This is a genomic window from Zeimonas arvi (assembly GCF_008039575.1).
In the GTDB taxonomy this organism is placed as follows: domain Bacteria; phylum Pseudomonadota; class Gammaproteobacteria; order Burkholderiales; family Burkholderiaceae_E; genus Zeimonas; species Zeimonas arvi.
The window spans coordinates 332,374-385,875 of the sequence record NZ_VDUY01000004.1 but is presented as its reverse complement, the minus strand read 5'-3'; the positions used below and the strand labels follow the sequence as shown (position 1 = coordinate 385,875).

Sequence of the window (53,502 nt, the reverse complement as noted above, 5' to 3'; positions counted from 1 at the left end):
AGCACGCGCGCCATCTCGGCCAGCGCGACGTCCTTGTGCGTCATGTTGCGCAGGCCGAAGGCCACCGACACCCGGTCGAAATAGCCGTCCGGGAAGGGCAGCTTCTCGGCGTCGCACAGCGCGACCGGCTGCACCAGGCCTTCGTCGATCATCCGGTCCCGGCCCACCGTCAGCATCGACGCGTTGATGTCGGTCAGCCAGACCTCGCCTTCGGGCCCCACCCGCCTGGCGAAGGCGCGGGCCAGATCGGCCGTGCCGCCGGCGACGTCGAGCACCTTCATGCCCGGCCGCACCGCGGCCTGAGCGACGGTGAAGGCCTTCCAGGCGCGATGCAGGCCGCCCGACATCAGGTCGTTCATCAGGTCGTAGCGCGCCGCGACCGAATGGAACACGCCCGCGACGCGCGCGGCCTTCTCGGCCTCGTCGACGGTCTGGAAGCCGAAGTGCGTGGAGCCCTTCTCGCTCATCGGGGGAATCCGGGGACCGGGTCGATTCGCGAGCCGTGGCTCAGCGGGGCCGCGACACCGTCCGGGCGCCGTCGGGCGCGCCGGCCGGCGCAGGCGCCGCGGTGCCTGCGTGACGGCTGGCTCCGGCCCTGGCGAGACGGTCGAGGTAGTCCTGCCACATTCCCGGCTGGTTCTCGCCGAGTCGGTAGAGGTAGTCCCAGGAATAGATGCCGGTGGCGTGGCCGTCGCTGAAGCGCGGCTGGATCGCGTAGTTGCCGACCGGCTCGACCGCCTCGATCCCGACCTCGGCCTTGCCGACCTGCAGCACCTCCTGGCCCGGGCCGTGACCACGCACCTCGGCCGAAGGCGAGTACACCCTCAGGAACTCGAAGGGAAGCCGGAAATTGCGGCCGTCGGCGTACTCGAGCTCGAGCACGCGGGACGCCTGGTGCACCACGATGCGCACCGGCACATGCTTGTCGGAATCGGGGGCTGCCATGACAGTGCTGCTCTGGGAATGCCGCTCGTTGGGTCGAACGGCATGGTAGCCGAATTCCCCGCCGCCTCAGTTTCCGACCACGTCGTCAACGGCGAATCCGACCCGCTCGAAGCCCGCGCCCGTCTCGAGAACCGCGGTGAAACGGATCGGCCGGTCGTGCCCCTGCTCGCGCAGTACCGCCCGGCCGCCGGCGGCGGCCAGTCCCGGCGCCGTGACCAGCGTGTCGCGGGCCGGCGCATCGCCGGGCTCCGCCCGAATCAACCATGCATCGTCGAAGAACCGAGCGGCCCCCAGCCTCAACCCCACCGCCAGCGCCCGCCCCGGCCACAGCGCAACCGCGACCCGGTGGCCCCGGATCCGCTCGTAGCCCGGCGCCGCCAACTGCTCGACCGAATGCACCGAGCCGAGCCGGGTCGGCGCCTCGGCGGCGGCGGCACCGGCGCCCGGGCCTCGGGAACCGGCACCCGACGCAGCAGGGCCGCCGAAACGCAGGGCCACCAGTCCGCCCAGCTGCGCCGGCGGAAGCATCAGGCTGCGTTCGACGAGGATCCGCCCCGACGGGTCCCGCAGGAATCGCGCCGGCTCGGCCACGGCCAGCGGATCGAAGCTGCCGGGCTCGGGCGCGTCGCCCCCCGCAGCCATCGACAGCCGGACGATCGTGTTCCGCTCCCAGCGACCGAACTCGTAGCCTGCCTGGGCGCGGCCGCCCGGCGGCTGCGCGCCGGGCCCGCCGGGCTCGCTACGCCTGGGCAGGCCGAAGCGCAGCAGACCGTAGGCGGCGCGGTCCTGCGCGGGGGCGAGCGCGGCGGCAGGCGCCGCGTCCGCCGAGCCTGCCCAGCGCCGCTCGAGATCGGCCAGCAAGGCTTCGGCGGCGTCGGCGGGCCGCACCGCCCCGCCTGCCGGCGCCAGCTCCCGCCGCCTCGCGAGAATCCGCGGAATGCGGTGCGTATCCAGGCGCACGCTCCACGACTCGGTGAGCGCGATCGACGGGCCCCACTGGTTCGGCTTCGCGGCGCCGGCGTCGACGCGAAAGCCGATCTGCGCGGCCACCCGGCTGGCCACGCGAACGGCGGCCGCGGCATCGTCACGCGAGCGCTCCGGCAGCCCCGCGAGGCGCAGCAGCAGGGGATGGACGAACAAGGCCCGGGCGGTGACCGGCCGGACCAGCGGCAGCGCGTCGGGAACCTGCGCATCGAGCAGCCCCGTGGCGCGCGCATGGCGGCCGAGGGCGCAGAACTCGTCCCAGTCCTCGGCCAGCGGCTCGACGCGATGCAGCGACAGCGTGGCGAGGATCCGGGCCTGCAGGTCCAGCGCGCGAATCAGCGGCAAGGCCCGGCGGGCCGGCTCGTCCACGGCGGGATCGCCCCTGGGCGACGCGGCGCCCGCCGGGGCAGCGCTCGCGGATGCGGCGGCAGCCGCCCCGGCCGGCGCCTGCTCGCGCGCCATCCGCGAGGCCGCACGTCGGTACATCGTTCGCAGCGCCCGCATCGTGGTCAGCGCGTCGGACAGGCACCGCCAGGCGTCGGCGCCGTAGGGAATCTGGCGTCCCTCGAGCGGGGCCAGGCACTCGTCGACCGCCGGCAGCAGGACGAGGCGAACCTGCTCGAGCATCGCGACGAAGTCGTCGACATGCGACTCGCGGTGTCCGAACCGGACGAGCAGGCGGCCGATGGATGTCAGTCGTTCGGCAGCATCTTCCGGAAGCGCGGCCAGCCAGGCCTGGAGAGCCTCCGGGCCGGTCACTGCCGCGGGATCGAGTTCGGCGAGCCTGGGCATGGTGCGAACGGGTCGGGCAGAACGGTTCGTTCGCCGCCAGTTTGCTGCGCGCGGCTCGTACGCGCGCGGACCGCCGCGCTGCGCGCGATGCCCGGCGCGCGCGGGCCGACGAACGGCGGGCGCGGATCAGGCCCTGGCCAGGCGCGCGCGCAGCAGGTCCAGGTAGCGAGGCAGGCGCGCCGCGACGATCGCCCGCCGCGCGGCGATCGCGTCGTCCCGCCCGGTGGCCGGCCGCCCCCAGACCGGCTCCGGGAAGTGGCGGTCGTCGCGCCAGCGCGGGATCACGTGCCAGTGCAGATGGGGAACCATGTTCCCGAAGCTGGCCAGGTTGATCTTGTCGGGCGCGAACGCCTCCCGCTGTGCGGACTCGACCGCGCAGACCACGCGCATCAGCGCGTCGCGATCCTGCGGCGGAAGGTCGGTCATCTCGGCGACGTGCGCGCGCCAGACGACCCGGGTAAAGCCCGGATAGTCAGGCTCGGCGGCCAGGATCACGCGCAGGCGGTCGTCGCGCCAGACCCGCTCGCCGCCGTCGCCGGCGCAGAGCGGGCAGGCGGAGGCGCCCGGCTCCGGCGCAGCAGGATTCGTCATCGTGCGGTCGGTCCCATCGTGCGGTCAGTCCTTCTGCAGTCGGAATTTTCGCTGGATTCGCGCTGCCGCGAAGATCAGCGAGAACGGTATCACCAGCCAGCTGAGCAGGTAGACGGCGCGGGCGTAGGCGATGGGGGAGACCCACTCGATCGGCTCCCCCTGGTGCGCGCCGTCGGATCCGGCCCAGGCGAGATGCAGCGGTCCGCTCGACGGCCTCACCGATTCCGCGCGCTCGCCGTGGAAGAAGGCGTCGATCGGCACCACCGGCAGGTGGTACCTGAGCGCCAGCCAGAGGGCTTCGCCGAGGTTCCAGTCGACCCGAGGGGCCTCCTGTGCGGAGGCATTCGCCGGGCGGAGCCCGCAGGAGAGCTCGACCTCGGGACCGGCCGCGATGTCGGCGCCGAGCGCGGCGAGAAGCGACGTCCGGTTCGCCGGCCCGCGTGCGGAGCCTTCGGCGCCCGGCGCGGCGCCTGCCGTCCGCGGCATCGAGGCATCGACGCCCGGCACCTGCAGGTTTCGGCAGTCGCTCATGACCGGCAGCGTCACCGTGAGCAGAAGCACAGCGGACAACACCAGCGGCAACCACCATCGAATCCCGAAACCGTAGAGCAACTGGAAAGGCGCGACGATGAACAGGCCGATCAGCGAACGGCTGGCGCGCTTGAACACGTCGTGAATCGGCGAGAGCAAGGCATGGACGGTGCCCACCACAACGAGCGTCGCCGCCCCCCAGCCGATGCCGAATCGCAGCGCGGTCACGGCGGCGAGCACGCCTGCGAGCAGGATCAGCAACTTGACGCCCCAGCCGTCGAAGGCCGGGCGGATCATCGACCATCTCCAGGTCCGCCAGCCGGCGGCCGCGAGGAAGTAGTCGGCGTCCTTGTGCTGGCCGCCGTCGCGGTAGTCCTGCTCGAGCTTGGTGTAGGCGGCCTGCGTGTAGGGCCAGGAGCGGTGCACGAAGTCGAGGTAGGTCGTCGACGAAGCCGCGGCCCGTCCGCCCGCGGACTTGATGTCCCAGTGCGCCACCGAGGCCTCCCGCAGGTCCACCCGCCGCGGGAGCGGCTCCGCAAGCAGCGCCGACTGGAAGTTCGCACCGCGCAGGCACAGCGCGACGTCTTTCGGATCGAATCCCGAGAAGGCGCACCCGGTGACCTCGACCCGGTCGGCATTCGCGAAGGCAAGATCCGCCGTTCGCATCACACCGTCACCGACCGGCAACAGGAACTCGCCCCCGATCTGCGCGTGCCGGGCGACCAGATCCAACCCGGCCAGGCGCGATCGCATGGGCTCCTCAGGCAGCGTCAGGTCGTCCCAGTAGCGCGGCAACCTTCGGAGCAATCGCGAAAGCCAGCGCCCGACCGACCGGGTTGCGCCGGCCCCGGTCCGGTTGGCCCGGTGGAACTGACCGCCCTGGCCGCAAAGCAGCCCCGGCAGCTCGACATCGGCTTCGGTCGCGAAGCGCGTCATGTCGAATGCCAGGCACGAAACATCCTGGCCGCTCGCGACGCGCAAGCCTCGGCCGGACCGCGAGTCGGTCAGGTCGATGCGGTCTTCGACATCCAGGCAGGCGAGCGCCAGTTCGCCATCTATTCGCGTAGCGACGATTCGCAAGTCGTCGAAGCTGGTGCGCCCACCCCGCGACGAGTCTGCATCGGATGACCCGGCATCGGAGCCGCGACCGATGGCCAGATCGCCGCCGATCACGCATTCGCCGATCTCGCAGGTCTGCGAATGGACGCCTGCCAGGACCAGATCGGATCGAGTCCGCACATTGTTGACCCGCAGCGCCGCCCGTATGGGACCCGTCGGCCCGCCCTCTTCGGCGGATGCGGCCTCGAGGCGGCAATCGATCACTCTCAGACCGCCCGCAAGCTCGGCGTCACGCACATCGATCTCGCCCACGGCGTCGCAATGATCGATACGCGTTTCGCCTCCGACCGTCGCATTGCGCAGGCATAGCCCCCCGCCGATCCGGGCCCGTCGAGCGCCGGAGGCCGCCGGACGATCGTCGGCCAGGCACAACGCGTTTGCGATGCGCACGCCGTTCAGGCTCACATGCCGCGCATGAATGCCGCCAAGGTCGAGGTTGCCACCGCAATCCAGGCCATCGAGGCGCACGTCGCCGTCGACCTTGCAGGCAAGCGCGCCGAACGCCTCTTCCGGGTCATCGACCGCGGCCACCGGGTTCCCGAGCCGCTCGGCCTCTGCCGCGAAGGCCCGCAACCCCGCGTGCGCGGACGCGACCGTCGGCAGCGCAGGCTCGTCGGAAGCAGCCAACAGGGCAACGCGCCAGGCAAACTCCAAGGGCGCCATATCGACGTGGCGCTGCGCGGCGATCGAGGCGGCAAGCCTCCTCGCCACCCTCAATCGGAAGTCGCCGTCGATCCGCATGTTGATCGCTCGCAAGGCGCTTCCCAGCTGGACACCCTCGGCGAACACGCCGCCGATGCGGGCATGCGACATGTGCATGCAGACCGGCGGCTCGGCCGGTTCCGACGATTCGCTCTGCGCCGGAGGAACCACTGCCAGGGGAAGGCCCGAGCCTGTCCCCGGGTACACGAAAAGGGCTTCCGCCCGGAGGAAGTTGAACTCGATCTGCGAGCAGATCGTTCCGTCGATGTTCACGCACCCCCCGACCCGCGCCCCGTAGGCGGAGATCTCGCCTAGGACGATCGTGGCGCGCGCCCATGGCGGCAAGCCGCCGGCGCCGTGCACGCCGTAGAGCGTCAGGTTGTGGCCGATGTCCGCGCCACGAAAGTCCAGGTTGCCGAGCACGTGGCAATGGCAGGCATACACGCTGCCCTCGACCGTGGCATTCTCGGCGTCGAAGGTTCCGCCGATCAGCGTGGGCGCAAGGTCCGGGATGTGCGGCGGTTCGCCGCCGATGCCGCGGTAGCGGTTCAAGTGCAGGTCGCCACCGGCCGAAAGGCTCTTGGCGACGACACCATGAGGCCGTGCCACCCAAGCGCCGCTGAGGTCGACGTCTCCGCCGATGCGCGCGTTGCTCAGTGCGAGCTCGCCGTCGGCCGCCAGGCCCTCCGCGTCGAGTGAACCCCCGACCACCGCGTGGCCAGCCGAGAGGGCTCCAGGCTTCCCGCTGACACGGTGGCGTCCCAACCGGACGCGAGCGAGCGTGAGCCGTCCCCCGACGTTCGCACGTCGCAGCGACAGGCCTCCCTGGGCATGCAGCGACTTCAGGTCGAGCGTCCCCTCGACCCGGAGCTCGTCGAGCTTGATCGCGTTGTCCGGGTACTCGATCCGGCCGGGACGGTCCGCCGCGACACGGCCGATCCCGTTCTCGACCCGAAAGTTCGCGAGTGTCAAGGATCGAAGCGCGCTTGCGCCGGATCCGTTGACTCTGCCGCCTATCCGCCAGTTTGCGAGTCGCACCGGCGCACGGAAGGTCGCGCCGACGAACACCAGGTGTCCATCGACACGTATCGGCGCATCGAGATCGATGGCGGTCGCGATCTCCTCTCCAGGCGAGGCCAGTTCGAGATCGCCCGCAATCCGGATGCAACGCTCCCCGAGCCCCCCACCCCAGTGCCGAATCGCCAACAGGCGAAGCAGATCACCGACAGCGGCACGATCCGCCTCATCGAGACGGTCGAGCACTCTCTCGAAGGCGCCCGGAACACCCCGGGCCGCAGGCAGAAAGTCCGGATCCGTCGCCAGCGCGCCGAACAACTCCGGTCGAATGCTCACCTCGTCGGGCGGCGGCGGGCCCTCGCGGGCGCAGAAGAACGCAACCCGGCGATGCCACGATTTCACGAACAGCGGCGGCAGCCGATCGGGCGATGTCGCGTCGCCGTCATTGACCATCACGACTTCGCCGTTCCGCCACTTGCCGTCCCGCGGATTCCGGAAGACGAGCCGGAACTGGGCCCGGTGAAGGCTCGGGCCGTACAGGCACACCAGCGCACGGGCAGATTCGGTGATCGGCGCCGAGATGAACTCGCGTTTCCTTTCCCCGGCCGATCCATCCGGGCCGGCCGAAGCTCCGGTGAACTCGTCGAGGCTCGGTGCGACCGGCCGCTCGATCAGGATCTCGGGAAAGCTCCCCACGGCCGCCTTGGCGATCGCCTCGCGCGCAGCGGGCACCCAGCCGCGCGAGGACGGACCGGACATCAGCGGGAACGGCGAGAGGTATCGCCCGAAAGGCGCACTGCCGTTCTCCTTCCCGAATTCGTCGACCAGGAACGCGCAGAAGAACGCCAGGTAGGTCGCGGCACGATCGCGACTGATCGCCGAGCCGGACGAATCGAGATCGATCCCGATCGACTCGTTCAGCTCATGGATCGTGCTCGACAGCCCGTCGAGCGCGATCAGGTCCGTTTCGCCATCCCAAAGGAAGAAGCACCAGCGCTTCAGCCCTAGGAAATCGATGTCGACCGGCAGGCCGACCTGGATCAGCTCGTAGACGAACTCGCCGTTCTCGACCGGCTGACCTTCGGGGCCGGTTCGCAGGCCGCGGTAGAACGGCAACTCGAGCGCGTCGATCGCGACCCGTCCGGCCTCGATCTCGAACTCCAGCGCCACCCGGATCCGGTCCGCCACGAGCGGCCAGAATCGCCGCCTGCGATCGTCGTCGAGCGCACGCCAGTCGCCCGAGACGATGTGCCACCCCTGAACGGTCGCCATCTTCTTGTTCTCCCCGCCGCGAGGGGTCGAGTATTCGCGGCCGGGCCGGGCGGCGTCAACCGCCCGGATTCAGGGGGGCGGCCGACCGCCTACACCAGCACCCGCTCGATGCCTCCGGCGTTGGCCGACGCCACGTAGTCGGCCATCCAGTTCTCGCCGTGCAGGTGGCGGGCCAGCTCCACGACGATGTAGTCGGCGTCCACCCCGGTTTCGTCCGAGTAGCGCGACAGGCCCTGCAGGCAGGACGGGCAGGAGGTCAGCACCTTGACCGGGCCGTCCGCGCCCAGCGCCTCGACGCCCCTGCGCATCTCCTCGGCCTTGCGGAAGCGCACCTGCGTGCTGATGTCGGGCCGCGCGACCGCCAGCGTGCCGGACTCGCCGCAGCAGCGGTCGTTCTTCTCGACGCGGCCGTTGAGCTGCTCGTCGATCAGCGCGTTGACCACCTTGAGCGGCTGGTAGCTCTTGATCGGGCTGTGGCAGGGGTCGTGGTACATGTACCTGGCCCCGGTCACGCCCTCGAGCTTCACGCCCTTCTCCATCAGGAATTCGTGGATGTCGACGATCCGGCAGCCCGGGAAGATCTTCTCGAACTCGTAGCCCTGCAGCTGGTCGTAGCAGGTGCCGCAGCTGACCACCACGGTGCGGATGTCCAGGTAGTTCAGCGTGTTGGCCACCCGGTGGAACAGCACCCGGTTGTCGGTGATGATCTTCTCGGCCTTGTCGTACTGGCCGGAGCCGCGCTGCGGGTAGCCGCAGCACAGGTAGCCCGGGGGCAGAACGGTCTGCACGCCGGCGTGCCACAGCATGGCCTGCGTGGCCAGCCCCACTTGCGAGAACAGGCGCTCGGAACCGCAGCCCGGGAAGTAGAACACCGCCTCGCTGTCGATCGACGTGGCCTTCGGGTCGCGGATGATCGGCACGTAGCGGCTGTCCTCGATGTCGAGCAGCGCCCGCGCGGTCTTCTTCGGCAGGTTGCCCGGCATCTTCCGGTTGACGAAGTGGATGACCTGCTCGCGGATCGGCGCCTTGCCGACAGTGGACGGGGGCTTGGCGACCTGCTCGCGCGCGAACTTCTTCAGCAGGTCGTTGGCGAAGCGCTGGGCCTTGTAGCCCACGCCGATCATCGCGGCGCGCGTGGCCTTGATCGTGTCGGGATCGGTGGCGTTCAGGAAGAACATCGCCGCCGCGCCGCCCGGGTTGAACTTCTTCTTGCCCATCTTGCGCAGCAGGTTGCGCATGTTCATCGACACGTCGCCGAAGTCGATGTTCACCGGGCAGGGCGTGACGCACTTGTGGCACACGGTGCAGTGGTCGGCCACGTCGGAGAATTCGTCCCAGTGGCGGATCGACACGCCTCGCCGGGTCTGCTCCTCGTACAGGAAGGCCTCGACCAGCAGCGAGGTGGCCAGGATCTTGTTGCGCGGCGAGTAGAGCAGGTTGGCGCGCGGCACGTGGGTGGCGCACACCGGCTTGCACTTGCCGCAACGCAGGCAGTCCTTGACCGAGTCGGCGATCGAGCCGATGTCGGACTGCTGCATGATCAGCGACTCCACGCCCATCAGCCCGAAGCTCGGCGTGTAGGCATTGCGCAGGTCGCCGGGCAGATCCGGGTCGTCGAGCAGCTTGCCGCGGTTGAAGCGGCCCTGCGGGTCGATCCTGCGCTTCCATGCGCGGAAGTCGCGCAGCTCCTCGTCGGTCAGGAACTCCAGCTTGGTGATGCCGATCCCGTGCTCGCCGGAGATCACGCCGTTCAGCGAGCGCGCGAGCTTCATGATCCGCGCGACCGCCTGCTCGGCCTCCTTGAGCATCTCGTAGTCGTCGGAGTTCACCGGGATGTTGGTGTGCACGTTTCCGTCGCCGGCGTGCATGTGCAGCGCCACCCAGACCCGGCCGCGCAGCACCCGCTGCTGGGCCGCCTCGACCGCCTCGAGCACCGGCGAGAAGGCCAGCCCCGAGAAGATCTGGCGCAGCGGCTCGCGGACCTCGACCTTCCAGGACACCCGGATCGTGCGGTCCTGCAGCAGGTGGAAGAGTTGCGCCTGCGGCTGCCCGGCCAGCCGCGCGTCGGACTTGCCGGCCAGGTGGCCGAGCCCGACGGCGTCCAGCCCCCCGTGCGCCTTGGCGAGCGGCTCGTCGATGTTTTCCAGCAGCCAGCGCCAGCGCTCGCGGGTGGCGGCCAGCAGCCCGCGCGACTGCCGGCGGCGGTCGGCCAGAAGCTCGTCGGCCGAGAGCCTCTCCAGGTCGACGTCGTCGGACTTGCCCAGCGAGAGCGGGCCGGCCAGCAAGGCGTCGAGCGCGTCGAGCACCTTCAGCTTGTTGCGGATCGACAGCTCGATGTTGATGCGCTCGATGCCGTCGGTGTACTCGCCCATCCGCTCGAGCGGAATGACGACGTCTTCGTTGATCTTGAACGCGTTGGTGTGGCGGGCGATGGCCGCGGTGCGCGCGCGATCGAGCCAGAAGGTCTTGCGCGCGTCGGGCGACACCGCGACGAAGCCCTCGCCTGCGCGACCGTTGGCCATCCGGACGACTTCCGAGGTGGCCTTCGCGACGCCCTCGTCGTCGTCGCCGACGATGTCGCCGATCAGCACCATCTTGGGCAGGCCGCCGCGGCGCGACTTGGTGGTGTAGCCGACCGCGCGCAGGTAGCGCTCGTCGAGGTGCTCGAGGCCGGCGAGGATCGCGCCGTGCGGGCGCTTGTCGAGATACGTCTTGATCTCGACGATCGACGGCACCGCGTCCTTGGGCTGGCCGAAGAACTCCAGGCAGACGGTGCGCACGTGCTTCGGCATGCGGTGCAGCACCCAGCGCGCCGAAGTGATCAGTCCGTCGCAGCCTTCCTTCTGCACGCCCGGCAGGCCGGCCAGGAACTTGTCGGTGACGTCCTTGCCCAGCCCCACCTTGCGGAAGCGCCGGCCGTCGATGTCGAGCCGCTGGCTGCGGATCGGCTCGCCGCGCATCGCGCCGTCGGCGCCGAGCTGGCCCGGGGCGTACCACTTCAGGTCGAAGCTCGCGACCGCGGTGTCGTGGATCTTGCCCAGGTTGTGGCCGACGCGCGTGACCTCGAGCCAGTTGCCGTCGGGGTCGACCATCCGCCACCAGGCGAGGTTGTCGAGCGCCGTGCCCCACAGCACCGCCTTCTTGCCCCCGGCGTTCATGGCCACGTTGCCGCCCACGCAGGAGGCCTCCAGCGACGTGGGGTCCACGGCGAACACCAGGCCCGCGCGCTCGGCGGCCTCGGTCACCCGCTTGGTGACCACGCCGGCCTCCGACAGGATGGTCGGCACCTCGCGCTCCAGGCCGGGGAGCCTCAGCGTCTCGACCGGGCCGAGCGCCTCGAGCTTCTCGGTGTTGATCACCGCCGACAAGGGCGTGAGCGGAATCGCGCCGCCCGTATAGCCGGTGCCGCCGCCGCGCGGGATGATGGTCAGCCCGAGCTCGATGCAGCCGGCCACCAGCCCGGCGATCTCGACCTCGGAATCGGGCGTGAGCACCACGAACGGATACTCGACCCGCCAGTCGGTGGCGTCGGTCACGTGCGACACCCGGCTCAGGGCGTCGAAGCGGATGTTGTCGCGCGCGGTGGACTTCGCCAGGCGACGCAGCGCGCGCTGGCGCAACGCACCGGCCTCGGAGAACTCGCGCTCGAAGCGCGCCACCGCCTCGCGGGCCAGCCCGAGCAGGCGGGCCACCTTCGCGCTGCGCGAGCCGGCCGCGTCGGGGGCGCCCGCATCGGCCTCGCGCCGGCGGTCGACTTCGCCGAGCCGGTGATGCAGGGCCTCGACCAGCTGGCGCCGGCGCTTCGGATTGTCGAGCAGGTCGTCCTGCAGGTAGGGATTGCGCCGGACCACCCAGATGTCGCCCAGCACCTCGTAGAGCATCTTGGCCGAGCGGCCGGTGCGACGCTCGGCGCGCAGTACCTCGACGATGCCCCAGGCCTCGGCGCCCAGCAGCCTGAGCACGATCTCCCGGTCGGAGAACGAGGTGTAGTTGTAGGGAATCTCGCGGAGGCGGACCGGGGCGTCGGCCTTGGGATCGAGAACCTGGAGCGGAGTCGGTGCGTTCATTGCACCGGATTTTATCGTTCCGGTGGGTTTTCCCGGGGTCGGGGGTCGGGGGTCGGGGTCGGGGTCGGGGGTCGGGGTCGGGGTCGGGGGCCGGGGGTCGGGGTCGGCCGTCGGCGACCGGCCGGGCTCAGCCGAACATGCCGCCGATCGCCCGCCACCAGGCGTCGGGCACCCCCATCAGCAACGCGGTCATCAGCGTGTAGCGCAGCAGCTTGCCGAGCGCCATCCAGAGCACGCTGCGCCAGAAGGGCAGCTTCAGCCACCCCGCCACGGCGCACAGCGGATCGCCCACCACCGGCAGCCAGGAGAAGAACAGGGCCTTGGGGCCGAAGCGCTCGAACCAGCCCAGGTAGCGGGTGCGCTTGCCCTTGGCCACCGCCTCGTGGGCGCCGTAGCCGAGCCAGTAGTCGACGACGCCGCCGAGCGTGTTGCCGACCGTGGCCACCGCGATGGCCAGCCAGAACTGCTCCGGGTTCAGCTTGACGAAGCCGAAGACGGCCGGCTCGGATCCCATCGGCAGCAGGGTCGCCGACACGAAGGCCACGACGAAGATCGTGGAAAGGCCCGTCTCGGGCAGCGAGAACCAGCGGACCAGGGCTTCGGCGAGTGCATCCATGGGCGCGGAAGTCTATCCGAGCCGCGCGCCTGCCCCTGGGGCGGCCCGGCGATGCCGGCCTAGTAAAATGATGGGTTGACCGTCGAAACCGCCCTCCATGCCCATCGACTACCTGAAACGCATCCTGACCGCGCGCGTCTACGAAGTCGCCGAGGAAACCCCGCTCGAGCCCGCCGACAACCTGAGCGCGCGGCTCGGCAACCGGGTGCTGCTCAAGCGCGAGGACATGCAGCCGGTGTTCTCGTTCAAGCTGCGCGGCGCCTACAACCGGATGGCGAACCTGCCGGCCGACCAGCTCGGCCGCGGCGTGATCGCAGCATCGGCCGGCAACCACGCGCAGGGCGTGGCCCTGTCGGCGCGCAAGCTCGGCTGCCGCGCGGTGATCGTGATGCCGGTCACCACGCCGCAGGTGAAGATCGACGCGGTCCGGGCGCTGGGCGGCGAGGTGGTGCTGCACGGCGACTCCTACAGCGACGCCGCCGGGCATGCGCAGGCGCTGCAGGCCGAGCAGGGCCTCACCTTCGTTCACCCCTTCGACGATCCCGACGTGATCGCCGGCCAGGGCACGATCGCGATGGAGATCCTGCGCCAGCACACCGCGCCGATCGAGGCGATCTTCGTGGCGATCGGCGGCGGGGGGCTGATCTCGGGCGTGGCGGCCTACGTCAAGCAGATCCGGCCGGAGGTCAAGGTGATCGGCGTGCAGACGCTGGATTCCGACGCGATGGCGCGCTCGCTGAAGGCCGGCCGGCGCATCGAGCTGCACGACGTGGGGCTCTTCTCGGACGGGACCGCCGTGAAGAAGGTCGGCGAGGAGACCTTCCGCCTGTGCCGGCAGCTGATCGACGAGATCGTGCTGGTCGACACCGATGCGATCTGCGCCGCCATCAAGGACGTGTTCCAGGACACCCGCTCCATCCTCGAGCCGGCCGGTGCGCTGGCCATCGCCGGCATGAAGGCCTGGGCCGCCCGCGAGGGGGTGCGCGACCGCACGCTGGTGGCCATCGCCTGCGGCGCCAACATGAACTTCGACCGGCTGCGCTTCGTGTCGGAACGGGCCGAGATCGGCGAGAAGCGCGAGGCGGTGTTCGCGGTGACCATCCCTGAGGAGCGCGGCAGCTTCCGGCGCTTCTGCGAGCTGGTCGGTCCGCGCAGCGTGACCGAGTTCAACTACCGGATCGCCGACGCCGCCCAGGCCCACGTCTTCGTGGGGATTCAGATCTCCCGGCCCGGCGAGGCCACCCGGATCGCCGAGGCCTTCGTCGGCGCCGGCTTCGCCACGCTGGACCTGACCGACGACGAGCTGGCCAAGCTGCACTTGCGGCACATGGTCGGCGGCCACTCGGTGCTGGCGAAGAACGAACTGCTCTACAGCTTCGAGTTTCCCGAGCGGCCGGGGGCGCTGATGCGCTTCCTGTCGAGCATGAGCCCGAACTGGAACATCTCGCTGTTCCACTACCGCAATCACGGCGCCGACTACAGCCAGATCCTGGTGGGCATCCAGGTGCCCAGCGGCGAGAAGAAGATGTTCCGCGAGTTCCTCGCCACGCTCGGCTATCCGCACCGCGAGGAAACCCAGCACCCGGCCTACCGCCTCTTCCTGGGCGCCCACCTGTCGAAAGCCTGACGCCAGTCAAGCGGATTCGACAGCCTTTTTATAGAATCCAAGGCCTTATGTACCTGCTGACCCTCGGACTGAACCACCAGACCGCGCCGCTCGCCCTGCGCGAGAAGGTGTCGTTCCCGGGCGAGGCGCTGCGCGCGGCCATCGCCGACCTGCGCTCGCGCCTGTCCCCGGTGGTGTCGGAGTCGGCCATTCTCTCCACCTGCAACCGAACCGAGATCTATTGCGCCACGCCCGCGCCCGGCGAGGCCCGGCAGGCGATCACCCAGTGGCTGGGCGGCGAACGCAGGGTCGACCCGCAGCCGCTTCAGCATCACCTGTATTCGCTGCCCGACGGGCAGGCGGTCAGGCACGCCTTCCGGGTGGCGTCGGGGCTCGACTCCATGGTGCTGGGCGAGCCGCAGATCCTGGGCCAGATGAAGGACGCCGCCCGCACCGCGCAGCAGGCCGGCGCGCTGGGGACCCACCTGCACCAGCTCTTCCAGCGCTCGTTCGCAGTGGCCAAGGAGATCCGCAGCACCACCGCGATCGGCTCGCAGTCGGTGTCGATGGCCGCCGCGGCGGTCCGGCTGGCGCGCCGGATCTTCGAGGACCTGCGCGAGACCCGCGTGCTGTTCGTGGGCGCGGGCGAGATGATCGAGCTCTGCGCCACCCACTTCGCGGCCCAGCACCCGAAGCAGATGGTGGTGGCCAACCGCACCGCCGAGCGCGCCCAGAAGCTCGCCCAGCGCTTCGGCGCCGCCACGATGCGGCTGGCCGAGCTCAGCGACCGGCTCGACGAATTCGATATCGTGGTGTCCTGCACCGCCAGCTCGCTGCCCATCATCGGGCTGGGCATGGTCGAGCGCGCCACGCGCGCCCGCCGTCGCCGCCCGATCTTCATGGTCGACCTGGCCGTGCCCCGCGACATCGAGGCCGAGGTCTCCCGGCTCGACGACGTCTTCCTCTACACGGTGGACGACCTCGGCCGCCAGGTCGCGGCCGGCCAGGAGAACCGCCGCGCCGCGGTGGCCCAGGCCGAGGCGATCATCGAGACCCGGGTCAGCGCCTTCATGCAGTGGATGTCGGCGCGCGAGGCGGTGCCGGCGATCCGGGCGCTGCACGACCGGGCCGACGCGCTGCGGCGCATCGAGCTCGAGCGGGCCCGACGGGCACTGGCGGCCGGCGACGACCCGGCCCAGGTGCTCGAGGCCCTGGCCCACGGCCTGACCGGCAAGTTCCTGCACGGCCCGACCACGCTGCTGCACGGCTCCGCCGAGCATCGCGACAAGCTGCTGCCGCTGCTCGAGCAGCTGTTGCCGGATCGCGCGGGCGGCGCCGAGCTCGGCCACCTCGACGAGCCGCCGAGCGTGAGCGGAAATCCGGCGCAAGACGGCCCGCGCTGATGCGGCCGTCGATGCAGGCCAGGCTCGAGCAGCTCGAGCACCGCCTGGGAGAACTCGAGCGCCTGCTCGCCAGCGAAGAGGCGGCGCGCGACATGGTCACGTTCCGGCGGCTCAACCGCGAGCACGTCGAGCTGTCCGACCTGGTGGCGCACTACCAGGCCTGGAAGCAGGCCGGCCGCGACCTGGGGGCCGCCGGGCAGATGCGCGGCGACCCCGCGATGCGCGACTTCGCCGACGAGGAGATCGCGGCGGCCCAGGCGCGGCTGGCCGATGAAGAGGCCGCGCTGCAGCGCCTGCTGCTCCCGAAGGACCCCGACGACGAGCGCAGCGTGATCCTGGAGATTCGCGCCGGCACCGGCGGCGACGAAAGCGCGCTGTTCGCGGGCGACCTGCTGCGCATGTACCTGCGCCATGCCGAACGCCAGCGCTGGCAGACCGAGGTGCTGTCCGAGAGTCCGTCCGAGCTCGGCGGCGTCAAGGAGGTCATCGTCCGGATCGACGGCGACGCGGTCTATTCGCGGCTGAAGTTCGAGTCGGGCGGACACCGCGTGCAGCGAGTGCCCGAGACCGAGGCACAGGGCCGCATCCACACCTCGGCCTGCACGGTGGCGGTGATGGCCGAGCCCGACGAGGTCGGCGAGGTCGACATCGACCTCGAGGAACTGCGCATCGACGTCTTCCGCGCCTCCGGGGCTGGCGGCCAGCACGTGAACCGGACCGAGTCCGCGGTGCGCATCACCCACCTGCCCTCGGGCATCGTCGTCGAGTGCCAGGACGACCGCTCGCAGCACCGCAACAAGGACCGCGCGATGCGCGTGCTCGCGGCCCGGCTCAAGGACGCGCGCCAGCGCGAGCAGCACGCGAAGGAAGCGGCGACCCGCCGCTCGCTGATCGGGTCGGGCGACCGGTCCGAGCGCATCCGCACCTACAACTTCCCGCAGGGCCGGGTCACCGATCACCGGATCAACCTGACGCTGTACAAGCTGCAGCAGATCCTGGACGGCGATCTGGACGAGCTCGTCGGCGCGCTGGTGGCCGAGAACCAGGCGCGACTGCTGGCCGAGCTGGCCGAGACCGAGCATTGAGCGACTGGGACGCGCTGCTCGCTGCGAGCGGCCTGCCGCGGCTCGAGGCCCGCGCGCTGCTCGAGCATGTCTCGGCGCGCAGCCGCAGCTGGCTGATCGCCCACGGCGACGAGGCCGCGCCCGCCGAGGCGGCCGCCCGGTTCGCCGAGCTCGCCCGCAGGCGGCGCGAGGGCGAGCCGCTGGCCTACCTGCTCGGCTTCCGCGAGTTTCACGGCCTGCGCCTTCGGGTGTCGCCCGCGGTGCTGATCCCGCGCGCCGACACCGAGCTGCTGGTCGACCTGGCGATCCGCCTGGCTCCCGATGGCGCGCGTATGCTTGACCTGGGCACCGGCAGCGGCGCGATCGCGGTCGCGGCGGCCGCCGCACGGCCCGACCTGCGCATCGTCGCCACCGACCTGTCGCAAGCCGCGCTGGCAGTCGCAGCCGGCAACGCCGAAGCCTGTCTCGACGCGGGGCGGCCGGGCGGCCCGCTGCGCTGGCTGAAGGGCTCGTGGTGGGCGGCGCTGGCCCCCGACGAACCGCCCTTCGAGCTGATCGTGTCGAACCCCCCCTACATCGCCGAAGGCGACCCGCACCTGGCGCGCGGCGACTTGCGCCACGAGCCCGCGCGAGCGCTGGCCAGCGGCAGCGACGGGCTGGACGCGATCCGCGAGATCGCCGCCGGCGCCCGCACCCGTCTCGCGCCGGGCGGCTGGCTGCTGGTCGAGCACGGCTTCGACCAGGGCCCCGCGGTGCGCGCGCTGTTCGAGTCTGCCGGCCTGCGCCAGACGGCCACGCACCGCGATGCCGAGGGCCGCGACCGGGTCACTGCCGGGCGATGCCCATTCGTTTGACGCTGGATGCGCGTCATCCCTAGAATCATCCGTTCACCTCGCCTCGAAGGGCACCATGGAAGCAAAAGAGTTCATCGCCAAGACCGTCGCCGAGAATCCGGTGGTCCTGTTCATGAAGGGCACGGCCCAGTTCCCGCAGTGCGGCTTTTCCGGCCGCGCGGTCCAGATCCTCAAGGCCTGCGGCGTGACCAACCTCGTCACCGTCAACGTGCTCGACGACGACGACGTCCGCCAGGGCATCAAGGACTTCTCGAGCTGGCCCACGATCCCGCAGCTGTACGTCAACGGCGAATTCGTCGGCGGCGCCGACATCATGTACGAGATGTACCAGTCAGGCGAACTGCAGAAGATCATCCCGCAGCAAGCCGTCGCCTGAGAAGGCCGGCCGAGGGGCGGCATTCGCCACCGGCGGACGGCCCGGCGACGGGCGTCCGCTAGAATGCGGCCATGAATCCTCGGCGCCTGATCGTCGCGATCACCGGAGCGAGCGGCGCCGTGTACGGCGTGCGCCTGCTCGAGCTGTTGCGGGGCTGCTGCGTGGAAACCCATCTGGTCGTCTCGCCGGCCGGCTGGCTGACCATCGAGCAGGAGCTGGAGCGGCCGCGGCGCGAGATCGAGTCGCTCGCCGACGTGAACCACGGCATCCGCGAGATCGGCGCCACCATCGCGTCGGGCTCCTTCGACACGATGGGCATGATCGTGGCCCCCTGCTCGATGAAGACGCTCGCCGGCGTGGCGCTGGGCCTGGCCGACAACCTGGTCACCCGGGCCGCCGACGTCACCCTGAAGGAGCGGCGGCGGCTGGTGCTGATGGTCCGCGAAGCGCCCTTCAATCTCGCTCACCTGCGCAACATGACCGCCGCGACCGAAATGGGTGCCGTGGTGTTTCCCCCCTTGCCCGCCTTCTACCACCGGCCCGCCTCGATCGCCGAGATGGTCGACCACAGCTGCGCCCGGGCGCTGGCCCTGTTCGGCCTGGACGTGGACGGCAGGGCCGAGTGGCCGGGAATGCGCGCACCGAACCGTGAAACCTGAGGAGTCCTGAAACGATGAAACTGCTGGTCGCCACCGATGGATCCGAGAACGCGCTGCGCGCGGTCAACTACGCGATCGACCTGCTGGGCAAGCTCGCCGAGCCGGGTTCGATCACCTTGATCAGCGTGCACGACGACGTGGCGCTGCGGAGCGCCAGGCGCTTCGTCGGCAAGGAAGCGGTCGACGACTATCTGCGCGAGATGGGCGAGGCCGACCTCGCCGACGCCCGCAAGGCGCTCGACAAGGCCGCCGCGAAGCACGACGCCATCATCCGCACCGGCCACGTCGCGACAGAGATCGCCAACGCCGGCAAGGAAGGCGGTTTCGACCTGGTCGTGCTCGGCTCGAAGGGCCGCAGCGCGCTGAAGGACCTGGTGGTCGGCTCGGTGGCCATGCGCGTCATCGAGCTATCGCAGGTGCCGGTCCTGCTGGTGCGCTGAACATGGGCATCCTGATCGGGTGGGCGGTCAACGCGGCCAGCCTGCTGCTGCTGGCCTGGCTGATCCCTGCGGTGCAGGTCGCCGGATTCGGCGCCGCGCTCGTCGTGGCGCTGGTGCTCGGGCTGCTCAACGCGGTGATCCGCCCGGTCCTGATCGTCCTGACGCTCCCGGTGAACCTGCTCACGCTCGGCCTGTTCACCTTCGTGATCAACGGCTTCCTGTTCTGGTTCGCCGCGCGCATCCTCGAGGGCTTCTCGGTGAACAGCTTCGGCTGGGCGATCCTGGCAGCGATCCTCTACAGCCTCATCAGCTGGGCAGTCAGTTCGGTGCTGGTGGGCGGACGCCGCTGACGCGATAGTCCGCGGCGCTCGTCTCGACCCAGGGCGCGAGCGCATCGAGCAGGCCCGCCACCGCGCGCCCGGCCGCCCGCACCGCGCCAGCGGCGTCGGCGCTCGCCACCGGCTCGGCCAGGTCGAAAGCGCGCGAGGCCAGTGGCCGGCGCGCGCGCCAGTCGAGCAGCTGGGCCGACACCGCCAGCCTGAGCATGCCCCCCTGCCCCCCTTCCACATCGGGCGCCAGCTCGTGGTGCAGGGTCTCCAGCGTCAGCGTGAGCAGCAGCTCGGGCGCGGTGCCTGCTTCGGCCAGCGACACGTCGCGGAACCCGCCCCGCGCCTGCAGGCGCCGACGGGCCAGCCGCGCCAGCCTGGCCGCCGGCCGCTCGGTCCAGCTCGCGTACTGGTAGGGCGCGCGCATGCCGGCACCGCGGCTGTAGAGCAGCGCGGTGCCGTCGTAGCGCGCGCCGGCTGCCACGCCCTCCACCAGCATCGACAACTTCGCCCGGGCCGCATCCGGCTCGGCCCGGCCCGCTTCGTCGGCGCGCGCGTCGTCGAGCTCCCACCAGACGTGCGGCATGCGCCCGCCACCGAAGCAGCCGGCGAGCCCCAGCGCCGGAACTGCCGGCAACACGCGCAGCAGCGCGCGCCTGGCCATGTCGCTGCGGATCGTCATCGTTCCTTCTCCCCGGGCCCGAGCTGCCCTTCGGACGGGCCCAGCAGCGCCGCCGCCGGGTCGCCCAGGCGCTCGGCCGCCCTGGCCAGCGACTCGGCGCTGCCGCGCAACTCGCGGGCGGTCACCCTGAGTTCCATCGCGCCGGCATCGGTGGCGGTCTCGAGCCGGGCGACGATCGCGCTGGACTCGCGCTCGAGCGAGCGGGCCGCCGACGACAGGTCGGCCAGCGCCGCCCGCGCCTGTTCCGACAGCGGCTGGATCTGCGCGCCGGCGCGCGCGACGGCCTCCGAGGTCTCCCGGCCGGTCTGCTCGAGGGCGCGCGCCGTGCCCTGGAAGGCGATCGCGGTGTCACGGAAGGCCTTCGAGGTCTGCTGGACGCTGTCGGCCATCAGGTCCAGGCGCTCCAGTCGCCTCTCGAGGCCGCTCACCAGGTCGCGCACCGCGATCACGGTCTCCATGACCTTCTCGCGGTTCGGCGGGCTGAGCAGGCGGTCGAGATTGGCCAGCGCGGACTCGCCGGTGGCGGCCACGCGGCCGAGCGCGTCGGCGATCTGGCTCAGGCCCGAGATGCCCTCGGGAATGACCGGAAAGTCCTCCCCCGGCGGCACGGTGACCCGCGGCGGGCCGGGCGTGCCCGGCGTGACCAGGTCGATGCGCGCCAGGCCGGTGACCAGGTTGCGGGAGACGTTCGCCGTGGTGTTCACGCTGACCGGCGTGTCGCGGCCGACCCGGATCGTGACGTCGACCTGGTTGATGTTCTGCGGCGAGAGCTCGTAGGCCTGCACCCGGCCGACCTTCACCCCGCGCATGTTCACGTCGCTGCCGAGCTGCAGGCCGTCGAGGGACTGCTTCTCGAAGTGGATCATGTAGGACTGGTGATCGCTGCCGTCCTCGCCGCTCAGCCACACCAGCGCCGCGGCGAGCAGGACAGCCAGCGCGAGCACCGCGGCGCCGACCAGCGTGTATCGGGATTCCGGTTCCATGCTCAGGGTCCGTCGGGAACTTCCGCAGCCGGCATCTTACGGCTCGAGAAGTATTCGCGTATCCAGGGATCGTCGCTGGCCATGACCTGCGCCGGCGTGCCGTCGCCGGCGACGCGGCCGCCGCCCAGCACCACGATCCGCTTGGCGATCGTCAGCAGCGTGTCCAGGTCGTGCGTGACCACGACCACCGTGATGCCCAGATCGTCGCACAGCCCGCGCAGCAGGCCGTCGAAGGCCCGGGCGGTGATCGGGTCCAGCCCGGAGGTGGGCTCGTCGAGGAACAGCACCTCGGGCTCCAGCGCCAGCGCGCGGGCGATCGCGGCCCGCTTGCGCATGCCGCCCGACAGCTGCGAGGGCATCTTCTCGCCGGCATCGGCCGGCAGGCCGGCCTGCGCGAGCCGCAGGGCCACCAGCGGGGCGATCATCGACTCGGGCGCCAGGCCCGACTCGCGCAGCGGCACCTCGACGTTCGCCGCCACGGTCAGCGAGGAGAACAGCGCGCCGTCCTGGAACATCATCCCGAAGCGGCGGCGCATCGCGGAAAGCTCGGCCTCCGGCGCATGCCAGACGTCGACCCCCAGCAGCTTCACCGTGCCCGCGTCCGGCCGGTGCAGGCCCACGATCTCGCGCAGCAGCACCGACTTGCCCGTGCCGCTGCCGCCGATGATCGCGACCAGCTCGCCGGCCCCGATCTTCAGATCGAGGCCGTCGTGCACCACCTGGCGCCCGAAGCGGGTCGACACACCCCGGATGTCGATCACCGGCGCGGCGCTCACAGGCCCATTTCCTGAAGCACCACCGCGAACAGCGCATCGATGACGATCACCCCGACGATCGCCTGCACCACGGTGGCGGTGGTGTGGATGCCGATGGTGCGCGTGTCTCGCGCGCCGGTCATGCCCATCCGGCAGCCGATCACCGCGATCAGCAGCGCGAACACCGGCGCCTTGGCCAGGCCGATGATCGCGTGGCGCGGCGCGAGCGCTTCGTGCAGCCGCGCGACGAAGGTCGACGGCGTGATGTCGAGCATCGTGTCGGCGATCAGCGCGGCGCCGGCCAGCCCGGCCAGGTCGCCCACGAAGACCAGCAGCGGAAGCGAGATCACCAGCGCGAGCACCCGCGGGATCACCAGCACCTGCGCCACCGACAGGCCCAGCACGCGGATCGCGTCGGTTTCCTCGTTGAGTCGCATCGTGCCCAGCTGCGCCGCGAAGGAGGCGCCCGACCGGCCGGCCACGATCGTGGCCACGATCAGCGGTGAGAACTCGCGGGTCATGCCCAGCGCCACGCCATCGACCACGAAGATGTTGGCGCCGTACTGCTCGGCCTGCAGGCCCAGCAGGTAGGCGAAGACCAGCCCGATCAGCGCGGTCACGAGCGCCACCACCGGCACCGCGCTGATGCAGACCCGCGAGACCTGGGTGACCAGCTCGCGCATCCGCAGCCGCCGCGGCGAAACCAGGGCGCGGCCCAGCTCGACCACGACCAGGCCAAGGAAGGACAGGTGACCCAGCAGCATCTCGCCCAGCGCGTGGGCGGCGGCGCCCAGCTGCGCGAGCGGCGCGGCAGGGGGCCCTCGAAGAGAGGACGCAAGCGCGTCCGTGGCCTCGCTCACCTGCCGCAGGATCCGTTCGTGCCTGGGGTCGAAATCGCGCAGCGCGAGCTCGCGCGGCTCAAGGCCGGCCGCGCGCAACCAGCGACAAAGCTGCAGCGCGGCGGCAGTGTCGAGCGCCTCGAGTGCCGAGCCGTCGATCGCGTCGATCGCGTCGATGCCGCCGGCGGCCCCGCAGTCGCGCAAGGCCGACTCCAGCTCGCGCAGGCGCGCCAGCCGCCAGGCGCCGGCCAGCCGCAGCAGCGCGCCCTGCGGGCCGCGCTCGATCAGGCAGTCTTGCGAGGGCGGGCCCAGGGAGCGTCCCTCGTCAGGCCGCCAGGTTCACGGTGACGGCCTTGCGGTGGGTGAAACTCTCGAGCATGCCGTCGAGCGAGAACTCGCGGCCCAGCCCGCTCTGCTTGAAGCCGCCGTAGGGCTGCCCGAGCGACTGGCCGCCGCCCTGGTTCACCTGGACCCAGCCCGATTCGATCCGGTGCGCGGCGCGCAGGCCGCGGGCCAGGTCGCGGGTGAACACGTAGCCCGCCAGGCCATAGTGCGAATCGTTGGCCATGCGGATCGCGTCTTCCTCGTCCTTCCAGGGAATGGCGACCAGCACCGGGCCGAAGATCTCCTCGCGCGCGAGCCGCCACTCGTTGGACACGCCGGCGATGACCGTGGGAATGGTGAACCAGCCGCGCGCCAGCGGCCCTTCTCCGGGCGGCAGGCCGCCGCAGACGAGCCGGCCCGGATTGCGCGCCAGGCCGTCCTCGATGTAGTCGCAGACCCGGCGGAACTGCTTGCCGTTGATCAGCGCGCCCACGTCGTTGGCCTCGTCGAGCGGATCGCCGATCTTCAAGGCCTGCGCCTTCGCGGCGAGCTTCTCGAGGAAGCGGTCGTAGACCGATTCGTGCAGGAAGAGCCGCGAACCCGCCGTGCAGGACTGGCTCTGGCGAGTGAAGCGCATCGAGGCCATCACACAGTCGACCGCCCAGTCGCCGCCGTCGTCCATCACGTCGGGATAGACAATGGCCGGGCTCTTGCCGCCCAGTTCGAGCGACACCGGCACGATGCGTTCGGCCGCCGCGTGCATCACCAGCTTGCCCACCTGGGTGGAGCCCGTGAAGGACAGCTTGCCGACCATCGGATGTTCGGCCAGGGCCGCGCCGGCCTCGGGGCCGTAGCCGGTGATCACGTTCACCACGCCGGGCGGCAGGTGCTCGGCGCAGACCTCGGCGATCAGCAACACCGCCAGGGGCGCGTCCTCGGCCGCCTTGAGCACGATCGTGTTGCCGGCGGCGATCGCCGGCGCGATCTTCATCGCCGACAGCGACACCGGCGCGTTCCAGGGCACGATCGCGCCGACCACGCCGATCGGCTCGCGCCGGGTGTAGCTGAGCGTGTTCTCGCCCAGCGGGATGGTCTCGCCCTTGGTCTCGCCGGCGAGGCCGCCGAAGTAGCGGAAGGCGTCGGCCGCCAGCAGGGCCTCGGGACGGGTCTGGGTGCGCAAGGCGTTGCCGGTCTCCAGCGCCTGGGTGCGGGCGATGCGCTCGGCCCGCGCGGCGAGCCCCTCGGCGATCTTCAGCACCAGCGCGCCGCGCTCGCGCGCCGGTCGGCGCCGCCAGTCGTCGAAGGCCGCGGCGGCCGCGCGCACCGCGCGGTCGACGTCGGCGGCGCCGCCGCGCGGCACCCGGCCGATGGCCAGCTTGCGGGCCGGCGCCTCGATGTCGAGGGTGCGGCCGTCGGCGGCGTCGACCCACTCGCCGCCGATCAGCATCCGGGATTCGATCAGGCCGGCGGGGTATCCGTCGGGCGGTTGCTCGGTCGACGTCATGGCGGCTCCCAGGGTGCGGACGCCTCGCCAGGCGAAAACGCGTCGCCGGGCGCGCGCCGCATCGACAATCGCCGCGAGCCGGCCCGGAAGGAAGGCCCGTGGACGGTGAAAGGTGGTGCCGCTTGTCGGATTCGAACTGACGACCTACTGATTACAAATCAGTTGCTCTACCAACTGAGCTAAAGCGGCGAAACGCTGATCCAGAGGCAGATTCTAAGCCAACGCGCTCCCGCGCTCGCCACGCGGCACCATTTTCTTCCCCCTCCTCCCTTCCTTCCAGAGTCACCCCTGCCGCTCCAGCTGCCGAGAGCGCTCGAGCAGCCGGTCGATCGCCCGGTCGAGCACGGCCGCCTCGTCCGCATCGAGCGCCTCGAGCAGGAAGGCCTCGCGCGCCTGGACCATGGGGGTCAGCTTGCGCAGCAGCGCGCGCCCCGCAGGCGTCAGGCTCAGGATCCGGTTGCGGCGGTCCCCGGCGTCTTCCTCGCGGGCGATCAGCCCGCTGCGCTCCAGGCCGGCCACCGCGCGGCTGACCTGCATCTTGTCGAGCGTGGCGTAGAGCGCCGCGTCGCGGCTCTTCATCGAGCCGGTCTCGGCCAGCGCGGCCAGCACCCGCCATTCGTCGCGGCTCAGCGCGAATCGCTCGGCGTAGACCTGGGCGATCGAGCGGCTGACCGACTCGGCGAGCACCGCCAGCCGGTAGGGGAGGAAGTCCTGCAGCTTGAGCGCGCCTGCAGGCGAATCAGACGGTAACTTTGGTGACATTCAGGCAATATATCCGGAGCAGCCGATCCGATACAAGACCTACATTTATTTGTCGCTGCGTCGCTCCGGGGGCTTGACCATAAATGGTAACTTTCGTTACGATTTAAGCATCGACCGCACACCCCCGGCCGGCATCGTCCGGCCAACCCGAGAGGAGACCCGACATGAAGATCGACCGCATCCACCACGTCGCCTACCGCTGCCGCGATGCCAAGGAAACCGTGGAGTGGTACACGAAGAACCTGAACATGGACTTCGTGCTCGCCATCGCCGAGGACCAGGTGCCCTCCACCCACGAGCCCGACCCCTACATGCACCTGTTCATGGATGCGGGCGGCGGCAACATCCTGGCCTTCTTCGAGATCCCCCAATCGCCGCCCATGGGCCGCGACCCGAACACGCCAGCCTGGGTCCAGCACATCGCGTTCAAGGTGGACAGCGAGAAGGATCTGCACGAGGCGAAGGCGCGGCTCGAGGCGAATGGCGTGGACGTGATCGGTCCCACCGACCACACGATCTTCAGGTCGATCTACTTCTTCGACCCCAATGGCCATCGGCTCGAACTGGCCGCGGACGTCGGCACGCCCGAAATGCATGCGAAACTCGACGAGGTGAAATGGGCGATGCTCGATGAATGGTCGCGCACCAAGCGCGCGCCCAAGCACGCGGCCTGGATGCACGAGAAGGAATTCGCGGGCTGAGCCGGACCGGCATGCGCCGGCAACGAGGAGACAGGCAGGCATGCAGCAGACGTTCACCTATCCCGAATTCGCGTACCGGCCCTCGCCCGAGCAGTCGCTGGGCGGGCCGCAGCGGTACCCGGTGGTGGTGGTCGGCGCCGGTCCGGTAGGGCTCACTGCGGCGCTGGACCTGGCCGCGCGCGGCCTTCAGGTGGTGGTGCTCGACGACAACAACACGGTGAGCGTGGGCTCGCGGGCGATCTGTTTCGCCAAGCGGCCGCTCGAGATCTGGAACCGCCTGGGCTGCGCGAGCCGGATGGTCGAGAAGGGCGTGAACTGGAAGGTCGGCAAGGTCTTCTTCCGCGAAGACCCGGTGTTCGCCTTCGACCTGCTGCCCGAGACCGGCCACAAGCTGCCGGCCATGATCAACCTGCAGCAGTACTACCTGGAGCAGTACCTGGTCGAGGCCTGCGGGGCTCACCCGGGCATCGACCTGCGCTGGAAGCACAAGGTCGTCGCGCTCGAGCAGAAGCCGGACCACGTGTCGCTGAGGGTGGAAACCCCCGATGGCAGCTTCCGAACGCATGCCGACTGGATCGTTGCCTGCGACGGCGCGAACAGCACGCTGCGCGGCATGGTCGGCGCGGCCTTCAGCGGCCAGGTCTTCCAGGACCGATTCCTGATCGCCGACGTGATCATGAAGGCAGGCTTTCCGCCGGAGCGCTGGTTCTGGTTCGACCCGCCCTTCCACCGCGGCCAGTCGGTGCTGCTGCACAAGCAGGCCGACGACGTCTGGCGCATCGACTTCCAGCTCGGTCCCGACGCCGATCCGGTCGAGGAGAAGAAGCCCGAGAACGTGATCCCGCGCATCCGCGCGATGCTCGGCCCCGACGCCGGGTTCGAGCTGGAGTGGGTGTCGATCTACCAGTTCGCCTGCCGGCGCATCGACCGCTTCCGGCACGGCCGGGTGATCTTCGCCGGCGACGCCGCGCACCAGGTCTCGCCCTTCGGGGCGCGCGGCGCCAACAGCGGCGTGCAGGACACCGACAACCTGGCCTGGAAACTCGCGCTGGTGATCCAGCGCCAGGCGCCCGAGGCGCTGCTCGACAGCTACCACGACGAGCGCGCCCTGGCCGCCGACGACAACATCCTGAACTCGACCCGGGCCACCGACTTCATCTCGCCGAAGAACGCCGCCAGCCTGGTCTACCGCAACGCGGTCCTCGACCTGGCCCGCAGCGAGCCCTTCGCGCGCGGCCTGGTCAACAGCGGCCGGCTGTCGACGCCCACGCCCTATCCGGATTCACCGTTGAACACGCCGGACGCGTCGCCATTCGAGGGCGCGATGCGCCCCGGCACCAACTGCGCCGACGCGCCCGTCGCCCGCGAGGGCAGGCCGGCCTGGCTGCTCGACATGCTGGGCGACGGTTTCACCGTGCTGTGCTTCGGCGCGCCCGCGGCCTCCTCGGCCGCAATGGACGGCAGCGCGGTGGATGCGCTTGCGGTGGGAACGGTGCGACCCATCCTGCTGTGCGAAGGCCGCGACTTCCGCGACAGCGAAGGCCTGCTGGCCGCGCGCTACGACGCGAAGCCCGGCACCTGCTACCTGATCCGCCCCGACCAGTACGTGGCCGCGCGCTGGCGCAGCTTCGACGCCGGCAAGATCCGCGCCGCGCTCGCGCGGGCGCTGGCCATGCCTGGCTGAGGCAGGCGGTTCGCCTGCCGCATCCGACCCGCCCGCAAGGAACGATCCGCCTGCCAGACCCCGGAAGAATCAGATGCCGCTGACCCGCACGCCCAACATCCCCGACCCCGACGGCTTCTACAAGGAGCTGATGGACAGCCAGCGCGAGATGGACGAGGCGCAGGCCGCCGCGATGAACGCGCGCCTGGTGCTGCTGCTGGCCAATCACATTGGCGACCGGAGCATCCTCGCCGAGGCGATCCAGATCGCGGTGGGGAGGTCCTGGGGCGCGAGCGGCGCGCTGCCTGGACGAGGCACCGGGCCTATTTGACCCGGGTGAGCCTGGGCGGGCCCTTGGGCGGCGGCGTGGGAGATTCGTCGTCGGACCCGCCTTGCTGCGTCGAGGCGGGCTCGTCCTTGTCGGCTTTCGCGCCTCGAGCGCCCTTTCCGGCCCGTCCGGAAGCCGGCGCGACCGGGGGCTCGGTCCCGGCGGCCGCCGCAGCGGCCTCGGCCTTCCCGGCCGGCGCCTTGCGGCGTCGCTTCGAGGGCTTGGGCGCTTCGGCATCCTGGGGCTCGTCCCCCGGCGCAACCGGTTCCTCGGGCGAAGCCGTTTCCGGCGCGGGCACCGCAGCCAGCCTGGGCCGCCTGCGCACCGGGGCGGGCCCTGCGGGACTGCCCTCCTGCGACGCTTCAGCCCGCGGCACGGGCGCTTCGACCAGCACCGGCCCCGAAGCCGGCGCACCGGGGGCGCCCTCGGGCTCGGGCGCCAGGGCCAGCGGCTTGGGCACCTCGAAGGCCATCCCCTGCCCGGTCTCCTGCGCGTAGATGGCCGACACGTTGTCGATCGGGATGGACACCGCGCGGGCCACGCCGCCGAAACGGGCCTCGAACTCGATCAGGTCGTTGCCGATCCGCAGGCGATTGGTGGCCGCTGGCGACACGTTGAGCACGATCTCGCCGCCGCGCACGAACTCGCGCGGCACGATGGTGTGCTCGTCCACGCTCACCGCGATGTACGGGCGGTAACCGCTATCGGTGCACCACTCGTGGATCGCACGGATCAGGTAGGGCTTCGTCGAAAGGCCCATGTCAGTGTTCCTTGCTGCGTCGCGCCGGTGCCGGCGCCTTGAAATCGATCTGCACCACGCTCGCAATCGCCGCCACGGCTTTCCCGCGGGAACAGGCCCGGTGCGCCGCGGCCTGGCCCGGGCGCGCGTCGCTGGCGCCGAGTAGCACAGGACACCTGGCCGCGCGCAAAGCGCGCTTCGTTCCTCTGACCTGGCGCGCCCTGTTCGAGCGAAGCGAACGCAGTGAGCGCAGCGAATTGCGCGCCAGGCCAGGTGGCCGAGCAACGCAGGGAAGTCCGGCCGAAGGCCGGACCGCCGGCTCCGCGCGCCCGGGCCAGCCAGCGGCGCAGCGGGCCGACGCGCTCAACGCCGCATCACCTTCTCGGAAGGCGTGAGCGCCTCGATGTAGGCCGGGCGCGAGAAGATCCGTTCCGCATAGCGCAGCAGCGGCGCGGCCGACTTGGGCATCTCGATGCCGTAGTGGTCCAGCCGCCAGAGCAGCGGCGCGATCGCCACGTCGAGCATGGAGAACTCCTCGCCCAGCATGTACTTGTTCTTGATGAAGATCGGCGTGAGCTGGGTCAGGCGGTCGCGGATCTGCTGGCGCGCCTTCTCCATCAGCTTCGCGGCGTCCTTCGGCTGGTCCCGGCGCTCGAGCTGCTGCACGTGGATGAACAGCTCGCGCTCGAAGTTGAAGAGGAACAGGCGCGCCCGCGCGCGCATCACCGGATCGGCAGGCATCAGCTGCGGGTGCGGGAAGCGCTCGTCGATGTACTCGTTGATGATATTCGACTCGTACAGGATCAGGTCCCGCTCGACCAGGATGGGCACCTGGCCGTACGGATTCATGATCGAGATGTCCTCGGGCTTGTTGTAGAGGTCGACATCGCGGATCTCGAAGTCCATCCCCTTCTCGAACAGCACGAAGCGGCAGCGCTGGGAAAACGGGCAGGTCGTGCCGGAGTACAACACCATCATGATCGAGATTCCTGAAGGACGTCCCTTGGGACAGTCTTAAAAAACATCAGGGTGAGTCCGCCGGACCCACCCTGCGATCTGCCATGCGACGGGGGACTACCTGATGTCTTTCCAGAAGGCGCGGTTCAGCATCCAGGCGAAGATGGTGAACACGCCGAGGAAGAGCAGCACCCAGACGCCGAGCCGCATGCGCTTCTGCGCGGTGGGGTCCGACATGTAGGTGATGTAGGCCACCAGGTCGCCGACCGAATCGTCGAAGGCCGCCTGCGACATCGTGCCGCCCTCGGGCTTGCCGAGGGTCCAGGTGCGCGAGGCGTGGTGCTTGAGCCCCTGCAGCGGCTCGGTCTTCTCGGTGCGCACGCCGTTGGCGTCGAAGTTCACGACATGCCTGACGAAGCCGGTGAGCTTGCCGGTGTTCTCGTCCTTGACCTCCTTGATCTCCTCGAGCGTGGCGCCACGCGCGCCCTGCTGCTCCCAGAACACGTGCGGCATGCCGACGTTCTCGAACAGGGCGTTGTTCCAGCCGGTTGCGCGGGTGCCGTCGCGGAAGTAGGCGCGCAGGTAGGTGTAGAGCCAGTCCGAACCGCTGCCCGCGGCGGAGGAACGCGCGCGAGCGATCACCGAGAGGTCGGGCGGCCGGGCGCCGAACCACTCCTTGGCATCGGCCGGGCGCATCGCGATCTTCATCGGGTCGCCGACCTTGTCCGAGGTGAAGAGCAGGCTCTTCTTGATCTGCTCTTCGGTCAGGCCGATGTCGGTGAGCCGGTTGTAGCGCATCAGCGCCGCACCATGGCAGTTCAGGCAGTAGTTGACGAACAGCTTGGCGCCGTTCTGCAGGGCGGGCTGCTGGGTCAGCTTCTCCGAGGGGAACGGATCAAGCGGGTAGCCGCCACCGGCCGCCGAGGCCGAACCGACGACGAGGGCCGCCGCGAGTGCGGCCAGGGACTTGACGATCTTCTTCATCTTCGAGGCTTCCCTGTGCTCAGTGCGCGACGAACCTAACCCTGTCGGGCACCGGCTTGAATTGACCCATCTTGCTCCACCACGGCATCAGCAGGAAGAACGAGAAGTAGATCAGGGTGCCGATCTTGGAGAACAGCTCGTTGGTCGGCGACGGCGCCTGGGTCCCGAAGTAGCCCAGCACCAGGAAGACCACGACGAAGATCGCGTAGACGTACCAGTGCCAGCCCGGGCGGTAGCGGATCGACTTGACCGGGCTGTTGTCGATCCAGGGCAGCGCGAACAGGATCATGACCGAGGCGCCCATGGCGACCACGCCCCAGAACTTGGCGTCGACGACCAGGAAGCCGAGGATCAGCGCGCCGCAGGCGCCGATGCCGATCAGCCGGGTGAGGTTGTTGCGCGCGCTCACCAGCAGCAGCAGCGCGAAGATGGCCAGGAAGGGGATCATCCAGTACAGCAGGAAGTCCGCGGTGGTGGCCCGCAGGATCGAGTAGAACGGCGTGAAGTACCAGACCGGCGCGATGTGCGGCGGGGTGACCAGCGGGTCGGCCGGGATGAAGTTGTTGTACTCGAGGAAGTAGCCGCCGAACTCCGGCGCGAAGAACATCACCGCGGAGAAGGCCATCAGGAAGACGCCGACGCCCAGGATGTCGTGCACCGAGTAGTACGGATGGAAGGGAATGCCGTCCAGAGGCACGCCGTTGGCGTCTTTCTTCTCCTTGATCTCGACGCCATCCGGGTTGTTGGAGCCGACCTCGTGCAGCGCGACGATGTGCGCGGCGACCAGGCCCAGCAGCACCAGGGGCACCGCGATGACGTGGAAGGAGAAGAAGCGGTTCAGCGTGGCGTCGGACACCACGTAATCGCCACGGATCCAGATCGACAGCTCGGGGCCGATGAAGGGGATGGCCGAGAACAGGTTCACGATGACCTGGGCGCCCCAGTAGGACATCTGGCCCCAGGGCAGCAGGTAGCCCATGAAGGCCTCGCCCATCAGGGCCAGGAAGATCATGCAGCCGAAGATCCAGACCAGCTCGCGCGGCTTGCGGTAGGAGCCGTAGATCAGGCCGCGGAACATGTGCAGGTAGACGACCACGAAGAAGGCCGACGCGCCGGTGGAGTGCATGTACCGGATCAGCCAGCCCCAGGGCACGTCACGCATGATGTACTCGACCGAAGCGAAGGCCTGCGCGGCGTCGGGCTTGTAGTGCATCACCAGGAAGATGCCGGTGACGATCTGGAGCACCAGGACCAGCATCGCCAGCGAGCCGAAGAAGTACCAGAAGTTGAAGTTCTTCGGGGCGTAATACTCGGACAGATGCGCCTTCCAGGTGGCCGTCAGCGGAAAGCGCTGATCGATCCAGCCGAGCAGGCCGGTGGTTTCGACTTGTTTTTCCTGCGCCATGTTCTCGCTGCTCCGTCAGGCCTTGTTGTCTTCGCCGATCAGGATCCTCGAATCCGACAGGTACATGTGCGGCGGGACCTCGAGGTTGTCGGGCGCCGGCTTGTTCTTGAAGACGCGGCCCGCCAGGTCGAAGGTGGAACCGTGGCAGGGGCACAGGAAGCCGCCTTCCCAGTCGCCGGGCAGGGAAGGGTCGCCCTCGGCGTTGAACTTCTCGACCGGCGAGCAGCCCAGGTGCGAGCAGATCCCGACCACCACCAGATACTCCGGCTTGATCGACCGGTACTGGTTCTTCGCGTAGTCGGGGGTCGGATACGCGGTGCGCTGCGAGTCGGGATCGGCCACCTTGGGCTCGGTCTTTTCGAGGGTGGCAAGCATTTCCTCGGTGCGGCGAACGACCCAGACCGGCTTGCCGCGCCACTCGACGCGCTTGAGCTCGCCGGGTTTCATCCCGCCGATGTCGACCTCGACCGGGGCGCCGGCGGCCTTGGCCCGCTCGGAGGGAGCGAAGGTGCTGACGAAGGGGATCGCGACCGCGACGCCACCGACGGCGCCGGCGCCGCAGGTGAGTGCGATTGCGGTCCGGCGGGAACTGTCCGCGGGCTTGGATGAGTCAGTCATGACGTATCTGCCAGGTGAACCAGAATGAGCCGGATCGGGCGCCCGAGGGCTGTCGCCTTTCCAGGAAACTCTTGATTTTAGCCTATTGCGCGACGCTCGCCGAGCGCATGGCCCGGGCGGCGGCATCCGCGCAACGCCGCAGCCTGCCGGGCCTGCCGGAAACGAGACCACCGATGGCCGGCGCCACGGGGCCGATGCTATCGTGGAATCCCCGACCACTCTGCGAAAAGGGATCGACAAAAATGAGCATGATGCAGGAGTTCAAGGAATTTGCCCTCAAGGGCAACGTGATGGATCTTGCGGTCGGCGTGATCATCGGCGCCGCCTTCGGCAAGATCGTCGATTCGCTGGTCGGCGACGTGATCATGCCGGTGATCGCGGCGCTGCTCGGCGGCAGGATCGACTTCAGCAGCATGCTCGTTCCGCTGGGGGAGGTCCCGGCCGGCACGGCAATGACCCTGGATGCCCTCAAGAAGGCCGGCGTGCCGGTGTTCGCCTACGGCAGCTTCATCACGATCGTCATCAACTTCATCCTGCTGGCCTTCGTGATCTTCATGCTGGTCAAGGCCCTGAACGTCTGGCGCCGGCAGCCCGACGCGGCGCCGCCGCCGCCGCCGGAGCCGAGTGCCGAGGAGAAGCTGCTGGGCGAGATCCGCGACCTGCTGAAGGCCCGCTGATCCCGCGCCCGTTCACGCTGCGCGCGCAGCGTGAACGGTCAGGCGGGATTGTCGTCGTCCACGAAGCGGTGGACGATGCCGAAGCGCCTGGCCGCGTGCTCGCCCAGGGCCTGCACGCCGAAGCGCTCGGTCGCGTGGTGGCCGGCGGCGAGATAGACCACGCCGGATTCGCGCGCCAGGTGGGTGGTCCGCTCGGAGATCTCGCCGCTCACGAAGGCATCCGCCCCCGCGTCGATCGCCTGCTGCAGCATGTCCTGGGCCGCGCCGGTGCACCAGGCGATGCGCCGGATCGGTCGCTCGAGCGCGCCGACCGCCAGCGGCACCCGGCCCAGGCGCCGGCGCAGGCCGGCCGCAAGGCGCTTCGCGCTGGCGGCCGCGGGCAGGTCGTGCAGGCAGACCAGCCCGTGCTCGCCCACCCGCGCGTCGACCCGCCAGCCCATCCGCAGCGCGAGCTGCACGTTGTTGCCCAGTTCGGGATGCACGTCGAGCGGCAGGTGGTAGCCGAACAGGTGCACGCCCGACTGCAGCGCGAGCCGCGCCCGTTCGCGGCGCACGCCGACGAGCCGCGGGTCCTCGCCGCGCCAGAACCACCCGTGATGGACCAGGACCGCGTCGGCGCGCAGGGCCGCGGCCGCCCGCAGCAGCGCGGCGCTCGCGGTGACGCCGGACACCAGCGTGCGCACCGGCCTCTCGCCTTCCACCTGCAGGCCGTTTGGGCAATAATCGGCGAATCCGCTCGCGCCGAGCGTGGCTTCGAAAAAGCCCGACAACTCGGCCGCCGAAACCGCGGCGCCCCCTCCGACTCGTTCCCCGACTTTTTCCCGTTTCATGCTCAAGAAGCTCTGGCTGGTCTTTGCGCAGGCCGTCACGGTCGTGCTGGCGCTGGTGTTCACGTTCGCGACGCTGCGGCCCGAATGGCTGCCGGCGCGGCTCTCGTCCGCACCGTCGGGCACGCCGCAAGTCGCGCAGGCGCCCGAGCCGCCGCGAGCCGCCCCGGCCGATCGGCCCCGGGCCGAGCGCGACCGGGCGATTCTGTCATACAGCGAGGCGGCCGGCCGGGCCACGCCGGCCGTGGTCAACATCTTCACGACCAAGACCTCCCGCGCACAGCAGGACCACCCGCTGCTCGGCGACCCGCTCTTCCGCCGCTTCTTCGGCGACCAGTTCGACCAGCGCCAGCAGACCAGCAGCCTCGGCTCGGGGGTCATCGCCACGCCGGACGGCTACGTGCTCACCAACGAGCACGTCATCGACGCGGCCGACGAGATCGAGGTCCTGCTCGCCAACGGCACGCGCGCCAGCGCGAAGCTGGTCGGGGCCGACCCCGAGACGGACCTCGCGGTGCTGCGCATCGACATGAAGGACCTGCCGGCCATCGAGTTCGGCAACGCCGATTCGGCGAAGATCGGCGACGTGGTGCTGGCCATCGGCAACCCTTTCGGCGTGGGCCAGACCGTGACCATGGGCATCATCAGCGCGCTCGGCCGCACCCAGCTGGGCATCAACACCTTCGAGAACTTCATCCAGACCGACGCGGCCATCAACCCGGGCAATTCGGGCGGGGCCCTGGTCGACAGCGACGGCCGCCTGCTCGGCATCAACACCGCCATCTACTCGCGCACCGGCGGCTCGCTGGGCATCGGCTTCGCGATCCCCGTCAGCACGGTCAGGCAGGTCATGGACCAGATCGTGGCCACCGGCTCGGTCACCCGCGGCTACATCGGGGTGGAGCCGCAAGACCTGACCCCGGAGCTGGCCGAGGCCTTCCGCCTGCCGCGCCGCGAGGGCGCGATCATCGCCGGCGTCATGCGCAGCGGGCCGGCAGACCGCGCGGGCGTTCGGGTGGGCGACATCCTGGTCGACGTGAACGGCAAGCCGGTATCGGACACCGCCTCGATGCTGAACCTGATCGCGCAGCTCGCGCCGGGATCCACGGTTCAGTTCCGCTTCCTGCGCGACGGCAGGCAGGTCGAGATCCCGATCAAGATCGGCAAGCGGCCCAAGCCGGGCCAGCGCCTGCGCGAGTGAGGCAGGCCAGAGGCGGCGCGCGCCAGGCGCGTGCGGCGGCTCCGGATCGCCGCCGCCCCCGGGTTCAGGGCTTTTCGGGGGTGGTCGGCGCGCCCGCCGATGCCTCGTCGTCTTCCTCGGGCTCGGCCTCGGGGTTGCGGCTGCGCGCCTTCAGGAAACCGGCCAGCCAGATCCCCAGCTCGTAGAGCAGGATCAGCGGCACCGCCAGCATGAACTGGCTGATCACGTCGGGCGGGGTCAGCACCGCGGCCACGACGAAGGCACCCACGATCACGTAGCGGCGCGCCTCGCGCAGCTGCTTCGGGGTGACCATGCCCAGCTTGACCAGCAGCATCTCGATCACCGGCACCTCGAAGGTGAGCCCGAAGCCGAAGAAGATCGCCAGGGTGAAGTCCCAGTACTTCTGCAGGTCCTGCATCACGTCGGCGCCGGTCTGCGACGCGAACGAGAAGAAGAACTTGTAGGCGGTGGGGAGCACGAACACGTAGGCGAAGCCGATGCCGACCAGCAGGAAGAACACGCTGGAAACGATCAGCGGCAGCGCGAACTTGCGCTCGTGCTCGTAGAGGCCGGGGGCCACGAAGGCCCAGGCCTGGTAGAGGATCCAGGGCAAGGAGGCGAGCACCCCGGTGAGGAAGGCCACCTTGGTCAGCGTGAAGAAGGCGCCCGCCTGGTCGATGAAGATCGGCCTCGTTCCCTCGGGCAGCGCCTGGTACAGCGGCTGCGAGAGGAACTTCATGATCTCGCCCGAGAAATAGAAGGCGACGCCGAACATCACCATCACGACGACCAGCGCCCGGATGACCCGGTTGCGCAGTTCGACGAGGTGGGAGACGAAACTTTCTTCCTGGCTCATGGGCGGCGCTTGGGACGCTTGATGCCGAGCGACTTCTCACGCTCGACCCTGCGCTCCTGGATCCGGTCGCGGGTGCGGCGAACAGCGTAGATCTTGTCCCAGTCGGTCTGGGGCTGTCCGCCGGAGGTGGACTCGCCCGAGGCGGGGCCCTCGAAGCTGGCGGCGATCGAATCGAGCTCGGACTTCGTCTCGTCGACCGTGGACTTGAACGAGCTTTCGACGTTGCGCGCGGCGTCGGTCACTTCCTTCTGCAGATTGCGCAGCTCCTCGAGCTCCATCTGCCGGTTGATGTCGGACTTGACGTCGGCCACGTAGCGCTGGAGCTTGCCCATCCACTGCCCCGCCTGCTTGGCGACACGCGGCAGCCGTTCCGGCCCGAGCACGACGAGCGCGATCAGGCCGATGACGAACAGCTCGGAGAATCCGAAGTCGAACATGTCTGTCGGTCAGCGGTCCGGCCAGGCGGACGGATGTCCCATAAACGACGCGAGCGGCCGGAGATGGCCGCTCGCAGAGGGAAGCCCGCGACAGCCCGGGGGGCTCAGGTCTTCTCCCGGGTCTCGACGTCGATGGTGCGGCCGCTGTCCTTGGACTCGGTTTCGGCGGAGGCCTTTTCGGTGCCTTCCTTGACGCCTTCCTTGAAGCCGCGCACCGCGCCGCCGAGGTCCGATCCGATGTTGCGCAGCTTCTTCGTGCCGAACACCAGCATGATGATCACCAGCACGATGAGCCAATGCCAAATGCTCAACGATCCCATTGAATGACTCCTTGTTGCGGCTGTGCCGATCGACGGCGGTTCATGCCCGGCCCAGGGGCTCGGGCCCGCCCAGCACATGGACATGAAGATGATACACCTCCTGCCTGCCCACCCTGCCATTGTTGATGACGACCCGGAAACCGTCGCCGGCCCCCTCGCGCCGCGCCAGCTCGCCCGCCATGCCGAGCATTCGCCCCAGCACCCGCTCGTGTTCCGGGCCCGTGTCGTAGAGATTGTCGACGTGGACCTTGGGAATGAGAAGGAAGTGCACCGGAGCGTGCGGGTTGATGTCGTGGAACGCGAGGATGTCTTCGTCCTCGTGGACCTTGCGTGCGGGAATCTCGCCGCGGACGATCCGGCAGAAGATGCAGTCGTGCTTCGTGCTCATTCCTTTCCTTCCTCGCTGGCTGGCTCCCGCCCGGTCGCGACCCCGCGCGACGCCTTTTCCTCCAGGCCCGAGAGCCCCTCTCGGCGCGCGAGTTCCTCGAGCACGCGCTCGGGACGGATACCATGGAACTCGAGCATGACGAGGCAGTGAAACCAGAGATCGGCCGTCTCGGAAACGATCCGCTCGGCCACGCCGTCCTTGGCTGCCATCACGGTCTCGGTGGCCTCTTCGCCGATCTTCTTGAGGATCGCGTCGTTGCCCTTCGAGAACAGGCGGGCCACGTAGGACCGGCCGGGGTCGCCGCCGCGGCGCGAGGCCAGCACCTCGGCCAGCCGCGACAGGACGGCCTCGGCGGATTGCCCCGCCGGCCTGGACGATTCGCTCATCGGTAGATCGCCTCCGGATCCTTCAGCACGGGGTCAACCTCGCGCCATTCGCCGTCTTCCAGGCGCCGGAAGAAGCAGGAGTGACGACCGGTGTGGCAGGCGATGCCGCCCAGTTGCTCGACCTCGAGCAGGACCACGTCGGCGTCGCAATCGAGCCGGAGCTCGCGGACGGTCTGCACGTGGCCCGACTCCTCGCCCTTGCGCCAGAGCCGTTGGCGCGAGCGCGACCAGTACACCGCGCGGCCGGTGGCGGCGGTCTCGGCCAGCGCCTCGCGGTTCATCCACGCGACCATCAGGATGCGGCCGGTGCCGGCCTCCTGGGCGATCGCCGGGACCAGGCCGTCGGCGTCGAAGCGGACATCGTCGAGCCAGCTCATGTCGCCCAGACCCGCATTGTCACGCCGCCCCTCAGTCGAGCCGAACGGGAATGCCCCGCTCCGCCATGTAGCGCTTGGCCTGCTGCACCGTGTACTCGCCGAAGTGGAAGATGCTGGCGGCAAGCACCGCATCGGCCCTGCCTTCGGTGACGCCATCGGCCAGGTGCTGCAGGTTCCCGACTCCGCCCGAGGCGATGACCGGGATGCCGACCGCGTCGGCCACCGCGCGGGTGAGCGGCAGGTCGAAGCCCTGCTTCGTGCCGTCGCGGTCCATGCTGGTGAGCAGGATCTCGCCGGCGCCCAGCGCCTCGGCCCGGCGCGCCCATTCGATCGCATCCAGCCCGGTGGGCCGGCGCCCGCCGTGGGTGAAGACCTCCCAGCGCCCCGGCGCGACCGCCTTGGCGTCGATCGCCACCACGATGCACTGCGCGCCGTAGCGGGCGCTCGCCTCGGCGACCAGCTCCGGGCGCACGATCGCCGCGGTGTTGATCGAGATCTTGTCGGCGCCGGCGTTCAGCAGCCGGCGCACGTCGGCGACCTCGCGCACCCCGCCGCCCACCGTGAGCGGGATGAAGACCTGCTCGGCCACCGCCTCGATCACGTGCAGGATCAGGTCGCGGTCGTCGCTCGACGCGGTGATGTCGAGGAAGGTGAGCTCGTCGGCGCCCTGTTCGTCGTAACGGCGGGCGATCTCGACCGGGTCGCCGGCGTCGCGCAGCTCGACGAAGTTCACGCCCTTGACCACGCGGCCCGCGGTTACGTCCAGGCAGGGGATGATGCGCTTGGTGAGCATCGTCAGGCGCCGGCCGGCTCGCCCGCCGGGCCGGTGCCGCCCAGCTCGTCGGCGCGGGCCTGGGCCTCGCGGAAGTCGAGCCTGCCCTCGTAGAGCGCGCGGCCCAGGATGGCGCCCTCGACGCCTTCGCTCTCGACGGCGCACAGCGCGTCGACGTCGGCGATGCTGGCCACGCCGCCCGACGCGTACACCGGCACCCGCAGCGCGCGGGCCAGCCGCACGGTGGCCTCGATGTTCACGCCGCTCAGCATGCCGTCCCGGCCGATGTCGGTGTAGATGACCGCCTCGACGCCGTAGTCCTCGAACTTCTTCGCCAGGTCGACCACGTCGTGGCCGGTCAGCTTGCTCCAGCCGTCGGTGGCGACCTTGCCGTCCTTCGCGTCCAGGCCCACGATGATGTGGCCCGGGAAGGCGGTGCAGGCGTCCTGAAGCAGCCCGGGATTCTTGACCGCGGCGGTGCCGATGATCACGTAGGAGATGCCGTTGTCGAGGTAGCGCTCGATGGTGTCGAGGTCGCGGATGCCGCCGCCGAGCTGCACCGGGATCTCGTCGCCGACCGCCTCGACGATCGCGCGGATCGCGGGCTCGTTCTTGGGCTTGCCGGCCACCGCGCCGTTCAGGTCGACCAGGTGCAGGCGGCGCGCGCCCTGTTCGAGCCACCTGGCTGCCATGGCGGCGGGGTCGTCGGAAAACACGGTGACATCGTCCATGTCACCTTGTTTGAGCCGCACGCAGCGGCCGTCCTTCAGGTCGATGGCGGGTATGAGCAGCATCGGGTTTCGGGGTACGGGTTCGGAGGAAGGCGGGCGCTGCGCGCCGCCGTGGACCGGAAGCCGTCGGGGTCGGAGGACCCAGCGCGGCTGGCCGGCCTCAGGGATTCCAGTGGACGAAATTTTCGTAAAGCTTCAGGCCGTTGGCCGCGCTTTTCTCGGGATGGAACTGCGTGGCGAAAATGTTATCCCGCGCTACCGCGCAGGTAAAGCGCACGCCGTAATCGCTTTCGCCGGCCGCCAGCAGCGGATCGGCCGGCCTCGCATGATAGCTGTGCACGAAGTAGAAATAGCCGCCGTCGGGCACGTCCCGCCAGATCGGGTGCGGGCGCACCTGCCTGACGCGGTTCCAGCCGATGTGCGGCACCTTCAGCCGGGCGCCGTCCGCCGCCGTCATGTCGCGCGGGAAGCGGATGACCTCGCCCGGCATCAGCCCCAGTCCGGGCGTGTCGCCCTCGGCGCTGTGATCGAACAGCATCTGCTCGCCCACGCACACGCCGAACAGCGGCCGGGAAGCCGCCGCCCGGCACACCGCCTCGCGCAGGCCGGCCGCGTCGAGCTGGCGCATGCAGTCGGGCATCGCGCCCTGGCCGGGGAAGACCACGCGATCGGCCGAATCGACCTCGGCGGCGGAGCCTGCCACGATGACCCGGGCCTTGGGCGCCACGTGCTCCAGCGCCTTGGCGACCGAGCGCAGGTTGCCCATTCCGAAATCGACGACCGCGATGACAGTCATTGCGAAGCCGGCCTCAGAGCATTTCCTTGGTGGACGGCAGGCGGCCGCCGGCGCGCTCGTCGCGCTCCACCGCCATGCGCAGCGCCCGCGCGAAGGCCTTGAAGACGGTCTCGCACTGGTGATGGGCATTGTCGCCCTTCAGGTTGTCGACGTGCAGCGTGACCTGGGCGTGGTTGACGAAGCCCTGGAAGAACTCGCGGGCCAGGTCCACGTCGAACTGGCCGATCATCGCCCGGGTGAAGGGGACGTTCCAGTGCAGGCCCGGACGGCCGGACAGGTCGACCACGACCCGCGACAGCGCCTCGTCGAGCGGCACGTAGGCGTGCCCGTAGCGGCGGATGCCCTTCTTGTCGCCGATGGCCTTCGCGAAGGCCTGGCCCAGCGTGATGCCGGTGTCCTCGACCGTGTGGTGCGCGTCGATGTGCAGGTCGCCGTCGGCTTCGATCTCGAGGTCGATCAGGCCGTGCCGGGCGATCTGGTCGAGCATGTGGTCGAGGAAGGGCACGCCGGTGGCCAGCTTCTGCCGGCCGGTGCCATCGAGGCCGATCGAGGCCCGGATCCGGGTCTCGGCGGTGTTGCGGGTGATTTCGGCGCTGCGCATCGGGATCGAGGCCTGCGAGGGCCTGGTGAGCGAATCAAACGAGCATTCTACCGGGCGCTCAGCCGCCGGACTCCAGCCGGAACTCGGCGCTGCGGGCGTGCGCCTGCAGGCCTTCGCCATGGGCGAGCGCCGAAGCGATCCGGCCGAGCGTCTGCGCGCCGGCCGCCGAGACCTCGATCAGGCTGGTGCGCTTCTGGAAATCGTAGACGCCCAGCGGCGACGAGAAGCGCGCGGTGCGCATCGTGGGCAGCACGTGGTTCGGCCCCGCGCAGTAGTCGCCCAGCGACTCCGACGCATAGCGCCCCATGAAGATCGCGCCGGCGTGCCGGATCCGGTCGGCCCAGCGCTGCGGATCGTCGGTGGAGATCTCGAGGTGCTCGGGCGCGATCCGGTTGGCGATCTCGCAGGCCTCCTCGAGGTCGCGCACCTTCACCAGCGCCCCGCGGTCGGCGAGCGACTTCTCGATGACCGCCGCCCGCGGCATCGCGGGCAGCAGCCGCTCGATCGACTGCGCGACCCGCTCGATGAAGCCGGCGTCGGGCGTGAGCAGGATGGCCTGCGCCATCTCGTCGTGCTCGGCCTGCGAGAACAGGTCCATGGCGATCCAGTCGGGATCGGTCCTGCCGTCGCAGATGATCAGGATCTCCGAGGGCCCCGCGATCATGTCGATGCCCACGGTGCCGAACACCCTGCGCTTGGCCTCGGCCACGTAGGCGTTGCCCGGGCCCACGATCTTGTCGACCTGCGGGATCGTGGCGGTGCCGTAGGCGAGCGCGCCGACCGCCTGGGCGCCGCCGATCGCGAACACCCGGTCCACGCCGGCGATCCGGGCCGCCGCCAGCACCAGCGGATTGCGCGCGCCGTCGGGCGTGGGCACGACCATGATCAGCTCGCCGACCCCGGCCACCTTGGCCGGGATGGCGTTCATCAGCACCGAGGACGGATAGGCTGCCTTGCCGCCCGGCACGTAGAGCCCGGCGCGATCCAGCGGCAGCACCGCCTGCCCGAGGCGGGTGCCGTCGTCTTCGGTGAAGGACCAGGACGCGGCGCGCTGGTGCTCGTGGTAGGCGCGCACCCGGGCGGCAGCCGCCTCGAGCGCCGCGCGGATGCCCGGCTCGAGGCCGTCGAGCGCGGCCTGCAGCTCGCCCTGGCCGATCTCGAGCTCGGCCATCGAGGCGGCGTCGAGCCGGTCGAAGCGGCGGGTGTATTCGAGGATCGCCTCGTCGCCCCGGCGGCGCACGTCGGCCAGGATGCCGGCCACTGCCCGCTCGATCGCCTCGTCCTGCGAGGCCTCCCAGGCGAGCAGCGCATCGAGCTCGCGGCCGAAGCCCGCAGCCGTGCTGTCGAGCCGCCGGATGGATGCCGAATTCATTGACCTGCCCCCTGGAGCGCCGGCGTCACCGCGCCCTCGCCCGCGACCGCCGCCGAAAGCGCGGCAATCAGCGGCTCTAGCTGCCCGGCGCGGGTCTTCAGCGAAGCCTGGTTCACGATCAGGCGCGCCGAGATGTCCATGATCTTCTCGACCTCGACCAGGTTGTTCGCGCGCAGCGTGCTGCCGGTGCTGACCAGGTCGACGATGGCGTCGGCCAGGCCCACCAGCGGAGCCAGTTCCATGGAGCCATACAGCTTGACCAGGTCCACGTGCACGCCCTTGGCCGCGAAGTGCTGGCGCGCGCAGCCCACGTACTTGCTCGCAACGCGCAGCCGCGAACCGCGCCGGACCGCGCGCGCATAGTCGAACCCCGCCGGCGCCGCCACGCTCAAGCGGCAGCGCGCGATGCCCAGGTCGATCGGCTGGTACAGGCCCTCGCCGCCGTGCTCGAGCAGCACGTCGCGGCCGGCCACGCCGATGTCGGCCGCGCCGTACTGCACGTAGGTCGGCACGTCGCTGGCGCGCACGATGATCAGCCGCAGCCCCGGATCGCCGGTGGGCAGGATCAGCTTGCGCGACTCGATGATCGCCGGGTCGACCGCGATGCCGGCCGCCGCGAGCAGTGGCAGCGTCTCGTCGAAGATGCGTCCCTTGGACAATGCCAGCGTGATCAAGGCAGGTCTCCGTTGCGGGCCCGGGCGGCGCGCCTCATTTCACTCGCTCGATCCGGGCGCCGAGCCCGACGAGCTTGTCTTCCATCCGCTCGTAGCCGCGATCGAGGTGGTAGATCCGGTCGACGACGGTCTCGCCCTCGGCGACCAGGCCCGCGATCACCAGCCCGGCCGAGGCGCGCAGGTCGGTGGCCATGACCCCCGCGCCGGACAGGCCGGCCACTCCGCGCACGATCGCGGTGTTGCCCTCGATGGCGATGTCGGCGCCGAGCCGCTGCAGCTCGAGCACGTGCATGAAGCGGTTCTCGAAGATGGTCTCGGTGATCACGCCGGTGCCCTCGGCCACGCAGTCGACCGCCATGAACTGCGCCTGCATGTCGGTGGCGAAGCCGGGGTAAGGCGCGGTGCGCAGGTTCACCGCCTGCGGGCGGCGCGACATGCGCAGCCGGATCGTGTCGGCGCCGCACTCGATCTGCGCGCCCATCTCCCTGAGCTTCTCCAGCGTCGCGTCCATCGTGGCCGGCTCCGCGCCGGTCAGCACGATCTCGCCGCGGGTCGCAGCGGCAGCGCACAGGAAGGTGCCTGCCTCGATCCGGTCGGCCATCACGCGGTGGCTGCCGCCGTGCAGCCGGTCCACGCCCCGGATCACGATGCGGTCGGTGCCGGCGCCCTCGATCCGCGCGCCCATGGCCACCAGCGCAGCGGCCAGGTCCACGACCTCGGGCTCGCGGGCCGCGTTCTCGATGACCGTCTCGCCGTCGGCGAGCGTGGCCGCCATCATCAGGTTCTCGGTGCCGGTGACCGTGACCATGTCGGTGACGATCCGCGCGCCCTTCAGGCGCGTGGCGCGCGCGACCACGTCACCATGCTCGATCGCGATCTGCGCGCCCATCGCCTGCAGGCCCTTGATGTGCTGGTCGACCGGCCGCTGGCCGATCGCGCAGCCGCCCGGCAGGGCCACACGGGCCTCGCCGAAACGGGTCAGCAGCGGGCCGAGCACGAGGATCGATGCGCGCATCGTGCGCACCAGCTCGTAGCGAGCCTCGGGCGTGACCACCGGCGAGGCGTCGATCGAGACCCGGTCGCCGTTGCGCTCGCAGCGCGCGCCCATCTGGCCGAGCAGCTTCAGCGTGGTGGCCACGTCGTGCAGGCGCGGCACGTTGCCGATCTCGAGCGTGTCGGCCGCCAGCAAGGCTGCGCACAGGATGGGCAGCGCGGCGTTCTTGGCGCCGGACACCGGCGCCTCGCCGCGCAGCGGCTGGCCGCCTGTGATGCGGAGGCGGTCCATGCTCAGTCGCCCCGCGCGTACTCGTCGGGCGTCAGGGTCTTCATCGACAGCGCGTGGACTTCCTCGCGCATGCGCTCGCCGAGCACGCGGTAGACCAGCTGGTGGCGCTGCACCGGGCGCTTGCCCTCGAACAGCGGCGAAACGATCAGCGCCTCGAAGTGGCGGCCATCGCCGCTGACTTCGAGGCGGTCGCATTCGAGTCCGGCGGCGATCCAGCCGCGCAGGTCGTCGGGAGTCGGCATGTCGGGTATCCGTGAAAGCTTCAGTGCCGCAGCTTGTAGCCCGAGCGCAGCATCTGCAGCGCCAGCGCCGACACGGCGGCGAGCGTGACGGCGACGATCGCGAGGCTCACCGCGGGCGGCACGTCGGACACGCCGAAGAAGCCGTAGCGAAAGCCGTCGACCATGTAGAAGAACGGGTTCAGGTGGGAGACCGTCTGCCAGAAGCCCGGCAGCGACTTCACCGAGTAGAAGACGCCGGCCAGGAAGGTGAGCGGCATCACGATGAAGTTCTGGAACGCGGCGATCTGGTCGAACTTGTCGGCCCAGATCCCACCGATCAGCCCCATTGTACCGAGGATCGCGCTGCCCAGCAGCGCGAACAGCAGGATCCAGCCCGGCGCATGGTAGTTCAGCTCGACGAACCAGGCGGTGATCGCGAACACCCCCAGCCCCACGACCATGCCGCGCACCATGGCCGCCAGCACGTAGGCGCCGAAGATCTCGAGGTGCGAGAGCGGCGGCAGCAGCACGAAGACGATGTTGCCGGTGATCTTGCTCTGGATCAGCGACGACGAGGTGTTCGCGAAGGAGTTCTGCAGCACCGACATCATGACCAGGCCGGGGATCAGGAACGAGGTGTAGCCGACGTTGTCGAAGACCTGGACCCGGTCCTCGAGCACGTGGCCGAAGATCAGCAGGTACAGCATCGAGGTCATGACCGGCGAGGCGATCGTCTGGAAGCCGACCTTGGCGAAGCGCAGCAGCTCCTTGCGGAACAGCGTGGCGAAGCCGGCCGGGGAGAAGCGATCCGTGGACATCGGGCGCGGGCCTTCAGCGGTTGTCTTTCATGATCTGGACGAACACGTCTTCCAGGTCGGCGTGCTGCAGTTCCATCTCGTCGATGCGGCAGCCGCCTTCGCGCAGCACGGCCAGGATGCCCTCGATCCCGGCGTAGTCGTCGACGCGCAGCGCGACCTTCCGCGACAGGCCGGCCGGCGCGTCGGACGCACCGGAGGCCTGGCCGCCCTCGTCGAGGCGCAGGGGCGCGAGCGCCTCCGGCAGCGGCGCGCCCGTCAGCGTGAGCTGCAGCCTGCCGCCCGCGAACCGGCGCAGCAGCGCGCTGGTGTCGTCGAGCGCCACCACCTGCCCCTGCTTGAGCATCGCGATCCGGCCGCACAGCTCCTGCGCTTCCTCGAGATAGTGCGTGGTCAGCACGATCGTGTGCCCGTCGCGGTTCAGCCGGCGGATGAACTGCCACAGCGTCTGGCGCAGCTCCACGTCGACGCCCGCGGTCGGCTCGTCGAGCACGATCACCGGTGGCCGGTGAACCAGCGCCTGCGCCACCAGGACCCGCCGCTTCATGCCGCCCGACAGCGCGCGCATGTTCGCGTCGGCCTTGGCGCTCAGGTCGAGGTGGGCGAGGATCTCGTCGATCCAGTCGTCGTTGCGGCGGATGCCGTAGTAGCCCGAGGTGATCCGCAGCGTCTCGCGGACCGTGAAGAAGGGATCGAAGACCAGTTCCTGGGGCACCACCCCCAGGGCGCGGCGGGCGGCGCGATAGTCCGAGGACACCTCGTGCCCCATGACCCGCACCTCGCCGGAATCGGGCCGGCTGAGGCCGGCCACGATCGAGATCAGCGTGGTCTTGCCGGCGCCGTTGGGCCCGAGCAGCCCGAAGAACTCGCCTTCGCGGATCGACAGCGAGACGCCGCGCAAGGCCTCGAAGCTGCCGTATCGCTTGACGACCGTGGCGATCTCGATCGCCGCGCTCATGCGCCGGCTCCGGCGGTCGACGCGCCCGCGCCGCCGACTGCCCGAGCCGCCGGGCCGAAGAGCAGCGCGCCGACGCCGTACAACCCGGCGAGCTTCAGCAGCTTCTCGCCGGCGCCTTCGAAACGCGCCGACGCGCCGGCTGCCTGGGCGCCGCGCGCCAGCTCGAGCAGCAGCGCGACCAGCGACGAATCGAAATGATCGCAGGCGGACAGGTCGTAGACCCGTTCGGGCCCGTTCTGCGCCGCGGCGGCCGCGGCCAGGACCTGGTTGGCGACCGCGTGGTCGACCTCGGCCGGGAATCGGTACATCGGCGTCAGGACTTCTTATTGGGGTCGAACTGCCGGTTCTTGTCGGCCAGGCTCTTGATCAGCCCATCGACGCCGTTGCGGGCCGCCTCCTGGCCGAACTGCGTGCGGTAGGTCTCGACCAGCCACACGCCCAGCACGTTGACGTCGTAGATCTTCCATGCGGAATCGACCTTGTGCAGGCGATAGTCGAGCTGGATCGGCTCGCCGCGCGGCTGCACGATCTCGCTGCGCACGATCACGTCGGTCGCGTCGGCGGCGGCGCGCATCGGCTTCATCCGGATGCTCTGGTCCTCGACCGAGGCGAGCGCGCCGGAATAGGTGCGCAGCAACATGATGCGGAACTCGTCCATCAGCTGCTTCTGCTGCTCGGGCGTGGCCTGCCGCCACCAGCGGCCGGCCGCCAGCGCGGTCATGCGCTGGAAGTTCACGTGCGGCATCACCAGCTCGTCGACCAGCGTCGACAGCTTCTGGAAGTCGCCGCCCTGGATCGCCTTGTCGGCCTTGATCCGTTCGATCATCTCCGTGCCGACCTTCTGGATCAGCGCATCGGGCGTGCCCGATTCGAGCGCCGGCGAGGCGCCGGCGCCGAAGGCCGTCGCGGCGAGGATCGCGAGGAGCGAGAGGAATCTTGCGAGCATCGTTTTCTCCTTGTCTGCGCCAGACCGTCAGTCTTCGTCGTCGTAATCCATGGGCGGATTACCGTCGTGGACCTGGTTGCGCCGGCGTTGCAGCCAGGCGTCGCGGGTGAAGCTGTACTTGTCGAGCGCGGCGCCCTCGAGCACGCGCTCGGCCGGGAACAGCCGGGCCCGGCCGTCGATCAGGCGGGTCAGCCAGAGGTTGTTCGCCTGGCCGCGCGAGCCGATCTCGTTGAGCGGATCGGCAACCATGTCGAGCCCGCGGGCCGGCGCGTCGCGAAAGCTCGACGGGCCGAGCAGCGGAATCACCAGGTACGGGCCCGACGGCACGCCCCACACGCCGAGCGTCTGGCCGAAATCCTCGTCGTGCTTCTCGAAGCCCATCTCGCTGGCCACGTCGGCGATGCCGCCGAAGCCGAAGGTGGTGTTGACGACGAACCGCGACAGGTCGGAGAAGGCCTCGGCCGGCTTGCCCTGCAGGAGCTGATTCGCCGCGGTCCAGAGATCGGCCAGGTTGCCGAAGAAGTTGCCCACCATGTCGCGGGCCGGGCGCGGCACGACCGCCTCGTAGCCCTTGGCCACGGGCTTGAGCACCGCCTGGTCGACCGCGTCGTTGAAGGCGAAGACCGATCGGTTGAAGGACTCGAAGGGATCGGCGCGGGCGGACGGATCGTCATCGCCCGCCCCGCTGCCCGTCGTGGTGGCGCAGCCCGCGATCGCGAGCAGCGCCGCGGCGAGCGCGAGCCGCCAGCCGCTGCGCGCGCGATCGGTGTCCATCAGTTGCCTCCTTCCGCGGCCTTGCCGTACAGGAACTGGCCGATCAGGTTCTCGAGGACGACCGCCGACTGGGTCAGCTGGATCGTGTCGCCGCCCGCCAGCATCTCGGTGTCGCCGCCCGGCTCGAGGCCGATGTACTGCTCGCCGAGCAGGCCCGAGGTGAGGATCTTCGCGGAGCTGTCCTTGGGGAACTTGTAGCGGGCATCGAGCGCCAGCACCACGGTGGCCCGGTAGCTCTGGTCGTCGAAGGCGATCGACGCGACCCGGCCGACCACCACCCCGGCGCTGCGCACCGCGGCGCGAGGCTTCAGGCCGCCGATGTTGTCGAACTGGGCCGAGGCCTGGTAGGTCGGGCCCAGGCCCACGGCGCTGCTCATGTTTCCGGCGCGCAGGGCCAGGAAGACCAGCGCGGCGAAGCCGAGCAGCACGAACAGGCCGACGAGGAGGTCGACTCCCGAGCGTTTCATCGAATCATCTCCAGATGGGTTCCCATTTCTCGCCAACCGCTCTTTGCCGCCGGCCTCAGTTGGTGTTGAACATCAGGGCGGTCATGATGAAGTCGAGCCCCAGGATCGCCAGCGAGGCGGCGACCACGGTCGTGGTCGTGGCCCGCGCCACCCCCTCGGGCGTGGCCTTGGCCTTGTAGCCCACGAACAGCGCCACGAAGGCCACGGTGAAGCCGAACACGACGCTCTTGATGACGCCGTTGCCGACGTCGTTCAGCCAGTCGACGCCGTCCTGCATCTGCGACCAGAAAGCGCCCGCGTCGACGCCGATCATCTCGACGCCGACCAGGTAGCCGCCCAGCACGCCCAGCGCCGAAAACAGCGCGGCCAGCAGTGGCATGCAGAAGACTGCAGCCAGGAAGCGCGGCGCGAGCACCCGTTCGACCGGATCGACCGCCATCATCTCCATGGCGTCGAGCTGCTCGCCGGCCTTCATCAGGCCGACCTCGGCGGTGAGCGAGGTGCCGGCGCGCCCGGCGAACAGCAGCGCGGTGACCACCGGCCCGAGCTCGCGCACCAGCGACAGCGTGACCAGCAGGCCCAGCGCCTCCTCGGAACCGTAGCGGCGCAGCGTGTAGTAACCCTGCAGGCCCAGGACGAAACCGATCAGCAGCCCCGAGACCAGGATGATCGACAGCGAATAGTTGCCGATGAAGTGGACCTGGTCGATCACCAGCCGCGGGCGGCGCAGCGAGGCCAGCCCCAGCAGGCAAAGCCGCAGGAAGAAGCGGGTGGCCTGCCCGACGGATGCGAGGAAGTCCAGCAGCAGGCGCAGCGGAGCGAGGAGCGAACCGTTCATCGCTTCAGCCCCAGGTCTTCGGCGAGCGGCGGCGCCTGGTAATGGAAGGCGATCGGCCCGTCGATGTCGCCCTCGAGGAACTGCCGCACGTTCGGGTCGTCGGAATCGCGCAGTTCGTCGGGCGTGCCCTCGGCGGCGACGCGGCCGGCGGCCAGCAGGTAGACGTAGTCGGCGATCGCGAAGGTGTCCTTGATGTCGTGCGACACGAGGATGGAAGCGCAGTTCAGCGAATCGGCAAGCCTGCGGATCAGGTTGGCCACCGTGGCCAGCGCGACCGGGTCCAGGCCGGCGAAGGGCTCGTCGTACATGATCAGCGGCGGGTCCAGCGCGATCGCGCGGGCGAGCGCCACGCGCCGCGCCATGCCGCCCGAGAGCTGCGAGATCCCGAACTGCGCCGCACCGCGCAGGCCGACCGCCTCGAGCTTCATCAGCACCAGGTCGCGGATCATCGGGTCCGTCAGGTCAGTGTGCTCGCGAAGCGGGAAGGCCACGTTCTCGAAGGCGGTCAGGTCGGTGAACAGCGCGCCGAACTGGTACAGCATGCCCATGCGCTTGCGCAGCGCGAACAGACCCTCGCGGTCGAGCTTGTGGACATCCTGGCCGTCGAAGCTCACGCTTCCCTGCTGCGGGCGCAACTGCCCCCCGATCAGGCGCAGGATCGTGGTCTTGCCGCAGCCCGATCCGCCGATCAGCGCGACCACCTTGCCGCGCTCGAAGCGCAGCGAGATGTCTTTCAGGATCTCGCGTTCGCGGTAGCCGAAGCGGATCCGGTCGAGTACGAGGAAATCGCGGCTCAAGACGGGGAATCCTGGCAAAGTCGAACCCGGCATTCTAACCGTTCGGCAACGACAGGCTCCCGAAGGCCCGTGATGCACCGAACCGGGCCTGCCCTCCGGCGCCCGTGCGCGCTGCGCATATACTCGGCTCCATGAACGAGATCGTCGCGAGCCCGCAGCGGCTGATCGCGCAGGCCCGCGAGGTGCTGCGGATCGAGGCCGAGGCCGTCGCGCGGCTGGCCGAAAGAGTCGGCGAGCCGTTCGCCAGAGCCTGCGCGCTGATCCTGGCCTGCCCTGGGCGCGTGGTCGTCAGCGGGATGGGCAAGTCCGGGCACGTGGCTCGCAAGACCGCCGCCACGCTGGCCTCGACCGGCACCCCGGCGTTCTTCGTCCACCCGGCCGAGGCGAGTCACGGCGATCTCGGCATGGTCACCCGCGACGACGTCTTCATCGCGATGTCGAATTCCGGGACCACCGAGGAACTGCTGACCATCGTTCCGATCGTCAAGCGGCAAGGGGCGAAGCTCGTGGCCGTCACCGGCAATCCGGACTCGGCGCTGGCCAGGCTGGCCGACGTGCACCTGGATGCCGGCGTCGAGCGCGAGGCCTGCCCGCTCAACCTGGCGCCCACCGCGAGCACCACCGCCGCGCTGGCGCTGGGCGACGCGCTGGCGGTGGCGCTGCTCGATGCGCGCGGATTCGGACCGATGGACTTCGCGCGCTCGCATCCGGGCGGCGCGCTGGGCCGCCGGCTGCTGACCCGCGTGGCCGACGTGATGCGCACCGGCGCCGCGCTGCCGCAGGTGCCCACCGGCTCGCGGCTGGTCGACGCGATCCTCGAGATCACCCGCAAGCGGATGGGCATGACCGCGGTGGTGGGCCCCGACGGCCGGATGGCCGGCATCTTCACCGACGGGGACCTCAGGCGCCTGCTCGAGCAGGGACGCGAGGTGCAGGGCCTGCCGGTGGACGAGGTGATGACCCGCTCGCCGCGCACGATCGGCAGCCAGGCGCTGGCGGCCGAAGCCGTGAGGCTGATGGAAGAGCACCGGGTCAGCCAGCTGCTGGTGGTCGACGACGACCGGTTGGTCGGGGCGCTCGGCATCCACGACCTGCTGGCGGCCCGGGTCGTCTGAGCGCGGAAGGCGATGATCGAAGCGGCAAGGTCCGGCAATCCGCGCTCCCCCTCCGACGCCCGCGCCCGGGCCGCCGCGATCCGCCTGCTGGCGCTCGACGTCGACGGCACGCTGACCGACGGGCGCATCAACATCGGCCCCGAGGGCGAGGCGATGAAGTCCTTCTCGGTGCGCGACGGATTCGGGCTGACGCTGCTGCGCGAGGCCGGCATCCGGCTGGCCGTGATCACCGCGCGCCGCTCGGCGATCGTCGAGCACCGGGCGCGCGAGCTCGAGTTCGACCACGTGCTGCAGGGCGTGGGCGACAAGGCCTCGGCCCTGGCCGCCTTGCGCGACGAGCACCGCCTGGCGCCGGCCGAAGCCGGCTTCGTGGGCGACGACTGGCCCGACCTGCCGGCGATGCTCTCGGCAGGCTTCGCGGCGGCGCCGGCCGACGCGGCGCCCGAGGTGCGCGACCGCGCCCACTGGGTGTCGAGCGCGCCGGCCGGCCACGGCGCCATCCGCGAGCTCGCCGAGTTCGTGCTGCGCGCGCGCGGCGAGTTCGAGACGGCGCTGGCGCGCAGGCTCGGGCGGACGGCGCCATGAAGGCCCGTTCCTGGGACCGTTTCGCGGCCACGCTGTCGCTGCTGCTGCTCGCGGCGCTGGCCGCGGGCAGCTACTACCTGGCCGAGATGTCGCGCCGGATGACGATCGAGCCCGGGTCGACCGCGCTGCGCCACGAACCCGACTACTTCGTGGAGAAGCTGGTCTTCACCCGGGTGAACGCGCAGGGCGAACCCGCGTTTCGCCTGTCGGCCGAGCGCATGGTGCACTACCCCGACGACCTGTCCACCGAATACAGCCGGCCCGAAGTGGTCAGCCTGGACACCGAGAAGCCGCGGCTGCGCCTGGTCGGCGACACCGGCAAGTCGAGCGCCGACGGCATCGAGACCCACCTCTACGGCGACGTCGTGATGACCCGCGAGGCCGGCGGCGGCGACCCGGCCATGACGGTGCGCACCGACCACGTGGTGATCTACAGCGACACCGAGATCGCGAAGACCGACCGGCCCGTCACGATCGAACGCGGCGGCTCGACCTTGACCGGCGTCGGCATGGAATTCGATAATTCGGCGCGCTCGCTGACGGTCGATTCGCGGGTGCGCGGCACCTGGCAGCCTGCGCCGAGAACCCGATGACCCGACCTGCGACGCCCTTGACCCACTCCCGCTTCCCCGCCGCCCTGACCGCCACGGCCTTCGTCGCGGCGATCGCGCTTTCCGGCTGGACGGCCCCGGCGCGCGCCGAGAAGGCCGATCGCGACCAGCCGCTCGCGGTCGAGTCCGACCAGATGCAGTACGACGACATCAAGCAGGTGGGCACCTTCACCGGCCGGGTCGTCCTGACCAAGGGAAGCATCGTGGTCAGGGCCGACCGCCTGACGGTCCGCCAGGACGAGGAAGGCTGGCAGCACGCGACAGCCTGGGGCGCCCCGGCCACCTTCCGCCAGAAGCGCGAGGGCGTGAACGAGTGGATCGAAGGTCGCGCGCGGCGGATCGACTACGACGGCAAGCACGAAACGGTCAGGCTGCAGCAGCAGGCGACCATGCAGCGCACCGACGGCGCCAGGATCCTGGACGAGATCCACGGCAACGACATCCTCTATGAGAGCGGCACCGAGCTGTTCTCGGTGCAGGGTGCCGCGGGCAAGGAGGCCACGCCCGAAAACCCCTCGGGCCGGGTGCGCATGGTGATCCAGCCCAGGACCGCGAACGGACAATCGCCTGGCGAGCCAGCGCCGCTGAAACCGGCCGACCGGCTGGCGCCGGGTAGCCGCTGATGCCGCCGGACAGCGCGCAGGCCGGCACCGCGCCGCGCAGCCATCTGGCGGTGCGCAACCTGATGAAGGCCTACCACGGCCGCAAGGTCGTGCAGGACGTGTCGCTCGACGTGCACAGCGGCGAAGTGGTGGGGCTGCTCGGCCCCAACGGCGCCGGCAAGACCACCACCTTCTACATGATCGTGGGCCTGGTCCCGTCCGACGGGGGCGTCATCGAGCTCGACGAGAAGCCGATCGGCAGGCTTCCGATCCACCGGCGCGCGCGGCTCGGCCTGTCCTACCTGCCGCAGGAGGCCTCGGTCTTCCGGAAGATGACCGTGGAGGAGAACATCCTCGCCGTGCTCGAACTGCAGCAGGGCCCCGACGGCCGGCCCCTGCCGCGGGCCGAGATCACACAGCGGCTCGAGTCGCTGCTCACCGAGCTGCAGATCCTGCACATCCGCT

Annotated in this window: 59 protein-coding genes and 1 tRNA gene (2 of these 60 cut by a window edge); 18 read left to right on the top strand and 42 right to left on the bottom strand. The window is 70.1% G+C overall.

Going from position 1 to position 53,502, the window contains the following annotated elements; all coding sequences use genetic code 11:
* The 7 genes from ubiE to FHP08_RS12145 form a co-directional block, all read right to left on the bottom strand.
* Nucleotides 1-467, bottom strand: the 5' portion of a protein-coding gene (gene ubiE / locus FHP08_RS12175; RefSeq protein ID WP_147704723.1) for a bifunctional demethylmenaquinone methyltransferase/2-methoxy-6-polyprenyl-1,4-benzoquinol methylase UbiE. 274 nt of this gene lie to the left of the window's left edge; only the first 467 of its 741 coding nucleotides appear in the window; its start codon is at nt 465-467; its stop codon lies beyond the left edge, outside the window.
* Between the two features lie 40 nt (nt 468-507).
* On the bottom strand, nt 508-945 hold the full coding sequence (locus tag FHP08_RS12170) for a gamma-butyrobetaine hydroxylase-like domain-containing protein (RefSeq protein WP_147704722.1): 438 nt from the start codon (nt 943-945) through the stop codon (nt 508-510).
* 66 nt (nt 946-1,011) lie between these two features.
* The gene (locus FHP08_RS12165; protein ID WP_147704721.1) at nt 1,012-2,721 is read right to left on the bottom strand and encodes a hypothetical protein; all 1,710 of its coding nucleotides are present in this window, start codon (nt 2,719-2,721) and stop codon (nt 1,012-1,014) included.
* Between the two features lie 126 nt (nt 2,722-2,847).
* Entirely contained in the window at nt 2,848-3,312 is a 465-nt protein-coding gene (locus tag FHP08_RS12160; RefSeq protein WP_147704720.1) for an HIT family protein, read from the bottom strand.
* Between the two features lie 24 nt (nt 3,313-3,336).
* Nucleotides 3,337-7,869, bottom strand: a complete 4,533-nt coding sequence (locus tag FHP08_RS12155; RefSeq protein ID WP_187272279.1) for a hypothetical protein — start codon at nt 7,867-7,869, stop codon at nt 3,337-3,339.
* A gap of 173 nt (nt 7,870-8,042) precedes the next feature.
* The gene (locus FHP08_RS12150) at nt 8,043-12,020 is read right to left on the bottom strand and encodes a DUF3683 domain-containing protein (RefSeq protein ID WP_147704718.1); all 3,978 of its coding nucleotides are present in this window, start codon (nt 12,018-12,020) and stop codon (nt 8,043-8,045) included.
* Between the two features lie 127 nt (nt 12,021-12,147).
* Nucleotides 12,148-12,636 (bottom strand): YqaA family protein, encoded by a 489-nt coding sequence (locus tag FHP08_RS12145; RefSeq protein ID WP_147704717.1) that lies wholly within the window; start codon nt 12,634-12,636, stop codon nt 12,148-12,150.
* A gap of 97 nt (nt 12,637-12,733) precedes the next feature.
* Between FHP08_RS12145 and ilvA the strand changes: the two genes are divergently transcribed.
* The 8 genes from ilvA (at nt 12,734) to FHP08_RS12105 (ending at nt 19,388) form a co-directional block, all read left to right on the top strand.
* Nucleotides 12,734-14,263, top strand: a complete 1,530-nt coding sequence (gene ilvA / locus FHP08_RS12140; RefSeq protein ID WP_147704716.1) for a threonine ammonia-lyase, biosynthetic — start codon at nt 12,734-12,736, stop codon at nt 14,261-14,263.
* A 47-nt stretch (nt 14,264-14,310) separates the two neighbouring features.
* Entirely contained in the window at nt 14,311-15,645 is a 1,335-nt protein-coding gene (hemA, locus tag FHP08_RS12135) for a glutamyl-tRNA reductase (RefSeq protein ID WP_147704715.1), read from the top strand.
* Entirely contained in the window at nt 15,645-16,730 is a 1,086-nt protein-coding gene (gene prfA / locus FHP08_RS12130; protein ID WP_147704714.1) for a peptide chain release factor 1, read from the top strand. Before hemA ends, prfA begins: the two co-directional genes overlap by 1 nt.
* Nucleotides 16,727-17,563, top strand: coding sequence for a peptide chain release factor N(5)-glutamine methyltransferase (gene prmC / locus FHP08_RS12125; RefSeq protein ID WP_147704713.1), 837 nt, complete (start codon nt 16,727-16,729; stop codon nt 17,561-17,563). The genes prfA and prmC overlap by 4 nt, the downstream gene beginning before the upstream one ends.
* A gap of 55 nt (nt 17,564-17,618) precedes the next feature.
* Entirely contained in the window at nt 17,619-17,939 is a 321-nt protein-coding gene (gene grxD, locus FHP08_RS12120) for a Grx4 family monothiol glutaredoxin (RefSeq protein ID WP_147704712.1), read from the top strand.
* A 71-nt stretch (nt 17,940-18,010) separates the two neighbouring features.
* A complete protein-coding gene (locus FHP08_RS12115) occupies nt 18,011-18,598 on the top strand; it encodes a UbiX family flavin prenyltransferase (RefSeq protein ID WP_147704711.1) in 588 nt (195 codons plus the stop codon).
* Nucleotides 18,599-18,612: 14 nt separating this feature from the next.
* Nucleotides 18,613-19,038 (top strand): universal stress protein, encoded by a 426-nt coding sequence (locus tag FHP08_RS12110; protein WP_147704710.1) that lies wholly within the window; start codon nt 18,613-18,615, stop codon nt 19,036-19,038.
* A gap of 2 nt (nt 19,039-19,040) precedes the next feature.
* Complete coding sequence (locus FHP08_RS12105; protein WP_147704708.1) at nt 19,041-19,388, top strand: phage holin family protein; 348 nt, start codon at nt 19,041-19,043, stop codon at nt 19,386-19,388.
* Here FHP08_RS12105 and FHP08_RS12100 read toward each other — a convergent pair.
* The 7 genes from FHP08_RS12100 to FHP08_RS12070 all read right to left on the bottom strand — a co-directional run bounded on the left by FHP08_RS12100 (nt 19,357) and on the right by FHP08_RS12070 (nt 25,213).
* Complete coding sequence (locus FHP08_RS12100; protein ID WP_147704707.1) at nt 19,357-20,046, bottom strand: ABC-type transport auxiliary lipoprotein family protein; 690 nt, start codon at nt 20,044-20,046, stop codon at nt 19,357-19,359. The two genes, FHP08_RS12105 and FHP08_RS12100, sit on opposite strands and share 32 nt — an antisense overlap.
* Nucleotides 20,043-21,029 carry an MlaD family protein gene (locus FHP08_RS12095; protein ID WP_147704706.1) on the bottom strand — a complete coding sequence of 329 codons (987 nt, stop codon included), beginning with the start codon at nt 21,027-21,029 and terminating at the stop codon, nt 20,043-20,045. Before FHP08_RS12095 ends, FHP08_RS12100 begins: the two co-directional genes overlap by 4 nt.
* A gap of 2 nt (nt 21,030-21,031) precedes the next feature.
* Entirely contained in the window at nt 21,032-21,805 is a 774-nt protein-coding gene (locus FHP08_RS12090; RefSeq protein ID WP_147704705.1) for an ABC transporter ATP-binding protein, read from the bottom strand.
* Entirely contained in the window at nt 21,802-22,827 is a 1,026-nt protein-coding gene (locus FHP08_RS12085) for an MlaE family ABC transporter permease (RefSeq protein WP_147704704.1), read from the bottom strand. Before FHP08_RS12085 ends, FHP08_RS12090 begins: the two co-directional genes overlap by 4 nt.
* Before the next feature lie 121 nt (nt 22,828-22,948).
* A complete protein-coding gene (locus tag FHP08_RS12080) occupies nt 22,949-24,451 on the bottom strand; it encodes an aldehyde dehydrogenase family protein (protein WP_147704703.1) in 1,503 nt (500 codons plus the stop codon).
* Between the two features lie 113 nt (nt 24,452-24,564).
* Nucleotides 24,565-24,640, bottom strand: a tRNA-Thr gene (locus FHP08_RS12075).
* 93 nt (nt 24,641-24,733) lie between these two features.
* Nucleotides 24,734-25,213 carry a MarR family winged helix-turn-helix transcriptional regulator gene (locus tag FHP08_RS12070; RefSeq protein WP_147704702.1) on the bottom strand — a complete coding sequence of 160 codons (480 nt, stop codon included), beginning with the start codon at nt 25,211-25,213 and terminating at the stop codon, nt 24,734-24,736.
* A 164-nt stretch (nt 25,214-25,377) separates the two neighbouring features.
* Between FHP08_RS12070 and FHP08_RS12065 the strand changes: the two genes are divergently transcribed.
* From FHP08_RS12065 to FHP08_RS12055, 3 genes are all read left to right on the top strand, one after another.
* On the top strand, nt 25,378-25,914 hold the full coding sequence (locus FHP08_RS12065) for a VOC family protein (protein WP_147704701.1): 537 nt from the start codon (nt 25,378-25,380) through the stop codon (nt 25,912-25,914).
* A 40-nt stretch (nt 25,915-25,954) separates the two neighbouring features.
* Entirely contained in the window at nt 25,955-27,598 is a 1,644-nt protein-coding gene (locus FHP08_RS12060) for an FAD-dependent oxidoreductase (protein WP_147704700.1), read from the top strand.
* A 73-nt stretch (nt 27,599-27,671) separates the two neighbouring features.
* Nucleotides 27,672-27,908, top strand: coding sequence for a DUF2783 domain-containing protein (locus FHP08_RS12055; RefSeq protein ID WP_147704699.1), 237 nt, complete (start codon nt 27,672-27,674; stop codon nt 27,906-27,908).
* On the opposite strand, the gene FHP08_RS12050 is transcribed toward FHP08_RS12055, so the two are convergent.
* The 5 genes from FHP08_RS12050 to petA all read right to left on the bottom strand — a co-directional run bounded on the left by FHP08_RS12050 (nt 27,901) and on the right by petA (nt 32,608).
* Nucleotides 27,901-28,665 (bottom strand): ClpXP protease specificity-enhancing factor, encoded by a 765-nt coding sequence (locus FHP08_RS12050; RefSeq protein ID WP_147704698.1) that lies wholly within the window; start codon nt 28,663-28,665, stop codon nt 27,901-27,903. The two genes, FHP08_RS12055 and FHP08_RS12050, sit on opposite strands and share 8 nt — an antisense overlap.
* 342 nt (nt 28,666-29,007) lie before the next feature.
* Complete coding sequence (locus FHP08_RS12045; protein WP_147704697.1) at nt 29,008-29,622, bottom strand: glutathione S-transferase N-terminal domain-containing protein; 615 nt, start codon at nt 29,620-29,622, stop codon at nt 29,008-29,010.
* 96 nt (nt 29,623-29,718) lie between these two features.
* Nucleotides 29,719-30,585 carry a cytochrome c1 gene (locus tag FHP08_RS12040; RefSeq protein ID WP_147704696.1) on the bottom strand — a complete coding sequence of 289 codons (867 nt, stop codon included), beginning with the start codon at nt 30,583-30,585 and terminating at the stop codon, nt 29,719-29,721.
* A gap of 19 nt (nt 30,586-30,604) precedes the next feature.
* Nucleotides 30,605-31,990, bottom strand: a complete 1,386-nt coding sequence (locus FHP08_RS12035; RefSeq protein WP_147704695.1) for a cytochrome b — start codon at nt 31,988-31,990, stop codon at nt 30,605-30,607.
* 15 nt (nt 31,991-32,005) lie between these two features.
* A complete protein-coding gene (petA, locus tag FHP08_RS12030) occupies nt 32,006-32,608 on the bottom strand; it encodes a ubiquinol-cytochrome c reductase iron-sulfur subunit (RefSeq protein ID WP_147704694.1) in 603 nt (200 codons plus the stop codon).
* 242 nt (nt 32,609-32,850) lie between these two features.
* Between petA and mscL the strand changes: the two genes are divergently transcribed.
* A complete protein-coding gene (gene mscL, locus FHP08_RS12025; RefSeq protein ID WP_147704693.1) occupies nt 32,851-33,285 on the top strand; it encodes a large conductance mechanosensitive channel protein MscL in 435 nt (144 codons plus the stop codon).
* Between the two features lie 38 nt (nt 33,286-33,323).
* On the opposite strand, the gene FHP08_RS12020 is transcribed toward mscL, so the two are convergent.
* Nucleotides 33,324-34,115, bottom strand: coding sequence for a Nif3-like dinuclear metal center hexameric protein (locus tag FHP08_RS12020; RefSeq protein ID WP_147704692.1), 792 nt, complete (start codon nt 34,113-34,115; stop codon nt 33,324-33,326).
* Here FHP08_RS12020 and FHP08_RS12015 point away from each other — a divergent pair.
* Nucleotides 34,114-35,313 carry a Do family serine endopeptidase gene (locus FHP08_RS12015; RefSeq protein WP_147704691.1) on the top strand — a complete coding sequence of 400 codons (1,200 nt, stop codon included), beginning with the start codon at nt 34,114-34,116 and terminating at the stop codon, nt 35,311-35,313. The two genes, FHP08_RS12020 and FHP08_RS12015, sit on opposite strands and share 2 nt — an antisense overlap.
* Before the next feature lie 64 nt (nt 35,314-35,377).
* On the opposite strand, the gene tatC is transcribed toward FHP08_RS12015, so the two are convergent.
* The 22 genes from tatC to FHP08_RS11905 all read right to left on the bottom strand — a co-directional run bounded on the left by tatC (nt 35,378) and on the right by FHP08_RS11905 (nt 50,157).
* Nucleotides 35,378-36,169: a twin-arginine translocase subunit TatC gene (tatC, locus tag FHP08_RS12010; protein ID WP_147704690.1), complete on the bottom strand. Its 792-nt coding sequence runs from the start codon at nt 36,167-36,169 to the stop codon at nt 35,378-35,380.
* Nucleotides 36,166-36,606, bottom strand: a complete 441-nt coding sequence (gene tatB, locus FHP08_RS12005) for a Sec-independent protein translocase protein TatB (RefSeq protein ID WP_147704689.1) — start codon at nt 36,604-36,606, stop codon at nt 36,166-36,168. The genes tatC and tatB overlap by 4 nt, the downstream gene beginning before the upstream one ends.
* A 104-nt stretch (nt 36,607-36,710) precedes the next feature.
* Nucleotides 36,711-36,926, bottom strand: a complete 216-nt coding sequence (gene tatA / locus FHP08_RS12000; protein WP_147704688.1) for a Sec-independent protein translocase subunit TatA — start codon at nt 36,924-36,926, stop codon at nt 36,711-36,713.
* 40 nt (nt 36,927-36,966) lie between these two features.
* The gene (locus tag FHP08_RS11995) at nt 36,967-37,314 is read right to left on the bottom strand and encodes a histidine triad nucleotide-binding protein (RefSeq protein WP_147704687.1); all 348 of its coding nucleotides are present in this window, start codon (nt 37,312-37,314) and stop codon (nt 36,967-36,969) included.
* Entirely contained in the window at nt 37,311-37,700 is a 390-nt protein-coding gene (locus FHP08_RS11990) for a phosphoribosyl-ATP diphosphatase (RefSeq protein ID WP_147704686.1), read from the bottom strand. Before FHP08_RS11990 ends, FHP08_RS11995 begins: the two co-directional genes overlap by 4 nt.
* Nucleotides 37,697-38,077, bottom strand: a complete 381-nt coding sequence (gene hisI, locus FHP08_RS11985; RefSeq protein ID WP_147704685.1) for a phosphoribosyl-AMP cyclohydrolase — start codon at nt 38,075-38,077, stop codon at nt 37,697-37,699. The genes FHP08_RS11990 and hisI overlap by 4 nt, the downstream gene beginning before the upstream one ends.
* Before the next feature lie 31 nt (nt 38,078-38,108).
* Entirely contained in the window at nt 38,109-38,870 is a 762-nt protein-coding gene (hisF, locus tag FHP08_RS11980; RefSeq protein ID WP_147704684.1) for an imidazole glycerol phosphate synthase subunit HisF, read from the bottom strand.
* A 2-nt stretch (nt 38,871-38,872) separates the two neighbouring features.
* Nucleotides 38,873-39,643 carry a 1-(5-phosphoribosyl)-5-[(5-phosphoribosylamino)methylideneamino]imidazole-4-carboxamide isomerase gene (hisA, locus tag FHP08_RS11975; RefSeq protein ID WP_147704683.1) on the bottom strand — a complete coding sequence of 257 codons (771 nt, stop codon included), beginning with the start codon at nt 39,641-39,643 and terminating at the stop codon, nt 38,873-38,875.
* A 97-nt stretch (nt 39,644-39,740) separates the two neighbouring features.
* Nucleotides 39,741-40,376, bottom strand: a complete 636-nt coding sequence (gene hisH / locus FHP08_RS11970; protein WP_147704682.1) for an imidazole glycerol phosphate synthase subunit HisH — start codon at nt 40,374-40,376, stop codon at nt 39,741-39,743.
* Nucleotides 40,377-40,389: 13 nt separating this feature from the next.
* Nucleotides 40,390-40,977 carry an imidazoleglycerol-phosphate dehydratase HisB gene (hisB, locus tag FHP08_RS11965; RefSeq protein ID WP_147704681.1) on the bottom strand — a complete coding sequence of 196 codons (588 nt, stop codon included), beginning with the start codon at nt 40,975-40,977 and terminating at the stop codon, nt 40,390-40,392.
* A 58-nt stretch (nt 40,978-41,035) separates the two neighbouring features.
* Nucleotides 41,036-42,349, bottom strand: coding sequence for a histidinol dehydrogenase (hisD, locus tag FHP08_RS11960; protein ID WP_147704680.1), 1,314 nt, complete (start codon nt 42,347-42,349; stop codon nt 41,036-41,038).
* A complete protein-coding gene (gene hisG, locus FHP08_RS11955; protein ID WP_147704679.1) occupies nt 42,346-43,023 on the bottom strand; it encodes an ATP phosphoribosyltransferase in 678 nt (225 codons plus the stop codon). The genes hisD and hisG overlap by 4 nt, the downstream gene beginning before the upstream one ends.
* A 34-nt stretch (nt 43,024-43,057) precedes the next feature.
* Nucleotides 43,058-44,308 carry a UDP-N-acetylglucosamine 1-carboxyvinyltransferase gene (gene murA / locus FHP08_RS11950; RefSeq protein WP_147704678.1) on the bottom strand — a complete coding sequence of 417 codons (1,251 nt, stop codon included), beginning with the start codon at nt 44,306-44,308 and terminating at the stop codon, nt 43,058-43,060.
* A 2-nt stretch (nt 44,309-44,310) separates the two neighbouring features.
* A complete protein-coding gene (locus FHP08_RS11945; protein ID WP_147704677.1) occupies nt 44,311-44,550 on the bottom strand; it encodes a BolA family protein in 240 nt (79 codons plus the stop codon).
* Between the two features lie 20 nt (nt 44,551-44,570).
* Nucleotides 44,571-45,347 (bottom strand): ABC transporter permease, encoded by a 777-nt coding sequence (locus FHP08_RS11940; protein WP_147704676.1) that lies wholly within the window; start codon nt 45,345-45,347, stop codon nt 44,571-44,573.
* Between the two features lie 13 nt (nt 45,348-45,360).
* The gene (locus tag FHP08_RS11935) at nt 45,361-46,302 is read right to left on the bottom strand and encodes an ABC transporter ATP-binding protein (protein ID WP_147704675.1); all 942 of its coding nucleotides are present in this window, start codon (nt 46,300-46,302) and stop codon (nt 45,361-45,363) included.
* Nucleotides 46,299-46,610: an STAS domain-containing protein gene (locus tag FHP08_RS11930; protein WP_147704674.1), complete on the bottom strand. Its 312-nt coding sequence runs from the start codon at nt 46,608-46,610 to the stop codon at nt 46,299-46,301. Before FHP08_RS11930 ends, FHP08_RS11935 begins: the two co-directional genes overlap by 4 nt.
* A 5-nt stretch (nt 46,611-46,615) precedes the next feature.
* Complete coding sequence (locus FHP08_RS11925) at nt 46,616-47,248, bottom strand: MlaC/ttg2D family ABC transporter substrate-binding protein (RefSeq protein ID WP_147704673.1); 633 nt, start codon at nt 47,246-47,248, stop codon at nt 46,616-46,618.
* Between the two features lie 27 nt (nt 47,249-47,275).
* Nucleotides 47,276-48,022 (bottom strand): MlaA family lipoprotein, encoded by a 747-nt coding sequence (locus tag FHP08_RS11920; protein WP_147704672.1) that lies wholly within the window; start codon nt 48,020-48,022, stop codon nt 47,276-47,278.
* On the bottom strand, nt 48,022-48,489 hold the full coding sequence (gene mlaD / locus FHP08_RS11915) for an outer membrane lipid asymmetry maintenance protein MlaD (protein WP_147704671.1): 468 nt from the start codon (nt 48,487-48,489) through the stop codon (nt 48,022-48,024). Before mlaD ends, FHP08_RS11920 begins: the two co-directional genes overlap by 1 nt.
* A 55-nt stretch (nt 48,490-48,544) precedes the next feature.
* Nucleotides 48,545-49,327 (bottom strand): lipid asymmetry maintenance ABC transporter permease subunit MlaE, encoded by a 783-nt coding sequence (gene mlaE, locus FHP08_RS11910; RefSeq protein ID WP_147704670.1) that lies wholly within the window; start codon nt 49,325-49,327, stop codon nt 48,545-48,547.
* Nucleotides 49,324-50,157, bottom strand: coding sequence for an ABC transporter ATP-binding protein (locus FHP08_RS11905; RefSeq protein ID WP_147704669.1), 834 nt, complete (start codon nt 50,155-50,157; stop codon nt 49,324-49,326). The genes mlaE and FHP08_RS11905 overlap by 4 nt, the downstream gene beginning before the upstream one ends.
* A gap of 98 nt (nt 50,158-50,255) precedes the next feature.
* Here FHP08_RS11905 and FHP08_RS11900 point away from each other — a divergent pair, with 98 nt between their 5' ends.
* The 5 genes in view from FHP08_RS11900 to lptB are tightly spaced (at most 12 nt apart) and all read left to right on the top strand, a layout consistent with a single transcriptional unit that may run on beyond the window.
* A complete protein-coding gene (locus FHP08_RS11900; RefSeq protein ID WP_147704668.1) occupies nt 50,256-51,239 on the top strand; it encodes a KpsF/GutQ family sugar-phosphate isomerase in 984 nt (327 codons plus the stop codon).
* A gap of 12 nt (nt 51,240-51,251) precedes the next feature.
* Nucleotides 51,252-51,824 (top strand): KdsC family phosphatase, encoded by a 573-nt coding sequence (locus FHP08_RS11895; protein ID WP_147704667.1) that lies wholly within the window; start codon nt 51,252-51,254, stop codon nt 51,822-51,824.
* Complete coding sequence (gene lptC / locus FHP08_RS11890) at nt 51,821-52,417, top strand: LPS export ABC transporter periplasmic protein LptC (RefSeq protein ID WP_147704666.1); 597 nt, start codon at nt 51,821-51,823, stop codon at nt 52,415-52,417. The genes FHP08_RS11895 and lptC overlap by 4 nt, the downstream gene beginning before the upstream one ends.
* Nucleotides 52,414-53,058: a lipopolysaccharide transport periplasmic protein LptA gene (gene lptA, locus FHP08_RS11885; RefSeq protein WP_147704665.1), complete on the top strand. Its 645-nt coding sequence runs from the start codon at nt 52,414-52,416 to the stop codon at nt 53,056-53,058. Before lptC ends, lptA begins: the two co-directional genes overlap by 4 nt.
* Nucleotides 53,058-53,502 carry the 5' portion of an LPS export ABC transporter ATP-binding protein gene (gene lptB / locus FHP08_RS11880; RefSeq protein ID WP_147704664.1) on the top strand. It continues 332 nt past the right edge of the window, so the window shows 445 of its 777 coding nt (coding positions 1-445); it begins with the start codon at nt 53,058-53,060; its stop codon lies beyond the right edge, outside the window. The genes lptA and lptB overlap by 1 nt, the downstream gene beginning before the upstream one ends.

What these genes read in the sequence shown, in the direction of transcription:
- mscL (WP_147704693.1), top strand. Translation starts at nt 32,851, where the DNA reads ATGAGCATGATGCAGGAGTTCAAGGAATTTGCCCTCAAGGGCAACGTG.
- prfA (WP_147704714.1), top strand. Translation starts at nt 15,645, where the DNA reads ATGCGGCCGTCGATGCAGGCCAGGCTCGAGCAGCTCGAGCACCGCCTG.
- FHP08_RS11895 (WP_147704667.1), top strand. Translation starts at nt 51,252, where the DNA reads ATGATCGAAGCGGCAAGGTCCGGCAATCCGCGCTCCCCCTCCGACGCC.
- FHP08_RS12080 (WP_147704703.1), bottom strand. Translation starts at nt 24,451, where the DNA reads ATGACGTCGACCGAGCAACCGCCCGACGGATACCCCGCCGGCCTGATC.
- hisD (WP_147704680.1), bottom strand. Translation starts at nt 42,349, where the DNA reads ATGAATTCGGCATCCATCCGGCGGCTCGACAGCACGGCTGCGGGCTTC.
- FHP08_RS12100 (WP_147704707.1), bottom strand. Translation starts at nt 20,046, where the DNA reads ATGACGATCCGCAGCGACATGGCCAGGCGCGCGCTGCTGCGCGTGTTG.
- FHP08_RS12170 (WP_147704722.1), bottom strand. Translation starts at nt 945, where the DNA reads ATGGCAGCCCCCGATTCCGACAAGCATGTGCCGGTGCGCATCGTGGTG.
- FHP08_RS12115 (WP_147704711.1), top strand. Translation starts at nt 18,011, where the DNA reads ATGAATCCTCGGCGCCTGATCGTCGCGATCACCGGAGCGAGCGGCGCC.
- ilvA (WP_147704716.1), top strand. Translation starts at nt 12,734, where the DNA reads ATGCCCATCGACTACCTGAAACGCATCCTGACCGCGCGCGTCTACGAA.
- FHP08_RS11945 (WP_147704677.1), bottom strand. Translation starts at nt 44,550, where the DNA reads ATGCCGACTCCCGACGACCTGCGCGGCTGGATCGCCGCCGGACTCGAA.
- FHP08_RS12095 (WP_147704706.1), bottom strand. Translation starts at nt 21,029, where the DNA reads ATGGAACCGGAATCCCGATACACGCTGGTCGGCGCCGCGGTGCTCGCG.
- hisA (WP_147704683.1), bottom strand. Translation starts at nt 39,643, where the DNA reads ATGCTGCTCATACCCGCCATCGACCTGAAGGACGGCCGCTGCGTGCGG.
- FHP08_RS12110 (WP_147704710.1), top strand. Translation starts at nt 18,613, where the DNA reads ATGAAACTGCTGGTCGCCACCGATGGATCCGAGAACGCGCTGCGCGCG.
- FHP08_RS12040 (WP_147704696.1), bottom strand. Translation starts at nt 30,585, where the DNA reads ATGAAGAAGATCGTCAAGTCCCTGGCCGCACTCGCGGCGGCCCTCGTC.
- FHP08_RS12055 (WP_147704699.1), top strand. Translation starts at nt 27,672, where the DNA reads ATGCCGCTGACCCGCACGCCCAACATCCCCGACCCCGACGGCTTCTAC.
- FHP08_RS12065 (WP_147704701.1), top strand. Translation starts at nt 25,378, where the DNA reads ATGAAGATCGACCGCATCCACCACGTCGCCTACCGCTGCCGCGATGCC.
- FHP08_RS12165 (WP_147704721.1), bottom strand. Translation starts at nt 2,721, where the DNA reads ATGCCCAGGCTCGCCGAACTCGATCCCGCGGCAGTGACCGGCCCGGAG.
- tatC (WP_147704690.1), bottom strand. Translation starts at nt 36,169, where the DNA reads ATGAGCCAGGAAGAAAGTTTCGTCTCCCACCTCGTCGAACTGCGCAAC.
- FHP08_RS12045 (WP_147704697.1), bottom strand. Translation starts at nt 29,622, where the DNA reads ATGATGGTGTTGTACTCCGGCACGACCTGCCCGTTTTCCCAGCGCTGC.
- FHP08_RS12020 (WP_147704692.1), bottom strand. Translation starts at nt 34,115, where the DNA reads ATGAAACGGGAAAAAGTCGGGGAACGAGTCGGAGGGGGCGCCGCGGTT.
- FHP08_RS11900 (WP_147704668.1), top strand. Translation starts at nt 50,256, where the DNA reads ATGAACGAGATCGTCGCGAGCCCGCAGCGGCTGATCGCGCAGGCCCGC.
- mlaE (WP_147704670.1), bottom strand. Translation starts at nt 49,327, where the DNA reads ATGAACGGTTCGCTCCTCGCTCCGCTGCGCCTGCTGCTGGACTTCCTC.
- hemA (WP_147704715.1), top strand. Translation starts at nt 14,311, where the DNA reads ATGTACCTGCTGACCCTCGGACTGAACCACCAGACCGCGCCGCTCGCC.
- hisB (WP_147704681.1), bottom strand. Translation starts at nt 40,977, where the DNA reads ATGCGCAGCGCCGAAATCACCCGCAACACCGCCGAGACCCGGATCCGG.
- FHP08_RS11995 (WP_147704687.1), bottom strand. Translation starts at nt 37,314, where the DNA reads ATGAGCACGAAGCACGACTGCATCTTCTGCCGGATCGTCCGCGGCGAG.
- hisI (WP_147704685.1), bottom strand. Translation starts at nt 38,077, where the DNA reads ATGAGCTGGCTCGACGATGTCCGCTTCGACGCCGACGGCCTGGTCCCG.
- hisF (WP_147704684.1), bottom strand. Translation starts at nt 38,870, where the DNA reads ATGCTCACCAAGCGCATCATCCCCTGCCTGGACGTAACCGCGGGCCGC.
- FHP08_RS11940 (WP_147704676.1), bottom strand. Translation starts at nt 45,347, where the DNA reads ATGTCCACGGATCGCTTCTCCCCGGCCGGCTTCGCCACGCTGTTCCGC.
- FHP08_RS11925 (WP_147704673.1), bottom strand. Translation starts at nt 47,248, where the DNA reads ATGCTCGCAAGATTCCTCTCGCTCCTCGCGATCCTCGCCGCGACGGCC.
- tatA (WP_147704688.1), bottom strand. Translation starts at nt 36,926, where the DNA reads ATGGGATCGTTGAGCATTTGGCATTGGCTCATCGTGCTGGTGATCATC.
- hisH (WP_147704682.1), bottom strand. Translation starts at nt 40,376, where the DNA reads ATGACTGTCATCGCGGTCGTCGATTTCGGAATGGGCAACCTGCGCTCG.
- FHP08_RS12160 (WP_147704720.1), bottom strand. Translation starts at nt 3,312, where the DNA reads ATGACGAATCCTGCTGCGCCGGAGCCGGGCGCCTCCGCCTGCCCGCTC.
- grxD (WP_147704712.1), top strand. Translation starts at nt 17,619, where the DNA reads ATGGAAGCAAAAGAGTTCATCGCCAAGACCGTCGCCGAGAATCCGGTG.
- lptC (WP_147704666.1), top strand. Translation starts at nt 51,821, where the DNA reads ATGAAGGCCCGTTCCTGGGACCGTTTCGCGGCCACGCTGTCGCTGCTG.
- FHP08_RS12150 (WP_147704718.1), bottom strand. Translation starts at nt 12,020, where the DNA reads ATGAACGCACCGACTCCGCTCCAGGTTCTCGATCCCAAGGCCGACGCC.
- FHP08_RS11935 (WP_147704675.1), bottom strand. Translation starts at nt 46,302, where the DNA reads ATGAGCGCGGCGATCGAGATCGCCACGGTCGTCAAGCGATACGGCAGC.
- FHP08_RS11920 (WP_147704672.1), bottom strand. Translation starts at nt 48,022, where the DNA reads ATGGACACCGATCGCGCGCGCAGCGGCTGGCGGCTCGCGCTCGCCGCG.
- FHP08_RS12145 (WP_147704717.1), bottom strand. Translation starts at nt 12,636, where the DNA reads ATGGATGCACTCGCCGAAGCCCTGGTCCGCTGGTTCTCGCTGCCCGAG.
- murA (WP_147704678.1), bottom strand. Translation starts at nt 44,308, where the DNA reads ATGGACCGCCTCCGCATCACAGGCGGCCAGCCGCTGCGCGGCGAGGCG.
- FHP08_RS12060 (WP_147704700.1), top strand. Translation starts at nt 25,955, where the DNA reads ATGCAGCAGACGTTCACCTATCCCGAATTCGCGTACCGGCCCTCGCCC.
- lptA (WP_147704665.1), top strand. Translation starts at nt 52,414, where the DNA reads ATGACCCGACCTGCGACGCCCTTGACCCACTCCCGCTTCCCCGCCGCC.
- tatB (WP_147704689.1), bottom strand. Translation starts at nt 36,606, where the DNA reads ATGTTCGACTTCGGATTCTCCGAGCTGTTCGTCATCGGCCTGATCGCG.
- FHP08_RS11990 (WP_147704686.1), bottom strand. Translation starts at nt 37,700, where the DNA reads ATGAGCGAATCGTCCAGGCCGGCGGGGCAATCCGCCGAGGCCGTCCTG.
- FHP08_RS12035 (WP_147704695.1), bottom strand. Translation starts at nt 31,990, where the DNA reads ATGGCGCAGGAAAAACAAGTCGAAACCACCGGCCTGCTCGGCTGGATC.
- FHP08_RS12105 (WP_147704708.1), top strand. Translation starts at nt 19,041, where the DNA reads ATGGGCATCCTGATCGGGTGGGCGGTCAACGCGGCCAGCCTGCTGCTG.
- FHP08_RS12050 (WP_147704698.1), bottom strand. Translation starts at nt 28,665, where the DNA reads ATGGGCCTTTCGACGAAGCCCTACCTGATCCGTGCGATCCACGAGTGG.
- FHP08_RS12070 (WP_147704702.1), bottom strand. Translation starts at nt 25,213, where the DNA reads ATGTCACCAAAGTTACCGTCTGATTCGCCTGCAGGCGCGCTCAAGCTG.
- FHP08_RS11905 (WP_147704669.1), bottom strand. Translation starts at nt 50,157, where the DNA reads ATGCCGGGTTCGACTTTGCCAGGATTCCCCGTCTTGAGCCGCGATTTC.
- FHP08_RS11930 (WP_147704674.1), bottom strand. Translation starts at nt 46,610, where the DNA reads ATGTACCGATTCCCGGCCGAGGTCGACCACGCGGTCGCCAACCAGGTC.
- mlaD (WP_147704671.1), bottom strand. Translation starts at nt 48,489, where the DNA reads ATGAAACGCTCGGGAGTCGACCTCCTCGTCGGCCTGTTCGTGCTGCTC.
- petA (WP_147704694.1), bottom strand. Translation starts at nt 32,608, where the DNA reads ATGACTGACTCATCCAAGCCCGCGGACAGTTCCCGCCGGACCGCAATC.
- FHP08_RS12015 (WP_147704691.1), top strand. Translation starts at nt 34,114, where the DNA reads ATGCTCAAGAAGCTCTGGCTGGTCTTTGCGCAGGCCGTCACGGTCGTG.